53 protein-coding genes are annotated in these 56,857 nt (G+C 71.4%); 26 read left to right on the top strand and 27 right to left on the bottom strand.

Translation table 11 applies throughout. The features are described 5' to 3' along the window. The 7 genes from NMK44_RS42240 to NMK44_RS32855 all read right to left on the bottom strand — a co-directional run. A partial coding sequence (locus tag NMK44_RS42240) for an acyltransferase domain-containing protein (RefSeq protein WP_302888905.1) occupies positions 1-3,454 on the bottom strand: 3,454 nt, incomplete at its 3' end. A gap of 137 nt (positions 3,455-3,591) precedes the next feature. Next, on the bottom strand, positions 3,592-4,695 hold the full coding sequence (locus tag NMK44_RS32830; RefSeq protein WP_254749969.1) for an acyl-CoA synthetase family protein: 1,104 nt from the start codon (positions 4,693-4,695) through the stop codon (positions 3,592-3,594). A gap of 2 nt (positions 4,696-4,697) precedes the next feature. Then, entirely contained in the window at positions 4,698-5,657 is a 960-nt protein-coding gene (locus NMK44_RS32835) for an ACP S-malonyltransferase (protein ID WP_254749971.1), read from the bottom strand. 678 nt (positions 5,658-6,335) lie between these two features. After that, on the bottom strand, positions 6,336-7,148 hold the full coding sequence (locus tag NMK44_RS32840) for a DUF817 domain-containing protein (protein WP_254749973.1): 813 nt from the start codon (positions 7,146-7,148) through the stop codon (positions 6,336-6,338). 113 nt (positions 7,149-7,261) lie between these two features. Then, on the bottom strand, positions 7,262-7,789 hold the full coding sequence (locus NMK44_RS32845) for a GNAT family N-acetyltransferase (protein WP_254749975.1): 528 nt from the start codon (positions 7,787-7,789) through the stop codon (positions 7,262-7,264). 244 nt (positions 7,790-8,033) lie between these two features. Continuing rightward, positions 8,034-9,317, bottom strand: coding sequence for a cation:proton antiporter (locus NMK44_RS32850; protein WP_254749977.1), 1,284 nt, complete (start codon positions 9,315-9,317; stop codon positions 8,034-8,036). 77 nt (positions 9,318-9,394) lie between these two features. Further along, on the bottom strand, positions 9,395-9,673 hold the full coding sequence (locus NMK44_RS32855; protein WP_254749979.1) for a DUF3040 domain-containing protein: 279 nt from the start codon (positions 9,671-9,673) through the stop codon (positions 9,395-9,397). 224 nt (positions 9,674-9,897) lie between these two features. Between NMK44_RS32855 and NMK44_RS32860 the strand changes: the two genes are divergently transcribed. Continuing rightward, on the top strand, positions 9,898-10,845 hold the full coding sequence (locus NMK44_RS32860; RefSeq protein WP_254749981.1) for a HAMP domain-containing sensor histidine kinase: 948 nt from the start codon (positions 9,898-9,900) through the stop codon (positions 10,843-10,845). Continuing rightward, on the top strand, positions 10,842-11,507 hold the full coding sequence (locus NMK44_RS32865) for a response regulator (protein ID WP_254749983.1): 666 nt from the start codon (positions 10,842-10,844) through the stop codon (positions 11,505-11,507). Before NMK44_RS32860 ends, NMK44_RS32865 begins: the two co-directional genes overlap by 4 nt. Positions 11,508-11,520: 13 nt before the next feature. On the opposite strand, the gene NMK44_RS32870 is transcribed toward NMK44_RS32865, so the two are convergent. Beyond that, positions 11,521-12,390: an LLM class F420-dependent oxidoreductase gene (locus tag NMK44_RS32870; RefSeq protein ID WP_254749985.1), complete on the bottom strand. Its 870-nt coding sequence runs from the start codon at positions 12,388-12,390 to the stop codon at positions 11,521-11,523. A 202-nt stretch (positions 12,391-12,592) separates the two neighbouring features. Further along, positions 12,593-13,972 (bottom strand): DUF1996 domain-containing protein, encoded by a 1,380-nt coding sequence (locus NMK44_RS32875; RefSeq protein WP_254749987.1) that lies wholly within the window; start codon positions 13,970-13,972, stop codon positions 12,593-12,595. 297 nt (positions 13,973-14,269) lie between these two features. Here NMK44_RS32875 and NMK44_RS32880 point away from each other — a divergent pair, with 297 nt between their 5' ends. The 7 genes from NMK44_RS32880 (at position 14,270) to NMK44_RS32910 (ending at position 19,617) form a co-directional block, all read left to right on the top strand. Next, entirely contained in the window at positions 14,270-15,082 is an 813-nt protein-coding gene (locus NMK44_RS32880; RefSeq protein ID WP_254749989.1) for a hypothetical protein, read from the top strand. Positions 15,083-15,231: 149 nt separating this feature from the next. After that, positions 15,232-15,783 (top strand): tellurite resistance TerB family protein, encoded by a 552-nt coding sequence (locus NMK44_RS32885; RefSeq protein WP_254749991.1) that lies wholly within the window; start codon positions 15,232-15,234, stop codon positions 15,781-15,783. Between the two features lie 521 nt (positions 15,784-16,304). Further along, entirely contained in the window at positions 16,305-16,910 is a 606-nt protein-coding gene (locus NMK44_RS32890) for an MPN domain-containing protein (RefSeq protein WP_254750152.1), read from the top strand. Beyond that, positions 16,910-17,314: an SgcJ/EcaC family oxidoreductase gene (locus tag NMK44_RS32895; protein ID WP_254749993.1), complete on the top strand. Its 405-nt coding sequence runs from the start codon at positions 16,910-16,912 to the stop codon at positions 17,312-17,314. The genes NMK44_RS32890 and NMK44_RS32895 overlap by 1 nt, the downstream gene beginning before the upstream one ends. Positions 17,315-17,360: 46 nt before the next feature. Further along, the gene (locus tag NMK44_RS32900; RefSeq protein ID WP_254749995.1) at positions 17,361-17,741 is read left to right on the top strand and encodes a VOC family protein; all 381 of its coding nucleotides are present in this window, start codon (positions 17,361-17,363) and stop codon (positions 17,739-17,741) included. 337 nt (positions 17,742-18,078) lie between these two features. Then, complete coding sequence (locus NMK44_RS32905; RefSeq protein WP_254749997.1) at positions 18,079-19,029, top strand: hypothetical protein; 951 nt, start codon at positions 18,079-18,081, stop codon at positions 19,027-19,029. A 57-nt stretch (positions 19,030-19,086) separates the two neighbouring features. Continuing rightward, positions 19,087-19,617, top strand: coding sequence for a hypothetical protein (locus tag NMK44_RS32910; protein ID WP_254749999.1), 531 nt, complete (start codon positions 19,087-19,089; stop codon positions 19,615-19,617). Here the strand turns inward: NMK44_RS32910 and NMK44_RS32915 are convergent. The 4 genes from NMK44_RS32915 to NMK44_RS32930 form a co-directional block, all read right to left on the bottom strand. Continuing rightward, positions 19,614-20,330, bottom strand: coding sequence for an alpha/beta hydrolase (locus NMK44_RS32915; protein ID WP_254750001.1), 717 nt, complete (start codon positions 20,328-20,330; stop codon positions 19,614-19,616). The genes NMK44_RS32910 and NMK44_RS32915 overlap by 4 nt on opposite strands. 118 nt (positions 20,331-20,448) lie before the next feature. Continuing rightward, a complete protein-coding gene (locus NMK44_RS32920; protein WP_254750003.1) occupies positions 20,449-20,922 on the bottom strand; it encodes a DUF3995 domain-containing protein in 474 nt (157 codons plus the stop codon). Positions 20,923-21,040: 118 nt separating this feature from the next. Next, positions 21,041-22,057, bottom strand: coding sequence for a Gfo/Idh/MocA family protein (locus NMK44_RS32925; RefSeq protein WP_254750005.1), 1,017 nt, complete (start codon positions 22,055-22,057; stop codon positions 21,041-21,043). A gap of 186 nt (positions 22,058-22,243) precedes the next feature. Continuing rightward, a complete protein-coding gene (locus tag NMK44_RS32930) occupies positions 22,244-22,660 on the bottom strand; it encodes a VOC family protein (RefSeq protein WP_254750008.1) in 417 nt (138 codons plus the stop codon). Positions 22,661-23,022: 362 nt separating this feature from the next. Between NMK44_RS32930 and NMK44_RS32935 the strand changes: the two genes are divergently transcribed. Next, on the top strand, positions 23,023-23,919 hold the full coding sequence (locus tag NMK44_RS32935; RefSeq protein ID WP_254750010.1) for an SDR family oxidoreductase: 897 nt from the start codon (positions 23,023-23,025) through the stop codon (positions 23,917-23,919). 22 nt (positions 23,920-23,941) lie between these two features. Here the strand turns inward: NMK44_RS32935 and NMK44_RS32940 are convergent, their stop codons facing one another. Further along, positions 23,942-25,120, bottom strand: coding sequence for an AAA family ATPase (locus NMK44_RS32940; protein ID WP_254750012.1), 1,179 nt, complete (start codon positions 25,118-25,120; stop codon positions 23,942-23,944). Positions 25,121-25,166: 46 nt separating this feature from the next. Further along, a complete protein-coding gene (locus NMK44_RS32945; RefSeq protein ID WP_254750014.1) occupies positions 25,167-25,907 on the bottom strand; it encodes an SDR family NAD(P)-dependent oxidoreductase in 741 nt (246 codons plus the stop codon). 203 nt (positions 25,908-26,110) lie between these two features. Here NMK44_RS32945 and NMK44_RS32950 point away from each other — a divergent pair, with 203 nt between their 5' ends. Next, on the top strand, positions 26,111-26,944 hold the full coding sequence (locus NMK44_RS32950; RefSeq protein WP_254750016.1) for an SDR family oxidoreductase: 834 nt from the start codon (positions 26,111-26,113) through the stop codon (positions 26,942-26,944). A 28-nt stretch (positions 26,945-26,972) separates the two neighbouring features. Here NMK44_RS32950 and NMK44_RS32955 read toward each other — a convergent pair whose 3' ends face one another. The 3 genes from NMK44_RS32955 to NMK44_RS32965 all read right to left on the bottom strand — a co-directional run bounded on the left by NMK44_RS32955 (position 26,973) and on the right by NMK44_RS32965 (position 31,439). Next, positions 26,973-28,382, bottom strand: coding sequence for an FAD-binding oxidoreductase (locus NMK44_RS32955; protein WP_254750018.1), 1,410 nt, complete (start codon positions 28,380-28,382; stop codon positions 26,973-26,975). Positions 28,383-28,577: 195 nt separating this feature from the next. Then, positions 28,578-29,840: an acyltransferase family protein gene (locus NMK44_RS32960; RefSeq protein ID WP_254750020.1), complete on the bottom strand. Its 1,263-nt coding sequence runs from the start codon at positions 29,838-29,840 to the stop codon at positions 28,578-28,580. A 378-nt stretch (positions 29,841-30,218) separates the two neighbouring features. Next, positions 30,219-31,439, bottom strand: a complete 1,221-nt coding sequence (locus NMK44_RS32965; RefSeq protein ID WP_254750022.1) for a cysteine desulfurase-like protein — start codon at positions 31,437-31,439, stop codon at positions 30,219-30,221. 309 nt (positions 31,440-31,748) lie between these two features. Here NMK44_RS32965 and NMK44_RS32970 point away from each other — a divergent pair, with 309 nt between their 5' ends. From NMK44_RS32970 to NMK44_RS32985, 4 genes are all read left to right on the top strand, one after another. Further along, positions 31,749-33,077 carry an AI-2E family transporter gene (locus NMK44_RS32970; RefSeq protein ID WP_374215374.1) on the top strand — a complete coding sequence of 443 codons (1,329 nt, stop codon included), beginning with the start codon at positions 31,749-31,751 and terminating at the stop codon, positions 33,075-33,077. A gap of 110 nt (positions 33,078-33,187) precedes the next feature. Next, entirely contained in the window at positions 33,188-33,637 is a 450-nt protein-coding gene (locus NMK44_RS32975; RefSeq protein WP_254750024.1) for an RrF2 family transcriptional regulator, read from the top strand. 74 nt (positions 33,638-33,711) lie between these two features. Beyond that, positions 33,712-34,917: a globin domain-containing protein gene (locus tag NMK44_RS32980; RefSeq protein ID WP_254750026.1), complete on the top strand. Its 1,206-nt coding sequence runs from the start codon at positions 33,712-33,714 to the stop codon at positions 34,915-34,917. A gap of 158 nt (positions 34,918-35,075) precedes the next feature. Continuing rightward, positions 35,076-35,894 carry a class I SAM-dependent methyltransferase gene (locus tag NMK44_RS32985; protein WP_254750028.1) on the top strand — a complete coding sequence of 273 codons (819 nt, stop codon included), beginning with the start codon at positions 35,076-35,078 and terminating at the stop codon, positions 35,892-35,894. A gap of 51 nt (positions 35,895-35,945) precedes the next feature. Here NMK44_RS32985 and NMK44_RS32990 read toward each other — a convergent pair whose 3' ends face one another. Beyond that, a complete protein-coding gene (locus NMK44_RS32990) occupies positions 35,946-36,848 on the bottom strand; it encodes a CPBP family intramembrane glutamic endopeptidase (RefSeq protein ID WP_254750030.1) in 903 nt (300 codons plus the stop codon). Positions 36,849-37,019: 171 nt separating this feature from the next. Between NMK44_RS32990 and NMK44_RS32995 the strand changes: the two genes are divergently transcribed. From NMK44_RS32995 to NMK44_RS33010, 4 genes are read left to right on the top strand one after another with little or no spacing between them, the layout of a single operon-like run. Next, entirely contained in the window at positions 37,020-38,300 is a 1,281-nt protein-coding gene (locus tag NMK44_RS32995; RefSeq protein ID WP_254750032.1) for a sensor histidine kinase, read from the top strand. Next, positions 38,297-38,974 (top strand): response regulator, encoded by a 678-nt coding sequence (locus tag NMK44_RS33000; RefSeq protein ID WP_254750034.1) that lies wholly within the window; start codon positions 38,297-38,299, stop codon positions 38,972-38,974. The genes NMK44_RS32995 and NMK44_RS33000 overlap by 4 nt, the downstream gene beginning before the upstream one ends. Positions 38,975-39,017: 43 nt before the next feature. Beyond that, positions 39,018-39,497, top strand: coding sequence for a macro domain-containing protein (locus NMK44_RS33005; protein ID WP_254750036.1), 480 nt, complete (start codon positions 39,018-39,020; stop codon positions 39,495-39,497). A gap of 46 nt (positions 39,498-39,543) precedes the next feature. Continuing rightward, positions 39,544-40,017, top strand: coding sequence for a nuclear transport factor 2 family protein (locus NMK44_RS33010; protein ID WP_254750038.1), 474 nt, complete (start codon positions 39,544-39,546; stop codon positions 40,015-40,017). Positions 40,018-40,026: 9 nt separating this feature from the next. Here NMK44_RS33010 and NMK44_RS33015 read toward each other — a convergent pair whose 3' ends face one another. From NMK44_RS33015 to NMK44_RS33025, 3 genes are all read right to left on the bottom strand, one after another. After that, complete coding sequence (locus tag NMK44_RS33015) at positions 40,027-40,215, bottom strand: DUF8122 domain-containing protein (protein WP_254750040.1); 189 nt, start codon at positions 40,213-40,215, stop codon at positions 40,027-40,029. A gap of 67 nt (positions 40,216-40,282) precedes the next feature. Next, positions 40,283-41,470 (bottom strand): hypothetical protein, encoded by a 1,188-nt coding sequence (locus NMK44_RS33020; protein WP_254750042.1) that lies wholly within the window; start codon positions 41,468-41,470, stop codon positions 40,283-40,285. Positions 41,471-41,478: 8 nt separating this feature from the next. After that, positions 41,479-42,066, bottom strand: coding sequence for a hypothetical protein (locus NMK44_RS33025; RefSeq protein WP_254750044.1), 588 nt, complete (start codon positions 42,064-42,066; stop codon positions 41,479-41,481). A 202-nt stretch (positions 42,067-42,268) separates the two neighbouring features. Between NMK44_RS33025 and NMK44_RS33030 the strand changes: the two genes are divergently transcribed. Further along, complete coding sequence (locus NMK44_RS33030; protein ID WP_254750046.1) at positions 42,269-42,841, top strand: YceI family protein; 573 nt, start codon at positions 42,269-42,271, stop codon at positions 42,839-42,841. A 29-nt stretch (positions 42,842-42,870) separates the two neighbouring features. On the opposite strand, the gene NMK44_RS33035 is transcribed toward NMK44_RS33030, so the two are convergent. The 3 genes from NMK44_RS33035 to NMK44_RS33045 are packed head-to-tail and all read right to left on the bottom strand — an operon-like array spanning position 42,871 to position 47,080. Further along, on the bottom strand, positions 42,871-43,932 hold the full coding sequence (locus tag NMK44_RS33035) for a PHP domain-containing protein (protein WP_254750048.1): 1,062 nt from the start codon (positions 43,930-43,932) through the stop codon (positions 42,871-42,873). A 59-nt stretch (positions 43,933-43,991) separates the two neighbouring features. After that, the gene (locus NMK44_RS33040; RefSeq protein WP_254750050.1) at positions 43,992-46,337 is read right to left on the bottom strand and encodes a glycoside hydrolase family 65 protein; all 2,346 of its coding nucleotides are present in this window, start codon (positions 46,335-46,337) and stop codon (positions 43,992-43,994) included. Next, positions 46,334-47,080 carry an HAD family hydrolase gene (locus NMK44_RS33045; protein ID WP_254750052.1) on the bottom strand — a complete coding sequence of 249 codons (747 nt, stop codon included), beginning with the start codon at positions 47,078-47,080 and terminating at the stop codon, positions 46,334-46,336. Before NMK44_RS33045 ends, NMK44_RS33040 begins: the two co-directional genes overlap by 4 nt. A 244-nt stretch (positions 47,081-47,324) precedes the next feature. Between NMK44_RS33045 and NMK44_RS33050 the strand changes: the two genes are divergently transcribed. Then, positions 47,325-48,548 carry a YncE family protein gene (locus tag NMK44_RS33050; protein WP_254750054.1) on the top strand — a complete coding sequence of 408 codons (1,224 nt, stop codon included), beginning with the start codon at positions 47,325-47,327 and terminating at the stop codon, positions 48,546-48,548. Between the two features lie 31 nt (positions 48,549-48,579). Here the strand turns inward: NMK44_RS33050 and NMK44_RS33055 are convergent, their stop codons facing one another. Next, a complete protein-coding gene (locus NMK44_RS33055; protein ID WP_201878155.1) occupies positions 48,580-48,957 on the bottom strand; it encodes a toxin Doc in 378 nt (125 codons plus the stop codon). Positions 48,958-48,960: 3 nt separating this feature from the next. Continuing rightward, complete coding sequence (locus NMK44_RS33060) at positions 48,961-49,197, bottom strand: hypothetical protein (protein WP_254750055.1); 237 nt, start codon at positions 49,195-49,197, stop codon at positions 48,961-48,963. Between the two features lie 150 nt (positions 49,198-49,347). Between NMK44_RS33060 and NMK44_RS33065 the strand changes: the two genes are divergently transcribed. The 5 genes from NMK44_RS33065 to NMK44_RS33085 all read left to right on the top strand — a co-directional run bounded on the left by NMK44_RS33065 (position 49,348) and on the right by NMK44_RS33085 (position 56,842). After that, the gene (locus NMK44_RS33065) at positions 49,348-50,334 is read left to right on the top strand and encodes an aldo/keto reductase (RefSeq protein ID WP_254750057.1); all 987 of its coding nucleotides are present in this window, start codon (positions 49,348-49,350) and stop codon (positions 50,332-50,334) included. 313 nt (positions 50,335-50,647) lie between these two features. Beyond that, complete coding sequence (locus NMK44_RS33070) at positions 50,648-52,924, top strand: MMPL family transporter (protein WP_254750059.1); 2,277 nt, start codon at positions 50,648-50,650, stop codon at positions 52,922-52,924. Between the two features lie 31 nt (positions 52,925-52,955). After that, positions 52,956-54,434: a streptophobe family protein gene (locus NMK44_RS33075; RefSeq protein WP_254750061.1), complete on the top strand. Its 1,479-nt coding sequence runs from the start codon at positions 52,956-52,958 to the stop codon at positions 54,432-54,434. Between the two features lie 60 nt (positions 54,435-54,494). Continuing rightward, positions 54,495-55,250 (top strand): response regulator transcription factor, encoded by a 756-nt coding sequence (locus NMK44_RS33080; RefSeq protein WP_254750063.1) that lies wholly within the window; start codon positions 54,495-54,497, stop codon positions 55,248-55,250. Beyond that, positions 55,247-56,842 carry a sensor histidine kinase gene (locus tag NMK44_RS33085; RefSeq protein ID WP_254750065.1) on the top strand — a complete coding sequence of 532 codons (1,596 nt, stop codon included), beginning with the start codon at positions 55,247-55,249 and terminating at the stop codon, positions 56,840-56,842. The genes NMK44_RS33080 and NMK44_RS33085 overlap by 4 nt, the downstream gene beginning before the upstream one ends. Positions 56,843-56,857 lie beyond the last annotated feature (15 nt).

Consider the following 56,857-nt stretch of genomic DNA (forward strand, 5'->3'; position numbering starts at 1 on the left):
GCTGCACCACATCCACCCGGCCCAACCCCGACCCCGAACGAAGCACCTCACCCAACGACCACTCCACATAAGGCGCCAACGCCACCTCACACTCCGCGATCCCCCTCGCGAACTCCGCGCTCTGATCAAGCAGTTCAGCCGCCATCCCCACCCACTGCGAGCCCTGCCCCGGGAAGACGAACACCATTCCGCCGGACACCACCCCGCCGCCGGATAACACCACCGGCGACGGCACACCACCGTCCAACGCGGCCAATCCGCCCAACAGCGCGTCACGGTCCCCGACCACCACCGCACGGTGCTCCAGTGAGGGCCGTCCCGTGCACAGGGACAGTCCGACATCGGCAGCGGTCACTTCGGACCGGTCCCCGAGATGGGCGGTCAGGCGACGCGCCATCTCCCGCAGAGCGGTCTCGCTCCGGGCGGACAGTGTCCACGGGACGGGAGCGCGGTCCTCCGGCGCGGGGCATACGGCGGCCAGTGGCTCGACCGGCTGCTCCAGGATCACATGGGCATTGGTGCCGCTGACGCCGAAGGACGACACCCCCGCCCGACGTGGCCGGTCGTGTCCGGGCCAGGGCTCCGGCCCGGTGAGCAGTCGTACCTGGCCCGCGCTCCAGTCCACATGCGGGGAGGGCTCATCGATGTGCAGGGTCCGCGGGAGCAGGGCGTGGCGCATGGCCAGGACCATCTTGATGACACCGCTGACACCGGCCGCCGCCTGGGTGTGGCCGATGTTGGACTTCAGCGAGCCCAGCCACAACGGCCGGTCCTCCGCCCGCCCCTGACCATAGGCAGCCAGCAGCGCCCCCGCCTCGATCGGATCACCCAGCGTCGTACCCGTACCATGCGCCTCCACCGCATCCACGTCCCGCGCCACCAACCCCGCATCGGCCAGAGCCGCCCGGATCACCTTGCGCTGGGCCGAACCGCTCGGAGCGGTCAGGCCGTTGCTGGCACCGTCCTGGTTGACGGCCGAACCCCGCACCACCGCCAGCACCGGATGATCATGCCGACGCGCATCGGACAGCCGCTCCAGCAGCAGGACTCCCGCGCCTTCGGCGAGGCCGAATCCATCGGCCGCCGCGGAGAACGCCTTGCAGCGTCCGTCGGCCGACAGGGCGTTCTGACTGCTGAACTCCACGAACATGCCCGGTGTCGGCATCACGGTCACCCCACCGGCCAGGGCGAGGGAGCACTCACCGCGGCGCAGTGCCGTGACCGCGAGATGCAGTGCCACCAGCGAGGACGAGCAGGCGGTATCCACCGTGACGGCCGCGCCCTCGAAACCGAAGGTGTACGCGATACGGCCGGACGCCACACTCGCGGCGTTGCCTGTCAGCACATGGCCGCTGGCATCGGTGGCCTCGTGGAGCCGGGGCCCGTAGTCCATGGTCATCACGCCCATGTACACACCGGTCCGGCTGCCGCGCAGCGAGGTCACGTCGATTCCGGCGCGTTCGAAGACCTCCCATGACGTCTCCAGCAGCAGCCGCTGCTGCGGATCCATCGCGAGGGCCTCACGCGGCGAGATACCGAAGAACGCGGCGTCGAACCGGTCGGCGTCGTAGAGGAATCCGGCCTCGCGCTGATGGGTGCGGTCGGCGCCCGCCACGTCCCAGCCGCGGTCGACGGGGAACGCCGACACGGCGTCGGCGCCCTCGCTCAGCAACTCCCAGAGGCGCTCCGGCCCGTCGACACCGCCGGGCAGGCGGCAGCCCATCGCGACGATCGCCACCGGGTCGTCGTCACCGGGGGTGAGGGGGATCTGCGGTACCGCCGTGTCATCGGTCTCGGCGTCGGCCGTGAACCCGGGGCACAGCCGCTCGGCCAGGGCCCTGGGGGTGGGGTGTTCGAACACCGCGGTCACCGGCAGGTTGGTCGCGGTGGCGGCGATGAGCCGGTTACGGAGTTCCACGGCGGTGACCGAGTCGATGCCCAGGCCGATGAAGGTGGTGTCGGGGTCGACGGGACCGCCCCCGAGGACGGTGGCGGCCTCCTGCCGCACCAGCCGGAGGAGCCGATCACGCCGTCCGGCGGCGGTGAGCCCGTCCAGCTCCTCGCGGAGGGTCCCGGACCGGGCCCCGCGCCCGGCACCGGTGTCCTCGTCGTCCTCCTCCCGCGGCACACCGTCGTGGTCCCGGAGGTCATGGGGCAAGGTGGCGGGACGGGCGTCGAGTCCGGCGAAGACCGGGTCCAGATCGGGTGTGACGCCGTGGACGTACACGTCGCCCAGGGAGATGAGGAACTGGGTCCGGCCTCCGCGGTCCCGGCGGAGTGTGGGGGTGACCCGGGCGTCGGTGCCTCGCTCCTCGGCGGTCGCCTGGAGCGCCGAGGTGAGCACCGGATGCGGGCTGACCTCGACAACGATGCGGTGGCCGTCACGCAGCAGCGCGGCGGTGGCCTCGTCGAACCGGACCGGTTGCCGCAGGTTGCGGGCCCAGTAGGCGGCGTCGAGGACGGGCTCGCGGAGCAGGTCTCCGGTGAGTCCCGAGTAGTACGGGAGGGTGGCCGCGAGCGGCCGGACCGGTGCCAGTTCGGTGTGCAGACGCGGGACGATGGCATCGATGTGCGGAGAGTGGGCTGCGAGTCCGACGGCGATCCGCCGGGCGTGGACACCGGCGGCGGTCAGACGCTCGACCGCTTCCGCCACGGCGGCCGCGGCACCGGACACGATGACGGAACGGGGCCCGTTCACCGCGGCGATGACCACGTCGCTGCCGAAGGGTTCGAGCAGCGGCTCCAGCCGGGCGCGGGACGCCATGACGGAGGCCATCTCCCCGCGTCCGCTGAGCGTGGCCTGTGCCTGGCTCCACCGCGCCACCACCAGGGCGCTGTCATCCAGGGTGAGGGCGCCGGAGACCGCCGCGGCGGAGATCTCCCCACAGCTGTGACCGAGGACCGCCGTCGGCTGCACACCGTGGGCGCGCCACACCGCGGCCAGGCCGACGCCCACCGCAAACAGTGCCGGCTGTACGACGTCCGGCCGCTCCAGGGCGGGTGCGCCGCCGGAGCCGCGCAGGACGTCCAGGAGTGACCAGTCGACGTGGGGTTCGAGGGCCTGGGCACAGGCGTCCACCTGCGCCCGGAACACCACTGATTCATCGAGGAGCCGGCTCGCCATACCGGGCCACTGCGCGCCCTGCCCCGGGAAGACGAAGGCGACACCGCCCGCGTCGGCGGGCGTTCCCTCGGCCAGGCCCGGCATCGCGCGGCCGTCGGCGAGCGCGTCGAGCCGTTCCTTGAATCCCTCCAGGTCGTCCGCGGTGAGCGCGGCGCGCGGCCCCGGGGCGAGGGGCATCCGGGCGAGGGCGAGTCCGATGTCGGCGGGGCTGGTGGGCGCCGCCGGCTCGATGTGGTCGCGCAGCCGCCGCGCCTGCGCCCTCAGCGCTCCCCGGCCATCCGCGGACAGGGTCCACAGGACGGGTTGCCCGGCAGGGGATGTGAACGCCATCACGCCATGACTCCTTCGCGTGTTGTGGGGGATTCTTGAGGGAACGGAGAGTCGAGCACTGACCCCTCGACGGCGGCCTGGGGCACGGCAGAGCGTGTCGTGCCATGAGGAGGGGGCCCGGTGCGTCGGACGACGAGTCAGTACAGACCCTCGGGTGCCGAGTTCGTCATCTGGAGCGGGCGGACATCGGCGACGCCGTCACACGGCCAGTCGTCGTCGGTGTAGCGGGCCGCCTGGTCGCGTTCCAGGATGTTCGGCAGGAAGAGGTTCTCGTGGAGCACCGTGAGACGGACCTGCCCCGTTTCGCCGGGGGCGACGACGGAGGACCAGTCGCCCTTGCTGACGACCGCCATGGTCACCTGGGGGTAGTTCGGCAGGTACGGGATCGACCGGCTCTCCGGACCCACCCCGGCACAGGCGGCGTTGCCGAAGGTGTTGCCATAGCTGATACCGCAGATACCGCCGTCCAGCGCGGCCAGGAAGTCACGGTACATGGCGGTGTTGATCTGGGTTCCGCTCACACGCACACCGCCCAGGCCCGCCACGGCCTCGGGACACCGCCGCCTCATGGCCTCGAACAGCGCCGGGGTGGTGTTGAGGTAGTCGACGCCGCCCCGGTCCAGGACATCGGTGATCTGCTCCAGGAGGTGCGTGGTGTAGCGCTCGACGTCCGCGAGGCGCCCTTCGCGGATCAGCCGCTTGACCCACCGCGAGTCCATGTCGATGGCGTACACCTGTCCCGCGTGGAGGTCGGCGACCTCCCACACCCCGTGGCCGATGAGATGCGGTCCGGTGGGAGTGGCCTGCAACCAGGTCCGGCCGGGGGCGAAACCCTCCCGGACGAAGGACCAGCGGCGCCAGACCCCACGGTGCCGCAGCATGTCGGGGGTGTAGAAGACCCGGCACGGACGGCCGGTGGTGCCACCGGTGTCCCAGACCCGCCCGGCGAGGGGCCGGGGCACCGCCCGCGGGACGAGGTCCTCCGGGTTCCGGGTGCGCAGGTCTGCCATGGGGAACGGGCCGAAGGCGGTGAGCTCTTCATAACGGGTGATGTCGAGGGGATCGAAGCCGAGCCCGGCTGCTCGTCCCAGCCAGTAGGGACTTCCGGAATCCGGGTCGAACGTCCTCCGGACGACCTGGCGGGTCCACTGGTCGATATCGACATCCAGCCATTTCGAGACCAAGGCGTCGAGGTCCGGCACCACTATGTCGGGGTCGGTTTCCCGCAGGACTTCTGTCATGTTCACCGACCCTGCGTGCCGGAGAAATCGAGACCCAGTTCGTACACGGTACTGACGGCGAGTTCGATGTGTTCGGGACGCGCCACATGGACCACCGGAAAGGGAAAGTCGAGCAGCCCTTCGGGGATGGACGGCCCCATCACCAGACCCAACCGCACTCCACAGTCCCGCATTCCCTCGTAGAGGTGGACCAGGCTGATCGGCTCGGTCGCATTCCGCAGGAACATGGACCGCACATCGTCCTCGGTCTTCATCGCCCCGCGTTCCAGGCAAGAGAGCAGCGGAACGCTCGGTGCGGTGAAGGGCATGGACGCGATGTACGGCGCCATGAAGTCGCGGTACGGCGCGCGCAGCGGGGAGTGGACGGCGATGGTCCGGCCCGGCAGCGGCACGATCGACCCGGGTGGGACCGCGGCGGCGAGCTCCTCCAGGGCCGCCTGGTGGCCGGCCAGCATATGGATCCGCTGGGAACCGTCGACGGTCGGCCCGAAGTCCCCGGCCGGATGGACACCGGCCACGCCCTCCCACGGCCGCGCGGCGTCGGCACCCCCCGCCGGGACGAAGGCCAGGGCCATACCCTGCGCGACATCGTCGGGCCCGGGGTCGGGCACGCTTCCGGCCCGGGTCAGCATGGCGAACAGTTCCTGCCGGTCGAGCGCCCCGGCCAGTGCGCTGGCGGTCATCGCCCCCAGGCTCAACCCGCCGATGACCGCCGGTCTCAGACCCGCGTCGGCGAGGAGGTCGTGCACGGCCATCGCAAGCGCCGCCTCCCGGATGCTCCCCACGCTCTGCCGCCGCTCCTGGCCCTCGGGCAGCTCGTCACGGAGGATCTGCTCGGGCGTGAGACCGGTCCATCCGGATATCTGCTCGTACAGCCGACGCATCAGGGGAGATGTCTCGTAGAGCTCGATTCCATGTGGCTCATTGCCCACACCGCCGCCGAACAAGTACCCCAGGGACATGACTCACTCCAATCGAAAACAGAGAGCAGCGACTGAACGTCACTTCGAATTCATACGGCCTTCCGGGCAACTATTCCCGGTATTCACCGGACACATCCTCGAGAGGGACCGGACGGACCGCCTGGTCCAGCCAATGAATGGATGATTCGAACTCATGAGCAATTCCAGGCCCACTGACGGAAAGTCAGACCGGGCGATCGGGAAGGGAATCAGTGACGATCAGCGGCGAGCCTAACATCACGAACCGCTTAACCGATCAACACCCTCGGGATTCAGTCAGTGTTCCACCAGCCCCCGAGGTGCCCTTGATATAGCGGCCGAACGCACTCCGGAAGGGCGGAGGGAGGATCTCCCTACTCACCGGAAACCATCAATTCGAGCCTCCAGGGAATTCGAACTCGGCAGCGAGTCCAAGGCGCTGAACACCGTCGATCTCATGGAGTCGGACATATGTGGGATGAGATCCGGAAACGTCGTCGGCCGGCCACGAAGGACCACCGCACCATGACCGGTTCCACCACGGGCCCGGCCCGTGGCACCGCGCCGCTCACCCACTTGCGCTGCACCGGAGCCCCGGCAGCCCACCGGTCACCGCGCCACCGCACCCGGCCGCGCGCCCGAACGCCCCCTCCCACCCGGACGCGGCCGAGAACTGCCCCCGCGCCCTGGTCAGTGGTGTCACACAGTGAGACGGTCCGCCGCGCCCGTTCGGCGCTCGCTCGCCGCCCGGTGTCCGCCGGACTTCACACGTTCGACCAGCACGAAGGTGACACTGATCAGCAGCGCCCAGGCACCGAACTTGCTGGGCGCCACGGGCTGCCAGCCACCGAGCTGATGGGGGTAGCTCCACGCGCCCACGTAGGTGGCCGCGTTCTCCGCCACCCACAGGAAGAAGCCGATGAGGACGAAGGAGAGCGCCAGCGGCATCCGGTAGCGACGGTCCCCGACGGTGAAACCGACCGAGGCCCGGGCGGTGACGGCCAGCATCGCGGCGGCCAGGATCCAGCGGGCGTCCGGGAGCCAGTGGTGGGTGAAGAAATTGAGGTAGACGGCCGCCGCCACCACGGAGGTCGCGGTGGCGAGGTAACCGGTGAAGCGCAACTGGAACAGGTCCCAGGCGCGGCACACATAGCTGGCGACGGCCGCGTACATGAACCCGCCGTACAGTGGCACGCCCGCCACCTTGGTCACGGCGTCCTCGGGGTAGCTCCAGGACCCCATATGCACTTTCACCAGCTCGAACAGCAGGCCGACACCATGGCATGCGACGATCACCATCGTGTCCCGCCGACTCTCCCACCCCAGTCGGCGCGCGACGAAGGTGAGCAGCACACCGTAGACGAGCACCAGGTCATACCGTGCGATCGGCAGATCCGGCAGCACCCGGGAGACGGCGATACCGCCGAGGAGCGCCACCGCGAATACGCAGCAGCGCATCTGGAGCATCGTGAACCTGACCAGCTGGCGTATCCCGCCGACGACCGTGCGCATATTCAGAAGGACATCACAAGCCCCCCGGCGGTTCGCACCGGGCACCCATCGCCGGAGAAGCAGGGCGACGACCCGGTGGGGCCGGCGCGGGACCGCCGACCCCACCAGTGCTGTTATCCGTGCTGGTCAGCGCCGGTGAACCGGAACTTCGCCGTATGCTCCTCGGAGGTCCAGCGCCGGAAACCCGCCTTCTCCAGCACCCGCACGGAGGCCGGGTTCGACAGCTCCACGTTGGCGAACACGGTCCGGACACCCGGAGCGGTGAGGGCGAACTCCGTCAGCGCCCGGGTGGCCTCGGAGGCGTAGCCCCGGCCACGTCGGGACTCGACGATGCCGTAGCCGATTTCCAGGGTGCCGTCGGCGGGAGGCCAGAAGAGGCCGAGCGAGCCCACCACCTGACCGCTGTCACGCTCGAGGACCAGGCGGTGGCCGTGTACTCCGAGCCAGTCGGGGTGGTCACCGAAGAGGCTCGCGATGACGCGGTCACCGTCGGCGGGGAAGTCCTCCGCCCAGTGGGACGACCTGGTGCCGGCGACCACCGCGGTGGCCTCGTTAGTGGTCCAGGGCCGCAGGACGAGACGGTCGGTGGTCAGGTCGAGCTGCGTGGGATCGAGCGGTGTGGATGAGAATGAGGACGTCACGTGTCACTCCTGATGAGTTGGAATGACCGGACCGCGCGGGGTCAGCCCGCGGGCCGGACAAGGGCATGCCGATGAAGGCTCACCGCGGCCATATTCATCGACCTCCTTGTCCCGCTGATCGCGCGCCTCTCGCGCTGGCGCGACAGTAGCAACGCCGCCACTGCCCGGCAAACCCATTATGACCAGGCGTCGTTGGCCCGCCGTCGAGGTGTCCGCGGAGGACGGAGCCGCCCGGTCCGCCCTCTCATCCGCGGCCGTCGGCGCCGTTGCCGTACGGGGCCGCGGTGACGGTTTCCGGCGGCGCGGATGCCGTATCGGTGTGCGGCACCGTCGGCGTACGGGTCCGGGGCCCGGACAGCAGGACCGGGGCGGCCCGCAGGGCGCGGGCGAGGAGGTGGGCGCGCCCGGCGAGGACGGGGCCCAGCACCGCCAGGACGAGGACATAGCCGGCGATGAACGGGGCGAGGCGGCTGTGGAGTCCCGCGCTGGAGGCCATGGCGGCGAGGATCAGCGCGAACTCACCACGTGCCACCAGGGTGGTGGCGATCTCCGCCGCGGGCTGGGCACCGTAGTGGTAGAGGCGGGCGACGAGCAGTCCGGCAGCCACGTTCACCACCAGGGTCAGTGCCGCCGCGGCGGCCACCGGAGCGGCGACGGACGCCATGTCGCCCGGGTCGATGGCCAGTCCGAACGCGAAGAAGAAGATGGCCGCGAAGGCGTCGCGCAGAGGGTGCACCAGCTTGCGGATCCGTGGCCCGGCGGGCGTCCCGGCGAGGATCAGGCCGACCATGAAGGCACCGATGGCGTCGGCGACCCCGAGTATCTCGGACACCCCCGCGATGAGCACGGCGGCGCCGAGGAAGCTGATGACCAGCAGTTCGTTGTCCCGGACCGCGACCAGGCGGCCGATCAGCCGGGTGCCGTAGCGCGCGGCGACGGCCAGCACCAGGAGGAATCCGAACGCCTTGGCCGCCTGGGTGACCGTCTCCCCCATGCCCTCGGCACCGCTGATGACGGGCTGGACCGCGGCCAGGTACAGCGCCAGGAAGATGTCCTCCACCACGATGACGCCCAGGATCAGCCGGGTCTCCGGGTGGGCGATACGGCCCAGATCGATGAGGATCTTGGTGACGATCGCCGAGGAGGAGATGCCCAGCACCCCGGCGAGGACCAGGGCCTCCCGGGCACCCCAGCCCAGCGCGAAACCGAACCCCAGTCCCGCTCCGACGTTGAGCAGCAGATAGATGCCACCGGCGGCCAGCAGACGCCGGCCACCGCTTCTGAGGTCGTCGAGGTGGAACTCCAGGCCCAGGTAGAACAGCAACAGCACCAGACCGAGCGCGGAGAGCATCTCGAAGTCGTGTGCGTCCTGGACCAGGACCAGTCCCGGGGTGTGCGGGCCGAGCAGGATCCCGGCGAGCATGAACAGGGGAATGGTCGGCAGGCCGATGCGGCTGCCGAGCCGGGCGAGTACGGCGGCGGCCAGGAAGGCGCCGCCCATGGCGAGCAGGGTGTCGGCATGTCCCACGGGTCACCACCTTCGGCAGCTCGGGCACGGGGCGTGCGGATGTGTCGGGGCGCGGACGGTGGACGGGCGGCGGGGGGTCATCGGGGCCGGTCGGCCCGCTGCCCGCCCGCTGAGGTGAGCAGATGGACCGCCGCCCCCGTGGTGACCAGGCCCGATGCCAGGAGCAGACCATGGGGCAGCGCCAGGCCCAGGGCCAGCATGGCCAGGGAGACGGCCAGCAGGATCCAGGCCGGTCCGCGCCGGTACTCCCGCGGCCTGCGCGGCTGCCCGGTGCCCAGCCCGCGGGCGAAGCGCGGAGCGCTCCGCTCCGTCCGCTCCGCGAGATCGGTCAGCAGCGTGTCACCGGTGGGTGCCATGGCTCCTCCTCCCATGGGCGGCGGTCTCGGTGTCACTGCCACGGTCACATGGGACCCCCATGCCCCGGTATCGGTGACAGCACCCATATCGGCAGGTGGCCGCCTCCCATCCGGATGTCCGCCCCCTGGGTGCGGCCACCGATGCGCACGGCGCGCACCCGGCCCCACCATGGCCGTGACGGCCATAGTGGAAGAAAGCGGCCACCGGAGGGAGGCAGCCCACGATGCCCCTGTTCTGGCGGATCTTCCTGCTCAACGCCGTGATCCTGATCGTGGCCACCGCGCTGCTGCTCGGACCGGTCACGGTGTCCACCCCGGTGCTGCTGACCGAGGCGGGCATCCTGCTGGCCGGGCTGGCCGTGATGCTCATCGCCAACGGTGTGCTGCTGCGCATCGGGCTCGCACCGCTGCAACGGCTCACCTGGGCGATGACCACCACCGATCTGCTGCGCCCCGGACGGCGCCCGGCCGCGGGCGGGCACAGCGAGGTGGCCGAGCTGATCAGGACGTTCAACGCCATGCTCGACCGGCTGGAGGCCGAGCGCGCCACCAGCGCCGCACGTGCCCTGTCCGCCCAGGAGGCCGAACGCCACCGGATCGCCCAGGAGCTCCACGACGAGGTCGGCCAGACACTGACCGCCGTCCTGCTGGAACTGAAGCGGGTGGCCGTCCAGGCACCGCCCGCGGTGCGCGAGGAACTCCACCAGGTCCAGGAGACCACCCGCACCAGCCTGGACGAGATCCGCCGCATCGCCCGCCGGCTGCGCCCCGGGGTGCTGGAGGAGCTGGGCCTGACCAGTGCGCTGAAAGCCCTCACCGATGAGTTCGGCAGCTCCGCCCTGGACGTGCGCCACCGCATCGACGGCGACCTGCCGCACCTGGACAAGGACACCGAGCTCGTCCTCTACCGCGTCGCGCAGGAGAGCCTGACCAACGCCGCCCGCCACTCCGGCGCCCACCGCGTCGAGCTCGCGCTCACCCGCACCCCCGAGGGCATCGAACTGTGGGTCCGCGATGACGGCCACGGCCTCGGGGACGCCGCGGAAGGCGCCGGTATCCGCGGTATGCGCGAACGCGCTCTGCTCATCGGCGCCGACCTCACGCTGGGGCCCGGCGCCGAGCGCGGCACCGACGTCGGACTGGCCGTCCCCACCCACCACCGGAGCCCATGACCGTGTCCGAGGCGAACGAGACCCGCATCCTGCTGGCGGACGACCACGCCCTGGTCCGCCGGGGAGTCCGCCTCATCCTCGAGAGCGAACCCGATCTCACCGTCGTCGCGGAGGCGGCCGACGGCGCCGAGGCCGTGGAGGCCGCCCGCGCCCACCGCCCCGATCTGGCCATCCTCGATATCGCCATGCCACGGCTGACGGGTCTGCAGGCGGCGCGTGAGCTCTCCCGTGTCCAGCCCGGAACCCGGGTGCTCATCCTGACCATGTACGACAACGAGCAGTACTTCTTCGAGGCGCTGGCGGCCGGAGCCTCGGGCTACGTGCTGAAGTCCGTGGCCGACCGCGATCTCGTCGAAGCCTGCCGCGCCACCATGCGCGGCGAACCCTTCCTCTACCCCGGCGCCGTGAACGCCCTGATCCGCAACTACCTCCACCGCGCCAGGGAGGGCGAGGACATCCCGGAGCGGGCCATCACCGAACGCGAGGAGGAGATCCTCAAACTCGTCGCCGAGGGACACAGTTCCCAGGAGATCGCCGATCTGCTGGTCATCAGCGTCAAGACCGTGGAGCGCCACCGCGCCAACCTCCTGCAGAAGCTGGGTCTGAAGGACCGGCTGGAGCTCGCCCGGTACGCGATCCGCGTCGGCCTGATCGAACCGTAACCGCTCGCGGGCGTCACCCCGGCGGTGTGATCCAGCGGTCGGCGAGTTCGGCCACCCAGGCGGTGGCGGCGTCCGGGGTGTCCGGTGGCGCTCCGACCACCACCAGTTCGGTCACCCCCGCTTCGGCCAGAGCGGGCAGCTGTTCGGGGCCGCCATCGCTCAGGGCGACGGCGACGGTGGGCTCCGTGGCCGGGCTGTGGTGACTCGCGCGGTATTCCCGGAGAGCCCGGACGCGTTCGCCGACGGCCTCCGCGGGGAGGTTGAAGCCGTACCAGCCGTCCCCGAAGGCGGCGACCCGGCGCAGTGCCGCGTCGCTGTTCCCGCCCACCACGACCGGGATCCGCCGGTCACGCACCGGTTTGGGGTTGACCCGGATCCCCTCGAAGCGGGTGAACTCCCCCTCGAACGAGGCCACATCACGGTCCCAGAGGGTGCGCAGGACGGCGACGTACTCCGCGGTGCGGCGGCCACGGTGCGCGAAGGGGACGCCGAGCGCGGCGAACTCCTCGGCGGACCAGCCGACACCGACCCCCAGGGTCAACCGCCCGGCGGAGAGCACATCGAGCGTCGCCGCCTGTTTGGCCACCGCGACCGGATTGTGCTCGGGGAGCAGCAGAATGCCGGTGGCCAGACCGATCCGGGTGGTCACCGCCGCGGCGAAGGTCAGCGCGAGCAGGGGGTCGAGCCAGTCCGCGTCGGCGGGGACGGCGATCCGGCCGTCGGCGGAGTAGGGGTAGCGGGAGGACGGGGTGTCGACCATGACGATGTGTTCACCGGCCCACAGGGTCGCAAAGCCGTGTGCTTCGGCGGCCTCCGCCACCGCGCGGATGATCCGCGGTCGCGCGCCGTTCCCGATGCCGAGCGCATGCAGTCCCACCTGCATCAGCCACCTCCGCCCTCGGGACGACCGTAACGGCGCCGGCGGTGGCCGACCACGCGGCGGTGTGGCCGTGGGGCGGGAGGCGGATAGTGTCACCCGAACGGTCCTCCCCGGCTTGCCGCACGGTCCCTCCGGCGCGGAGGACACCGCTCGCACGGCCATCGCTCCGGGGACGGTCGGTCCCCGGAGCTGTCCGCGGTCTGTCTCAGCCGCAGCGGCGGCCGGAGTTGATGCAGCTGACGGCCTTCTTCATCAGCCGCTTCGACATGGCGTTGATGAAGTCGCCGTGGTCGGTGACCGGCTTGTGCATCGACTCGGGGAAGCTGTCGATGGCGAACGCGGTCGAACCGGCGAGACCCTTGTAGGTGACCCGCTGCACCAGCTGCGGGATCGGCCGGAAGCCAGCGGGACACGCTCCACGCTCATCGGCGAAGGCGACGTGTGAGCGGTGGTTGGCGCTGTCGGTGTTCTTGCCGTCCCAGCAGTTCTGGAACTTCGCCACGCGCATCAGGTTGCTGCCCTTCGGGCAGATCGGGTACTTGTCGCGCAGCTCGACCTTGTTCTCGAACCCGGTGCAGGTGAAACGGGCGTTGGCGTTGGCGCCGCCATTGGCATTGGCCTTGGCGTCACCGGTGATGATGCGCAGGAACCGCGGCATGGCGGTGACCTTGGCGTTCGGATTGCCGATGAACTGCAGTGAGACGCGCGCGGGGGTGAGGATCTTCCCGGTGTTCCCCTCGGCACCGCCACCCTGCTGGTCGGCGTCCGACTCCTGGACGCCGTCGCGGTCCCGCAGCACCGGCCAGTAGTAGGTGGACCGGTCACCGTTGGTGCAGGTGGTCCGGGACGCGGCCAGGGAACGGTCATCGGTGAAGGCGTCCACACCGATGGCCCCGACGTAGTCATGGGTGTGGTGGGCGCCGTTGCTCACGCCCGGAGCCACGATGACGTTGTCCGAGTTGAACCGGCCCGCCTTGTTGACACCGCACCGGGTGCGGAACGCGCCCTTGGACGCCGCACGGCCATTGGCCACCGGCCGCACATTGGGCTGGACCTTGGTGATGTCCACGAAGTCCGCCGGCGCGGGTCCGCCGGTGGGCTGCGGTGTGCCGGTGGCCGGCGGCTGCTGGGGGCTCTGCTCCCCGTTGCCGCTCGGTGCGGGCGTGGTCGCCGTATCACCGACCGTACAGGCCGCGAGGCTCTGGAGGTCCTTCGGGCGCTCGGCGCCGGTCCGTTCGACGGCTATCTCGATCCGCTCCAGGATGGCCGATCGCTTGGCGAGCAGGGGGTCGAGGACGGTGCGGGAGGACACGCCCTGCTCCGAGGAGAGCCTGGTGTCCGCGGCTTCGATATCCCGCCGCATCAGGTCCAGGCTGCGCCGCACCTCCGCGGACGCCGCCCGGGGAATGTCTCCCAGCCGGTCCTTCACCTCGGGACAGCTCACACCACCGGCGCTCGGTTCACCGGAGTTGCTGGCGTTGGCTCCCACGTTGATGGCCACCAGCCCGCCACCTCCGAGCACCAGCCCGGCGAGCCCGAACAGGGCTTTGCGCCGCGTGCCGTTCACTTTGTGCCGTTGCCTCATGAGGTGCTCGCTTCCATCGTGTTCCGGGGCCAGGCGCCGTACGCAGGTCGTAGGGCGCCCCGTTGGCGCCAGAGTCTGGCAACACTCGCACGCCCGAAGGCGGTCTCGCCGGAGTGCGTCACCATCTCGTAAGACATGGCCGCCGGAAGGCGGCACAGATGCCCCTTTCGCGCCGCGCACTAGGGAAAAACCCCAGGTCACCCCTACCCCGGCGGTTCGTGTATCCGTAGACACCACCGACATCGCCATCGCGCCGCACCACATCACACGAGGAACGACGGAGAACAGGAACCGAGCATGCTGAAGACCCTTGCGCGCCACACGGTCGTGAGCGCGTCCGCCGTCTCACTGGCCCTCCTCACGGCCGCCTGCGGGACGGAGACGAACACCGAGCCCAACGGCAAGAGCGGCTCCCGTGACACATCGCCCTCACCGACCCGGTCCGGTATCGAGAAACTGCCCGCCAAGACCGTGCTGGCCAAGTCCAGGAACGCGCTCCGGGACGCGGACACGGTCCGCATACGGACGACGTCGTCCGTGCTGGGGCCGACGGCGGATGCGCGGGTCGACATGTCCGGCAACTGCACCGCCACCTCGAGAGAGGGTGGACAGAAGACCGACGGACAGGTGCGCCTCGGGCCCAGGAACGAGACGATCAAGCGGGGTGACATGGCCTGGGTGAAGACCGACACCAGTCTGTGGGACCTGGAAATGGGCCCGGGGGTGGCCGAGAAGCTGAAGGGCAAGTACGGCTACGCCAGAGCGTTCGACCTGACCGCCCGCCTCGGAGGGTGCCGCGACGCCGAAAAGGTGCTCCGGGAATCCCATGACGCATGGAAGGGCGAGGGCGCCACCAAGGGCTCGGTGGTCGAGATCGGCGGCCGGAAGGCCCTCCCCGTGACGTCCCACGGGTTCCGGAAGGTCACCGTCTATGTCGCCCTGGAGGGAAAGCCGCTTCCCCTGAGGATCCGGGACGCCAAAGAGACCTCCTGGGGGAATACGTGGGACTTCAGCGAGTTCGGCAGGCCACTGCCCGCCCGCACCCCCACCAGGGCCGAGACCGTGGATCTCAGGAAGACGTTCCAGAAGCAGTGGGACAAGCTCGGCTGAGGCGGGGCACGGCGCCGCGGCCGGGCCGGGGCCGGGGAACGCGGGCCCGGCCCGGCAAGGAACTCGATGACGCCCGTGTACGTTGCCGGGGTGGCACGTGACAACGCGTGTCCGATGACGAAGGACGCGGCGAAGCCGAGGTGGCAGCAGTGGCGATTTTTGATCGGCTCAAGGACCAGGCCAAGGCCCTCCAACAGCAGCGGAGCGGCCAGGGGCACGGGAGCTCCGGAGGGCACGGAAGCTCCGGCTCGCGTGGCGGGTCCAAGGCCCAGCTCGTCGGCGTGCTCAAGACACAGCTCTCCTCGCTCAAGACCGAGCTGAAGAGCGGCGCCTACCGCGACGCCAGCATGGCCGTGTGCGCCCTGGTGGCAGCGGCCGACGGCCAGGTCGACCCCGCAGAGCGGCAGCATGTCGAGTCGCTGATCCTGTCCAACGACGTGCTGCAGAACTTCCCGCCCGAGCAGCTGCGCACCCGTTTCAACAAGCACGTGGACCTGATGATGACGGATTTCGCCCGCGGCAAGGCGGAGGCCCTCCAGGAGGTGGCGAAGGCGGCGAAGAAGCCCGCCGAGGCACGAGCCGTGGTCCAGACGGGCATCGTGGTGGCCGGTGCGGACGGCTATGTGGCGCCCGCCGAGGAGCAGATCCTGCGCGAGGTGTGCGGCACGCTCGGGCTGTCCTCCGCGGAGTTCGGCATCTGAGACGCCGGCCGGGCTCCGCCGGTTCCGACCGCGCCCACGGCGCACGGGACGGCGGAGCGCCTCCGCCTACCCGCTTCTCCGGTTTCCCCTTCTTTCTCCCCTTTGCTCCGCTTCCCCGCCGATGGCGCGCCCGCTGGTACGCCTCGCCGTCGTCGCCGCAGCGTGCCCGGACATCGCCCCGCGCCGCGCCGCCCCCTCCCGCCGGCGACCTGGGCCGTGCACCGTCCCCCCGGGATCCTTCAACTTTTTCTGGCCGCCCCGCTGTTGGACCGCGTGGTGCGCCCCCTCCTGGCACCCCGGCACCGGACGGCCGTCCACCGGCCGTGCACTCGCTTCCGCTCCGGGGATCCACAGCCTCGACAGGACACACATCTTGAAGTCTCAAGAACTTTTTGGATAGCGTCCTGCCACCTCGGCCACCGCCGCACCACGGCCGTTCACCCGCCAGGCTCACCCTCGGAGGGCTGTTCGTCATGCGCTTATCCAGCGTGTACACAGCTGCACCACCCCCCACCGTGCTGATGGACGATCAGGCGCTGACCGCGTTCCTGATCGCCGCCAGCACCGAGTACGACCGCATCACCCCTCAGGAACCGCTGCCCTGCTTCGCCCTTCTCGTGGGCACCGAGGAGGAGGGCGTCATCCACGTCGAACGCCTCGCCTTCGCCGGTAACGCACGTGTCCGCGACCCTGCCGCACGCCGCGAGTTCGCCGAGTCGATCGTGCCGACGTACGGGTCCATGTACGAGAACGAGTCCCGCGGCTGGTGGGTCGATTCCCGCGATCTGCTGCGCGCCTCCCGCGAGGCGGAGGCCGAGGGACTGGAGCTCCTGGGCTCGATCCATATGCATCCCGACTGGCACAGGATCGGGCCCCCACAGGAGCGTTCGATGACGCTGAGCGAATGCCCGACGCCCATGGACGACTACGTCTTCGCCTCCACGGCATGGCCGGTCAACATCATCTGCTATCTGGAACGCCGTGGCGGGGCGCTCTACCACGCCCTCGCGGCCTGGGCCCCGCCACCGCCCGGTCACCCCGGCGCCGGATGCCAAGAACTCCCGTTGCGCGTCCGGGCCGTCCCCGGCGATCCCCGGTCCCTCGAGGCCGAGGCGGTGGTGTGCTGATGGCGCCGTCCGACGAACACATCACCGCGCTGTGGCGGAGCATGGCCGAGTGCTGGGCGCACGGAGACGCCACCGGCTTCGCCGCGAACTTCTCCGAGGACTGTGACTTCACCACCGTCAGGGGCGACAAACCGGCGGGCCGCGCCGGGATCGCCGAGGGACACGCGGCGCTGTTCCACGGTGTGTACCGCGGGTCGACACTGACCGCCCGGGTACGGCAGATCCGCTATCCGCACCCGGACATCGCCACGGTCGACGCCGAGTCGACGGTGACAGGACCGGACGGACAGCCGCTGGCCGACACCCACGCCCTCGCCGTGGTGCAGTGCGACACCACCACCGGCCGGTGGTCCGTCATCGCCTTCCACAACATGGTGCCGCTGCGCCCGCCCCGCACGTCGTGAACCCGCACACGCCGTGAACCCCCACACCGAGGAGAACCCCCTTCCCATGAGCAAGCCCACACTCCGCCACCTGGCCATGGTCGCCCGTGACCCCGAGAAGCTCGCCGCGTTCTACACGGAGGTCTTCGACATGGAGGTCTTCCACCGGGACCCGGACGGCAGCTGTTTCCTCAGCGACGGATATCTGACCCTCGCCCTGATCGCCCACCGTCTCGACGGTGATGTGCCCGTGGGCATGAACCACTTCGGGTTCCAGGTCGAGGACACCGATGTCACGGCCGAAAGGCTGCGGGCCGCCGGTGCGGCGGCGCCCGCCGAACGCCACACCAACCGTCCCTTCGCCGAGTACCGGGCGATGGACCCCGAGGGCAACTGGTTCGACCTCTCGGCCCACGGCTACGGCGGGCCGCCGGCCCCCGAGCAGTGAGCCGATACCCCAGCACCGGCCCGCACCCGGCCCGGAAACCGGGTGCGGCGCCACAGGCCCCCGGGCTTGGATGGCGTCATGGCGCCATCAGGCCCTGGGGCGGTACCCGCCCGCAGACTCCGCGTAACGGCGCCGACATGTGCCACGCGGCCGGGTCCGGTTACCGCGTACCGGACCCCGGGGTTCCCCTGCGTCGCCCTACCGGCATCGCCGTAGGTGTCAAGCGCCCCTCGCGAGATCTCACCATCCGGATGGCCGACCACCCCGTAGATATGCGTGGGATAACGATCTCCTCCGATGGCTTGCCCTGCGGCGCTGTGCTCATAGCCTTGCGATCATGCCTCTGTTTTCTCTTCGCCGTAATGGAGCGCGCCTCACTCCTGAACTCGACGACGGGGAGCTGGGCAAGCTCGTGAAAATGCTGCGCGACTCGAGCGCCTGGGGGACCATCGGCGCCGCGGAGCTGGGCGCGGCCCGGGTGAGCGGTGTGCTGAAGCGGAGCCCGGGCGACTGGGACCGCCGGGCCCATCGCGTCTCGGTGCTGGCCCATGCGCTGTCCGACTCGAACCTCGCGTCCGACTGGGCCACCCGCGAACCGGACAACCCGGACGCCCTGGTGCTCCACGCCTGGGTCCAGCTCGTCCGCGGCCGGGGCCAGGGCGCGACGCCCGATGCCGCCGCGGCGCTCGAGGCGTGCCACCGGGCCGCCGAGCTCAATCAGCACGACCCCACACCATGGGTGGTGATGCTGGGTGTCTACCGTCTGGAGCGCTATCCTCGCGCGGACGTGTTCGCGCTGTGGCAGGAGCTGCTGTCCCGCGACCGGTGGCATCGCGAAGCCCATATGAGCATGCTCGAGTTCCTCTCGCCCGACGAGGGCGGCTCCCATATGCACGTCCTGGAGTTCATCGACGGCATGCGGGCCCAGATGCCCGCGAACGCGCCATGTGCCGCGGTGGAGCTGACCGCCCACGTCATGCAGTACCACACGGTGCTGGACCGGGGCGGGATGGAAGCCCTCCTCGCCCGCAACCACTGGGCCCAGCCCGCGGTGTCCCAGGCGCTGGACCGGGCGTACGACACCTGGCGGAAGCCGGGTTTCTTCCACCACGCCGCGGCCCTGGCCGATCTGAACCTCCTGGCGTACGCCCTCATCACCGCCAACCGGAAGCATGAGGCCGGAGACGTCTTCAAGCTGCTGGGCGGCCGGGTGACCCAGTGGCCGTGGTGGCGGGACGGGGACCCGGTGGCCGAGTTCCGGCGGTGGCAGGAGCGGCTGGGGACGTGACACCCACGCGCGTGAAATCGGATGTCGTCGGCGGATCCGCGCTGCCATGCTGTGGCCGTGACGGAGACGACCCCCTATGACGCCGACCGTGCCCGCTTCACCCGCGAGGCGCTGGCCCGCCTGGTGCTGTGCGACGAGGCCGTGGACGTCGCCGACAGCGCCGGCGGTCTGGTGGCCACCGGGAACGATCCTGACTGCGGGCCCGGCGGCCGGGTGAGCCAGGCCCTCCAGCTCGTCGAACTCGCGGAACGGGCCCTCGCCTCGGCCGTGGTCTACGAGCGTGAGCGCGGAAGTTCCTGGGCGGAGATCGCCCAGTATCTGGGGACCGGCGCCGCGGAGGCCGAGGCGCGCTTCGCGGCACACCTCACCGAATGGGACACGGCGTTCACCGTCCCCTACCGGCTGGACGAAACCGGCCGAAAACGTCTGCCCCGGCTCCCTCCAGCGGCTTATGACCCCGAGGATGCCCGCACCTTCCTCGACCGCTGGGCTCTCCTGCGCCGCATCGGGATCGACGACCGGCAGGCGGTGAGCCGCGGACTGCGGATGGCAGCGCCCGAGGAGGACACTCCCCCGGCCATGTCCTAGCCACCCGCGATCGACTCCAGCATCGCCGCCGTCCGCTCGGGTTCGGCCAGTATGACGTCATGTCCGCAGGCGATCTCCCGGATGTCCCAACCCGCCCGCACCGCACGGCCGTAGGACCGGTCGAGACTCTCCAGCGGTGGCCGGGTGTGCCGGATGTAGGTGGCGGGAAGAGCCGCGAGCGGCGCGGGGTCGTAGTGCACGGCATCGGTCTGGCACCGCAGCGGAAAGGCCGTCAGCCGCTCACCCACGTGGGAGCGCCGGTCGTCCGGGATGCCCCACTGTTCCAGGAAGGCGGGTGCCGGTGGGAGGAACCACCCCTCGCCCCGCTCCCGGGCGGTCCGCCGGTAGCCGTCGGCGACCTCGGGCGGCTCCACGTCCAGCAGACACTCCCCCGGCTCCACGAGGAAGGCCGCGAGGAAGGTCAGCGAGGCCAGCCGTTCACCGATGGCTTCGGCGAGCGGGCCCGCGAGCACACCGGCGTAGCTGTGCAGCACCAGATGCACTTCGGCGAGGTCCTCGAACCACAACAGTTCGGTGAGGTCACGTACATGGGTCGACAGACCGATCTCAGGAGTGAGCGCATGACGCCGTTCGCCCTGTCCGGTCAGGCTGGGAGTGAACACCTCGTGCCCGGCCGCGGTGAGTCTCCGGCGTACCGGGGCCCAGCACCAGCCTCCGTGCATCGCCCCGTGCACCAGCACAAATGTCGCCACCGACCGCACCGCCCGCCCGTCCGTCCCGCGCCACCGCGGGTCAGCATACGAACGCTCGGCGCCGAGTACGCCGCGCCACCACCGCCCGGGCCCGTAGGTGCCCCGGACGCACCCGTCGCTAGCCCTCGCTCCTCCGGCCGGCGGTGAACGCGGCCATGCCGAAGGCCACACCACCGAGGACGAACCAGGGGTTCCAGAGCGCCAGTGTCCAGAACCGCTGCCCCTCGCTGACCGACGCGTCGAGACCACCGGCATCGGCCAGCAGCAGCGCCTCGACCCCGATGCCGCGCACCAGCAGCATCGCGGCGACGCCCCAGCCGAGCCACCGTGCCATGAACCCTGCACGTCCCCGCAGCCGCCACCGCGCCAGCGCCCATCCCAGCAGGGCACCCGCCAGACAGAGCGCGCCCACTCCCCACAGCCCGCTGACGACGAACCACAACGGCCGCTCCGCGGCGAGCTCCTCCCCGGCGGAAACGCTCAGCCCGCGGTCGCCGCCCACCGCCCAGTAGACGTGCAGGAGGCCGAAGAGGCCCGCCCACAGACACGCGAGACAGCCCGCTGCGCCGGGCCGTGGCGTCTCTTCCCTCATCGCGGCTTCTCCCCCGGTCGAACGCCGAACACCACTCGATCCGCCGAGACCCTACCCCGCCGGGGTGTGAGGCACGATCCGTACGGACCCTCCGTGGGGCACGGCGCGCGACGCCCGCCTACAGACGGCCCAGCGACCGCAGGATGTCATCGCACAGCGCCATCGTCGCGACGTTGTCCGCGGCCGAACTGATGGGGGTGCGGGAGGTGTTCACACACTCGAGGAAGTGCGCCACCTCACCGGCGAATCCACGCAGATACAGGTCGCGATGACCGCCGCTGGCGGGCGAGTTCGCGGCGCGGCGCACCACGGTCGTCTCCTGCGGGCGCTGCCATGCGTCGGCCGCCGCATCGCCGGGTGCGTGGTGATGGGACACGAGGTCGGTGAGGTTCTCCACGCGGGCGAACCCGGTGCGCCCGGTGACGGTCAGCTCCTCCTGCTCCCGGCTCCAGGAGGGTGCGGCGGCGAATGTGAGGGAGCCGATCGCACCGGAGTCGCAGCGCACCGCGCAGGTCATGCTGATGTCGGCGCCCCGGGAGTTGTTGTAGCCGGTGACCTCCCGCACCTCGCCGAAGAGGAAGCGCACGAGGTCGACGATGTGCACGGCTGCCAGTCTGAGGCCGGTGTCGTCGCGGAGTTCATCGGTCCACGGGCTGAAGGCGAAGAAGGAGGTGAAGGACATCACCGGACCGAACCGCCCGGTGTCCCGGATGAGCTCGGCCAGACCCGTGTAGGCGGGCGCGTGCCGCTTCATGAAGCCCACCATGACCTGGCGCCCGCAGCGCTCAGCGGCCCGCGCGACCTGGCTGGCCTCGTCCTCGTTCATGCCCAGTGGCTTCTCGACGAACACGTGGGCCCCGGCTTCGAGGCAGTCGATGGTGACCGCCACCTGGTCCGCGGGGTCGATACTGATGAACACCGCTTCGAGGTCCTCTTCCGCGAGCATGCGCCGGTGGTCGCCGTACCCGCGGTCGGCTCCGTGCAGTGCCGCCGCGGCCTCGGCCCGTGCCGTGTCGCGGGTGGCGACGGCGGTGAGGGTGTGCCCGGCCAGCGCGATGGCCGGATAGAGGTTGGCGCGGGCGTGGCGCCCGTGTCCGATGAAGCCGAGGCGGAGGTTACTGGTTCGCGCGGTCATCACGATCCCTTGTCGGCGCTGACACCTGCCGCGCCAGGTTATACGTAAAACGTGACCCGGCGGAACAGGGTCCGACCGCCACGCGCCCCGACCACGTCGGCGCCACGAGGTGGACACCGGCATGGGCTCGGGGACAGCATGGCCGGGGCGGCGGCCCCACTCGGGGGACCGCCGCCGGGTCATGTCTCAGGGCCGGATATAGGGCGTGGTCATGATCTCCATGTTGTGGCCGTCCGGGTCATCGAAGTAGGCGCCGCGACCGCCGAAGAGGGTGTTGACCCGTCCGGGTTCGGTGTGGCTCGGATCGGCGTAATAGGTGGTCCCGGCCGCCTCGAGTCGGTCGATCATGGTGTCGAACCGCTCCTCGGGCACGAGGAACGCGTAGTGCTGCGACTGTATGGGCTCGTCGGTCATCTCGTAGTAGTCGAGAGTGACACCGTTGCCGAGGTCGACCGGCAGGAACGGCCCGAACGGCGGGGCGACTTCGAGGCCCAGGATCGTGGCGATGAACTCGGCCGAGCGCCGTCGGTCGGTGGCGAAGACCGCGGTGTGGTTCAGCTGGACGGTGGCGGAGGACTGGGGGTGCTGCTGATCGTGCGTCATCGGTTCAGCTCTCTTGGTGACGTGGGTTCCATGAAAAGGAGGGCTCGGTACGCGGCAGGGAAGGGCGGAGCTCTGGCCCGCCCCACGCTCACGCCGGGGCCGGGCGCCTCACTCGTTCATGGCCCATGGCCGACCCGGCAGTCACCCGGCCGACTCTAGCGTCCGCCCCGGACCGGCGGCAACGCGATCGCGGTGTGACGGTGCCGCCGTCCGGGGGAGGTTCGGGAGTGGCATGGGCGGACAGCCGGGAGTGCCGGGTGGCGGCGCGCATCATGCCAGGAGCGGCCGCACGCCGGGGAGCTCCGGCGGGGGCGGGGCCACGCGCTCCGCCGAGGACCACTCACTCTGCTTCGGAGGGCCATGTGCGCGACGCCGGCGCGTTGACGGGACGTCTGGCGGTGGTGACCGGGGCGGCACGTGGTCTGGGCGCCGGGATGGTGCGGGAGCTGACGCGGCGAAGGATGCGGGTGGTCCTCCTGGGCCGGGAGGAGAAGACCCTCGCGCAGGTGGCGGACTCCCTTCCCGGTGAGACGCACTGCTTCGAGGTGGATGTCACCGATGACACCGCGATGGCGCGTGTGGCGGCGCGGATCCACGAGGACATCGGGCCGCCCTCGGTGGTGATCGCCAACGCGGGGGTGGCGGAGGGCGGTCCGTTCGGCGGGTCGGACCCGGCGGTGTGGCGGCGGGTCGTCGAGGTGAACCTCATCGGCAGTGCCATCACGGCGAGGGTGTTCCTGCCGGGACTGCTCGCCACGCGCGGGTACTTCCTCCAGATCGCGTCGACGGCGGCTTTCGGCTCGGCACCCATGATGAGCGCGTACTGCGCCTCGAAGGCCGGTGTGGAGTCGTTCGCGCAGTCGCTGCGGGCCGAACTGGCCCACCAGGGAGTGGGGGTCGGGATCGCCTATCTGAGCTGGACCGGCACGGACATGATCCGGGACGCGGACCAGCACCCGGTGCTGCGCGAGCTGCGGGCCCATATGCCGCCACCGGCCAGACGCGTCCACTCGGTGGAGACGGTGGCCGCCCGGATGGTGGCGGCCGTCGAACGGCGTGCCGCCACGGTCTACGCGCCACCGTGGCTGCGGCTGGCGCAGCCGGTCCGTCCGCTGCTGCCGGTGCTGGTCACGTGGTTCTCCCGGCGCGAACTGCCCCGGCTGGCCGAACGGACCCGGTTCGAGGCGACGGGGCTGCTCGGTGCGGGGGGCCGCGCGGACCAGGCGGCCACCGCGCGGCAGGCGCGCGGGGACGGGTGAGGTCCGCCGCCGTCGGTTCAGCTCACCGCTTGGGCCAGTACCACAGGGGCTCGTCGAGGGTGCCCTGTCCGTCCACCAGGGTCCGGCCCGCCTCCTTGACCAGTTCGATGGTGTTCACCTCGGTGCGGGAGGTCCCCGCCCCGTCCGCAAGGGCGGCGGCCAGCGAACGGGAGTGGGTGACCACCACGATCTGGGTCTTGTCGCACGCGGTCAGAATGAGACCGGCCAGTGCCCCGAGCAGTTCGGGGTGCAGGCTGGTCTCGGGCTCGTTGAGCACGAGCAGGTCCGGTGGACGCGGGGTGAGCAGCGCGGCCGCCCACAACAGATAGCGCAGCGTGCCGTCGGACAGTTCGGGTGCGCCCAGTGGACGCAGCAACCCGTGCTGCCGCAGGGCGAGTTCGAAATGTCCGCCGCGGTCGGCGACCTCCACGCGGCTGCCGGGGAAGGCCGCGTCGACGGCGGCATCGAGCGCGTCGCCGTCACCGATCTCCCGGATGGTCTGGAGTGCCGAGGCCACGTTGGCGCCGTCGGAGGCGAGGACCGGTGAGCGGGTGCCGACCTGAGCGGCCCGGGCGGGGGCGTGGGCGTCGGTGCGTACGTGGTCGTAGAAGCGCCAGGACCGGACGTGTTCACGGACCTCGAGCACATCGGGGGCGCGCTGCGGATCGGCGAGTTCGCTGAGCATGCTGTCGTAGGGGCGTACGGCGCCCTGGGTGCGGTTCCACTCCCCCGATGCGTCCCGGGTGCGGACGGCCGGGCCCGCGCGTTCGGAGAGCAGGGTGGCGGGGCGCAGTACGGGGCCGCTCCACACGCTCTCCCGCTTGATCTCCGGGTCGAGGTCGAACATGGAGCGGGACGGGGTGGGATGGCCGAAGTCGACGGCGTAGCCGAACGCGTCACCGGCGAAGCCGAGGCGCAGGCTGACCGGTTCGGACCGGACGGTGCCCTGGATCGGATGGCGGCCTTCCCGGACGGCCCGCGCCGAGGTCTCGGGTCCGGCCCACAGCGCGGACGGCAGTCCGCCCTCTCTGGCGAGCGCGGCGACCGCTCCCCCGCGCGCGGCGTCGGCGAGCAGGCGGAGGGACCGGTAGAGGCTGGACTTGCCGGTGCCGTTGGCCCCGGTGACCACGGTCAGCCGGCCAAGGGGGACGACCAGTCGGCGCAGCGACCGGTAGTTCTCGACGGCGAGTGTGGTGATCACATCGCCCAGGCTATGTCACCGCCGCACCGGTGGTCGGAGCGGGCCGTCAGCTGAGGGCGAGTTCCCCGCCCCGGGCTTCGAGGACCGTACCGGTGATGTAGCTGGAGCGCGGGGAGATGAGGAAGACGACCGCTTCGGCGATCTCCTCGGGCTCCGCGGCCCTGCCCAGGATGGTGGTCCGTCCCAGGGCCTGGAGGATGTCCTCGCCCATCTCCACCGTGCCGGGGGTGCGGGCCGGACCGGAGCGCACGGCGTTCACCCGTACTCCCTGGGGGCCGAACTCATCGGCCCAGACGCCGGTGAGCAGTTCCAGCGCGGCCTTGGAGGCGCCGTACACCCCGGCGCCGCGCGCGGGGGTGGTGGCGGCCACGGTGCTCATGTTGACGATGGCCCCGCGGCCCCGGGACGCCATTCCGGGGGCGAGCGCCCCGACCAGCAGCAGCGGGGCAAGGGTGTTGACCGCCAGGTGGGTGTCGAACATCTCGGTGGTGGTCTCCGGGGTGTCGGCGAACCGGTAGATACCCGCGTTGTTCACCAGGATGTCGATCTCACCCGCCTCGGCGGCCAGCCGGAGGACGGCGTCGGGATCGGCGAGGTCGGCCGCGATGAACCGGGCCCGTCCACCCGCGGCACGGATGTCCTCGACGACACCGGCACCCCGTTGCGCATCACGGCCGTGGACCACCGCCTCGGCCCCCAGCGCGGCGAGACGCAGGGCGACCGTACGGCCGATTCCCGCGGTGCCGCCGGTGACCAGGGCGGTGGATCCGCTCAGTTCCGTACTCACGCGCACACTCCTCGACAGGGTCGTCACTCGGTGGTGGAGGCGGGGGAAGCCGACAGTCGAGGTCTACCCCACACCGGCACGGCGTGGCGGACGGCCCGCCGCCCTGGGGCCGAACGGGCCAGGCGCGCCGGTCACTCGCCGCCTTCGTGCGAGGAGGCGATAACGAGTTGTCCGCCCGGCGACCGCTCGCGATGATCCTCCCCATGACCACCAGCCACGAAGGCCCGTATCACCTCCAGGGCCCGGAGCCGCCGGACAGCGGCGGCGGTCACACGGTCCCCGGACCCGTCCGCCCGCTCGCGCTGGTCACCGGAGTGGGCCGTACCGTGGGCATCGGGGCGGGTGTCGCCCGGGAGCTGGCGAGATCGGGCTGGGACATCGCCTTCACCTACTGGCGCTCCTACGACGAGCGGATGCCCTGGGGCGTCGAGCCCGGGGCCGCCGACTCCATCGGTGACGCGCTCGGGGAACTCGGGGCGGCCACCGCGGCGATCGAGGCGGACCTCGCCGATCCGGACGCCCCCGCGCGGATCTTCGACGAGGCCGAGGCCCGGCTGGGCGGTGTCACCGCCTTGGTGATGTGCCACTGCGAATCGGTCGACTCGGGACTGCTCGACACCACCGTGGAGAGCTTCGACCGGCACTTCGCCGTCAACGCGCGCGCCACCTGGCTGCTGATCCGTGAGTACGGGCGGCGGTTCGGCGGGGTACCGGGAAGCGGCCGGATCGTCACGCTCACCAGTGACCACACCGCCGGAAACCTTCCCTACGGTGCGAGCAAGGGCGCTCAGGACCGCATCACCCTGGCCGGCGCCCACGAGCTCGCGCATCTCGGGGTCACGGCCAACGTCGTCAATCCCGGTCCGGTGGACACCGGCTGGATGTCCGAGCAGGTACGGGAGGTCTGCCGGGAACGGACACCGCTGGGCAGGCTCGGCACTCCGCGCGACACCGCCCACCTGGTGGACTTCCTCTGTTCGCCGCGCGGTCAGTGGATCAACGGCCAGCTGCTGATGAGCAACGGCGGACTCGCGTGACGGCGTGAACCGGTGGGCCGCGGGCCGGCTACCGTCCGGTCATCCCCGCGGTGGCCCGACGCGGTTTGATGTTGTGGTTGAACCGGAAGACATTGTCGGGGTCGTACCGGGCCTTCACCTCGGCCAGTCGCCGGTGGTTCTCGGGTCCGAAGCCCGCGATGACACGGTCCTCACCCTCGGCGCCGATGAAGTTGAGATACACCGCGCCACTGGACCACGGCTGGACGTCCTCACGCGTGGCACGCGCCCAGCGGCGGGCACGGTCGTCGTCGTCCGGGTCCTCCCACAGGCCGAAGGGGTGGACGATCCACGGCGCGCCGCGCCAGGGCACCGGGTAGTCCGCGGGTCCCCTGGCCACCGCCCCGCCCTGGGGGAACAGGACGTGCTGGGAGGGGGAAGGGACGACCATGTCCGCGGCGCGGGCACAGAACAGGTTCACCGCCGGATCGGGGAACGCGTCCAGGTACTCGGCCGACCAGTAGTTCCGGTAGCCGGGCGGATCGTCGAGCATGCACTGCAGATCGGCGTACGGCAGTTCCGTGATCATCTCGGCCTGGTGGCCGAGGCGCAGCAGTGGCGCGGCGACGGAACGGGCCTGCTGTTCCCGGCCGGCGTAGGTGATGACGGCGGCGCAGACGAGCTTGTTGACCATGTCCCCGGGGACGAAGTCCTCGGGCGGAGCGGTCAGGTAGAGGAAGCCACCGCCGATCTCGTCCGGCGCCGACTCCAGGAAGTCACGGTAGGCGCAGGCCACGTCCCGCCCCGCGCCGGGGCGCCACATCAGCAGCATGGCGGTGACGACGGGGAGCGGGTGCAGACGGAGCGCGAAGGAGGTGGCCACACCGAAGTTGCCGCCGCCTCCGTGCAGGGCCCAGAAGAGTTCGGGGTTCTCGTCCTCGCTGGTGTGCAGCGCCTCGCCCTGCGCGGTGACGAGGTCCACGGAGAGCAGGTTGTCACAGGCCAGGCCGAAGGCCCGGTCCAGCCAGCCGGTGCCGCCGCCCAGGACGAAGCCGCCGACGCCGGTGGTCGACACCCGGCCACCGGTGGTGGCCAGCTCATGCGGTTCGGTCGCCCGGTCCAGATCGCGCATCACGGCTCCGCCGCCCACCCGTGCCACCCGGGCGCCCGGGTCGACGGTCACCGCCCGCATCCGGCGGAGATCGATGACCAGGCCGTCGTCGCACACGGACATGCCCGCGACGCTGTGGCCACCGCCACGGACCGCGATCCGCAGTCCGTGGTCGCGGCCGAAGGAGATCGCGCGGCTGACGTCGTCCTGGCTCTCACACTGGACGATCACCGCCGGCCGGCGGTCGATCATGGCGTTGAAGACGGTGCGGGCGTCGTCGTAGACCGGATCGCCCGGCACGATCGCCTCACCCGCCAGTCCTTCGCGAAGACCGGCGAGGGCCGTGCCGTCGATACCACCGGGTGTCATGGAGCCCCGCTCTCTCCCCCCGGGGTGCCGCCCGGGCTCCCGTGGGGCGCGCCGGGCCCTCCTTTTCGATCGTAACGTCGGGGCGGGCCCGGGGCACGGCCGCGGGGGGGGGGGGGGGGGGCGCCCCCGCCCCGCCCCGGGGCCGGGCCCCCCCCCCCGGCCCCCCCCGGGGGCGGTGGCGGGCGATCGCGCAGGTCAGGGCATCGGGTCCTGCTGTGGTGCCCGCGCCACACGGTCACGGTCGGTGATGTCGCCTGCCGATGCGGGGTCTGCGCCGAGATCGTCCGTCGTGGTGGTGCGCGGGGGCATACCACCGGTCGTGGTGACCGGACGGCCGGGGAGCGGCCGGGGGCGGGAGTAGCGGCGCATCATGGGCAACTCCACGGTGCGCCACAGCACCAGGGAGACCAGGACGCACAGCGCGGCCACGCCGAGGGCGATGGCCGTGGCCGCGAGGGTGCCGAAGGTGCGCTCGCCGAGCAGCAGGCGCATCGCGTACAGGGTCGGGAAGTGGATCATGTACAGGGCGAAGGACGCCTCGCCGAGTACCACCAGTCCGCGCGTTCCGAGCCAGGTGGGGCGGCGGTCGATGTCGCGGCAGGCGAGGGCGGGGATCAGCGCGGCGAGCGGCAGACAAGTGGCGGCACCCCAGGTGTACTCGTCCGGCAGCCGGGGCTGTACCGCGAACAGGGCGATGAGGACGAGCAGCGGCCAGCGCATCCGGAGGGCGGGCCAGCGGCCCGCACGGACGGCGAGGGCGAGCAGGATGCCGAGGACGAACTCCAGCAGCCGCACCGGCGGGAAGAAGTAGATCAGCCACCAGCGCTCCATGGACAGCGGTGTCCAACTCCCGGTCGCGGCGTCCTCGGTGACAAGCGTGACCAGCGCGGGCGTGGCGAGGACCAGTGCGGCGATCAGGGCGATCAGGGGCCGGATCCGGCGGGCGGGCAGCGCGCTCAGCGGCCGGATCAGGAACGGGAAGAGCAGATAGAAGAACGCCTCGCAGGAGATGGACCAGGTCACCGGGTTCACACTGCTGAAGTCGGCCATGTCGGGGGCCCAGGTGTGGACCAGCAGCAGGTTCTTCACGGCCTCGTCGACGGCCGGGTCCGGTACGGGGAGCAGGGTGGCCGTCCCCGTCGCCAGCAGCAGGACCAGCATGAGGGTCCAGGTCACCGCGTGGTTGGGGAAGATCTTGACGAACCGGCGTCGCCAGAAGCGTCCGGCGGTGTCGTCCGGGCGGAGGGTCCAGGCCAGGACGAAGCCGCTGAGGAGGAAGAAGGAGGAGACCGCCCCGGCACTGAGCATCTGGGACCTGCCGGCGGCCTCATAGACCGACTCGTCCGCGAACAGTCTGCCCAGCGTCAGGACATGGCCGAAAAGGACCGCGCACGCCAGGAGAAACCGATATCCGGTGAGCGAGGGAAGCCTGTCCGGCTGCGGTAAGGCGCTGGCCATGGGATGCCCTTCCGTCATGTGGGGAGCGAACCGGAATGAGCATGCCCGGGGATGGATACCGGAGTACAGCGCGCGCGGGGGAAAGTATTTACGAGCGACGCCGGGAAAGGGCGGCCGAGGGCACACCACGGTCACCGCCCGCCCCGTGCCCTCGCCGTGCCCGGTTCGCCCGGTGGCGGCGCTCGATGACGGGTCGCCAGGTCATGACGCGGAGCGCGAGGACGCCTCCCCGGCGCATGCGCCGCGGCGCGTGAAGCCGCCGACGGCACGGCCACGGAATCGGGGCTTCCGTGTGCGCCGGGGCGCGGTGGGACACACCGCCGCGCCCCGGCGCACCCTCCGGTGGCCGGGTGCGCCGGGCCGACGGGACGGGGCGTTTCAGAGGTGCGTGACCGGCTTGCGCAGGAAGTCGGACAGGCCGTTGAGCAGCCGGTCCACCTCATCGGCGCTGGTGTAGGGGGCCAGTCCGACCCGGAGCCCTCCGGCGTCGCCGAGCCCCAGCCTGCGGGACGCTTCCAGGGCGTAGAACGAGCCTGACGGGGCGTCGACACCACGGGCGGCGAGGAAGCGGTGGGCGTCGGCGGTGTCACGTCCGTCGATGGTCAGCAGCAGGGTCGGAGTGCGGTGTGCGGCCCGGGAGTGGACGGTGATCGCGGCGAAGGAGGCGAGGCCGCCCTCGAGACGCAGCCGCAGGGAGTCCTCGTACCGCTCGAGTGCCACGAACGACGCGGCGAGCCGCTTCCGGCGGTCGCCCCCGGCCGAAGGGTCGAGACCTGCCAGGAAATCCACCGCGGCCCGCGCCCCGGCGAGGAATTCATAGGGAAGAGTGCCGAATTCAAAACGCTCGGGATCGGCGTCGGGCGACGGCAGGAGTTTGTCCGGACGCAGAGTTTCGAGGATTTCCGGACGGCTCGCCAGAACGCCGAGATGAGGGCCGAGGAATTTATACGGGGAGCAGGTGAGGAAATCGGCTCCGAGCCGGTCGATATCGACATGGGCGTGCGCGGTGCAGTGCACGCCGTCGACGTACAGCAGCGCTCCGGCCGCATGGACCCTCCGGGAGATCTCCGCGATCGCCGGACGGGTGCCGATGAGGTTCGAGGCCGCCGTGACGGCGACCAGCCGGGTGCGCCCGGTGAGCACGGCACTGATGTGATCGGGCGTCAGCTCCCCGGTCGCCGGGTCGAAGTCGGCCCAGCGCACGGTGGCACCCACCACCGCCGCCGCCTGCACCCACGGCCGGATGTTGGCATCGTGGTCCAGACGTGAGACCACGACCTCGTCACCCGGGGTCCAGGTCTTGGCGAGGGTGCGGGAGAAGTCGTACGCCAGCTGGGTGGCGCTACGACCGAAGACGACGGCGGCCGGATCCGCGCCGAGCAGATCGGCCAGCGCGCGCCGCGCCTCCGCGACGATCGTCTCGGCGTTCCGCTCACCCGTGGTGACCCGACCCCGGTTGGAGAGGGGGTTGGCCAGCGCCTCGGCGACGGCGTCGATGACGGGCCGGGGCGTCTGGGTGCCGGCCGGCCCGTCGAAGTGCGCCGATCCGGCCTCGAGAGCGGGGAACTGTGCACGGACGGCGGCGATGTCGTACGTCACGGGCGTCTCCTTCGACGGGTGATCGATTATGGAACCGCCGCGGGCCGGAGGAAACACCGTGACCCGCCACTCTCACCACGGGCTCCGGACACCGCGGCCGTGCGCACCCCGGCACAACCCACCGCGACCGGAGACCACCGGACCCGGCTGGGCTCGGCCCGGCGCGATCCGCCGCGCCCGGTGAGAGGTGGCGCACTCCCGGACTCCCGCCCTGCTTGAATCGATGTGTTCAGGATCAATCGGATAAACCAACTGAGTCCGGACACCTTCCCCGCGAAGGGCCGGGACGCAGAAGGCGGTGGCGCCGACGTGAGCAGCGGGTCTCTCCCTCCGTCCGACGGGCCGGAGCGCGGCGGGACGGCGGACGGCGGGGAGGGCCCGGCGGCTGACGGGGGCGCTCCGCGGCGCCCACGCCCCGCGCGCCGGGCAGCCACCGCCGGGGGCCGTGGGCGCCGCACCAGGCGGACGGCGTCGGCCCGCGCACGCTCCACCGGGTCCCCGGCGGTCGCCACGACCACGCGCGGCGCGGCCGGGGACGACGGGCTGGTCCATCCAGGGCTGCGGCTGGCCGCGGCGTACGCGTGGCGGATCCTGATCGTCGGGGCGGCCGTCTACCTGGCCTTCACGGTGCTGGGGCGCTTCGAACTGGTGGCGATCGCGGTGTTCCTGGCGCTGGTGGCCACGGCCCTGCTGCGCCCGCTGGCCGATCTGCTGGCGCGCGTGGCGCCCCGGCCCCTGGCGGTCGCGCTCGCGGTGTTCGGCAGCCTGTTCCTGGTACTGGGGCTGCTGGCGCTGGTGGGCAGCGCGGCGGCGGGTGAGGCGAGTTCCCTGGTGGGTGAGTTCCGCGGGGGCATCGGCCGGATCGAACGCTGGCTGGAGGGGCCACCGTTCCATGTCCGGCCCGGCACGCTGGCCGGACTGCACGACCGGCTCAATTCCTTTGTCTCCCGCAACCGCGGGGCGCTCATCAGCAGGGCGCTCAGCAGCGCGGGCCATGTGGTGGAGGCGCTGACGGCGGCGGTTCTCGCGCTGTTCTGCTCGATCTTCTTCGTCCACTCCGGCGACCGGATGTGGCGGTGGTTCCGCGGGCAGCTCCCGGAGGCCGCGCGGTCCCCGTGGGACCGCGCGGGGCGCGCGGCCTGGAGCACGTTCGCCGGATACACCCGGGGCATCATCCTGGTGGCGGCCACCAACGCGGCCATCGTCGGGGTCGTGCTGTTCCTGCTGCGGGTGCCACTGGCCCTGCCACTGACCCTGCTGGTGTTCTTCGCCACCTTCATCCCCCTGATCGGCTCACCGATCGCGCTCGCCGTGGCCACGGTGGTGGCACTGGCGGGGCGGGGCCCGGTGATCGCCGCGGTGGTGCTGGCACTCATCGTCCTCGTCGGACAGTTTGAGGGGCACGTACTGCATCCACTGGTGATGAGCTGGGCGGTCAGGCTGCATCCGGTGGTGGTCGCCATCTCGGTCATCGCCGGCAGCATCGTCGCGGGGGTGGTCGGGGCCGTGGTGGCCGTCCCCATGGTGTCCGTGGCGTGGTCGGTGACGCGCGCGCTGCGCGACCCCCCGCCCGACGGGCGCCGGACGGGGTCCGCGGACGGACCGGCCGCCGAGGAGGCCGGTCCCGGCGGGATCTGACGGGACCTCGGGCGGGGCCGCAGGGCCGGACCGAGTGCCCATCCCTTCCACGCCCTCCGACCCACACCCCTTAAGTTGCATCTCAGATTCGCATTATCTAATCTGCTGCCATGCGGCTGACGAAGTCAACGGATCTGGCCCTCCGGGCGATCATGCGCCTCGCGGTGACCGGCGACGAGCCGTGCACCGCGCGGCGGATCGCCGAGGAGATGCAGGTTCCGTACAGCCATCTGGCCAAAGTGGCCGCCCGGCTCCAGCACCTCGGCCTGATCGAGACCCGGCGGGGGCGCGGCGGCGGACTGGCGCTCACCGGGACCGGACGCACCGCTTCGATCGGGCAACTGGTCCGGGAGCTCGAGGGTGTCGGCGATGTCGTCGACTGCGAGGGGGACACCCCCTGCCCACTGCGCCAGGGCTGCCGGCTGCGGATGGCGCTGCGCCGGGCACAGGAGGCGTTCTACGCCACCCTCGACCCGCTGACGGTCGACGATCTGGTCGCCTCCCCCACCGGTCCGGTCCTGCTCGGACTGGTGGGCCGCGGACCCGGCCTGTCCCCTTGATCACGGGAGCTCCGTCATGCCGGACTTCTTCACGCCATTAAATGCGAATCTCACATACCAATTAGGAGCCTCCTATGCTCTCCCCGAAGTCGGCTGAGACCGTCCGCGCCACGCTGCCCGCCGTCGGCGAGGCCATCGGCACCATCACCGACCTCTTCTACCGGAGGCTGTTCGAGGCCCACCCCGAGCTGCTGCGACACCTGTTCAACCGCGGCAACCAGGCAGCGGGAACCCAGCGGCAGGCCCTCGCCGGGGCACTCGCCGCGTTCGCCACCGCCCTGGTGGAACAGCCCGGCGTCCGCCCCGACGCCATGCTCGGCCGGATCGCGCACAAGCACGCCTCGCTGGCCGTGACCCCCGCGCAGTATCCGATCGTGCACCGCCACCTGTCCGCCGCCATCGCGGAGGTGCTCGGCGACGCGGTCACCGAGGAGGTGGCCGCCGCCTGGGATGAGGTCTACTGGCTGATGGCCAACGCCCTGATCGAGATCGAACGGCGGCTGTACGCCGAGCAGGGGGCGCTGGCAGGGGGCACCTGGCGCCCGTGGACCGTGGTCGCACGGGTCCAGGAGACACCGGATGTGGTCACCTTCCGGATCCGGCCCGCGGACGACCGCCCGGCCCCGGCCTTCCGGGCCGGACAGTATGTCTCGGTCCAGGTCGAACTGGCCGACGGGGCACGGCAGATACGCCAGTACAGCCTGACCAACGCACCCGGTTCGACGGTGCGCTCCTTCACCGTCAAGCGGGTGCAGGAGGGGCGGGGGCCGGCGGGCGAGGTCTCGGGCCACCTGCACGACCGCGTCCGGGTGGGCGATGTGCTCAGCGTCTCGGCACCGTACGGCGATGTCGTACTCGACACCACCGGCAGCGACACCCCGCTGCTGCTGGTCTCGGCGGGCATCGGATGCACCCCGATGGTCGCCATGCTGGAGGACCTCGTCGACCGGGGACACCAGGGCCCGGTGACCGTCATCCACGCCGACCGCTCGGCCACCGCCCACGCACTGCGCCCCGACCAGGAACGGCTGGTCACCAAACTGGCCGACGGCACGGCCCACTTCTGGTACGAGCGGGCGGAGGCGGACCGGCCGGAGGCGCGCACCGGGCGGGTCGACCTCTCCACGATCGCCGTCCCCGAGGACGCACAGGTCTATCTGTGCGGCCCGCTGCCCTTCATGCGGACCGTCCGCGCCCAGCTGCTGGACCGGGGTGTACACCCCGCCGCCGTCCACTACGAGGTCTTCGGCCCCGATCTGTGGCTGGCCGCCCAGGACTGACACCGCGGCGGACCGCCGAGTTGGCGGGAAGTACTCGAACAGCCCAGGGCACGGTCGCCTTCGCCAGGGAAGACATGGGACCGTACGCACACGGACGCTGACACTCCGTGCCCGATTCCACTTCAGGGCCGCCGGTACCCCCCATCGACCGAGGAACCATGGATCAGGAAAAGATCACTCTCAGCGGCACGCAGGAGACCATGCTGGCCACGCTCTACGCCAGGGCGGTGGACAGCCGCTCACCGGATACCGTCCTGGGCGACACCGCCGCCCAGGCGGCGGTGGAGCGCGTCGCCTACGACTTCGGCAAAACGGGGATGACGGCCACGACGGCGGTGGGCGTGGCGCTGCGGGCCAAACAGCTCGACGACTGGACGACCGAGTTCCTCGCGGAGCACCAGAAGGCCACCGTGCTGCACCTGGCCTGTGGTCTGGACACCCGTGTCCAGCGGCTCGATCCGCCGTCGTCGGTGCGCTGGATCGACGTCGACTTCCCGGACGTCGTCGAACTGCGCCGACGGCTCCTCCCGGTGCCGTCGGGCGACTACCAGATGGTCGCCTCCTCGGTGACCGACGAGGCATGGCTGGATGAGGTGCCCGACGACCGGCCGACCGTGGCGGTCTTCGAGGGCCTGACGATGTATCTGACCGAGGAGGAGGGCAAACGGCTGATCCAGCGGATCACCGGCCGCTTCCCCAGCGGACAGCTGCTGTTCGACTGTTACGGCTCCCTGGGCATCAGACTCCAGAAGTGTGTTCCGGCGGTGCGCAACGCCGGGGCGACACTCCACTGGGGGCTGGACGACCCCTATGAGCTGGAGGGCTGGCACGACGGACTGACCTGTCTGGACACGGTACGCAGCGTGGACATGCCGGGGCTGGAGAAGATGCCCGCCTCGGGTCGGATGAGCATGAAGGTGATGGCCCATCTGCCCGGCTTCCGGGATGTGGGCCGCATCCTGCGCTACCGCTTCTGACCGGACACCGTCCGGCGCCGGATGGTCCCGGCGCCGGACCGTGGCGATGCCTCACCGTGTCGGCACCTTCTGAGGCGGTCGTACCCGCAGCCGGTATCCGGCCCACAGGGCGAGCGCGGCCACGGGAATGGTGGGGAGCATCGAGGTGACGAGGGCGCCGTGGGCGGGGCCGTGGCCGTCGTCGGCGGTGAGCAACTGCCCGGTGAGCAGGAAGAGCACCATGTTGTTCCCCGCATGGGCCAGGCTCGCCACCCACACCGTGCCACTGCGCAGATACAGCCAGGCGAGGACCACTTCCTGGCACAGGAACATGACGGTCCACATCGCCAGGCCGAGAACCACGTCCGAGAAGCGGACATAGCCGATGAAGGCCAGCGGAAAGTGCCAGCACGCCCAGATCAGACCTGTGGCGACGATGGACGGCAGCGGACGGCCGCCGAACAGCCGCGGCCGCAGATAGCTCGTCCAGCCGAACTCCTCACCCCAGTACAGCGGGGTGAGGAGGGGAAGGACCAGCATCAGGCCGATCACCGCAGCCCACCCCGGCACCCCCGGCGACAGCTCGTCCAGGGGCGACAGGTCGGGACGCCACAGGCCGAGCACGGCCGCGCACCCCATGGTCACCGCCGCGACGGCCAACGGGCCGAGCCACGCGATGAGGTAGTACGCCCAGGCGGACCGCAGACGCAGCGCGAGGCCCGCGTCGGCGAACCCCTCCCGGGTGGCCCAGCGCCGGACCACCACGGCCGCGATGCCCGGCACGCAGAAGGCCGGGAGTTGCAGCAGCGGGTTGAGCGCCGAGAGACCGAGGAGGGTGTGGCCGATCAGAAGCCAGAGCCAGGTGCCCGCGAAGGACAGGACGAGGAACACCACCGGTCCTCGGGCCGGTGACGGTGTGGTGGCCGGTGGTGCCGGCGGGGTGGTCCGCGGGGTCCCGGTGGTGGTCGACGGCATCGGCGTTCGCCCTTCGTATCGCTGCGACGGGTTGGCAGCGCAGAAGGTGTCATGCGGTGAGAGCCGGACACATCGCCGTCCGGAGTGAACTCCACATCGCTCAAAACGGCGATATGAACTGGCTCTTGGGAGGGAGGCGGCCCGAACCGGCCCGCGGCTACTGTGCGGACCATGCACACGTTGATCCGTCCGATGTTCACCACGGCCACCCTCCGGGGCTGGGCCCATGCGCTGCTCGGGGCGGCCTTGAGCGTGCCACCGCTGACGGCCGCCGTCCTGTCGGCTCCGGCCCGGTGGCAGCTTCCGGCCCGTATCGCGGGCTTCACTCTCGCGCTGGTCGTCGTGGTCACCGCCCTGGGCGCGCCGCGCGGCGCACGCCGTGGCTGTGTAGGGCTGGCCAATCGCCTGCTGGGCACCGGACTTCCGCTCCCGGCCGCCGAGTCACCGCGATCGCGGTGGACCAACCGGCTGCGTACCACGGCATGGCTGGTACCGCATATGGCGGTGGGGGTGGCGGTGACCGCCGTGACGGGTCTGCTCGTCTTCGGCGCCGTGGCGTTTCCGGCGGTGTGGTGGGGCGGTGGCGGCGAGATCACCGTCCTCGAAGGCCGGGTCACCGTACCCGCGGGCGGCGCGGGGCTGTGGACGCCCCTGGTCTCCGTGGTGTGCCTGCTGTGCGCGGGATACACGACGGTGGTCGGTACGGCGGCGCTGCGGCTGCTGGCCCCGGTCTTCCTCGACCACCGGCCCGCCGAGCGGCTGGCCGCGGCCGAGGAACGGATGGATGTGCTGAGGGAACGGAACCGGCTGGCCCAGGAGTTGCACGACTCCATCGGGCATACGCTCACCGCGTCGACCATCCAGGCCGCGGTGGCCGGGGAGCTGCTGGAGCGTGATCCGCACGCGGCCCGGCGGGCGCTCACCAGCATCGAGGAGACGTCGCGCGCGGCGATGGACGACCTGGACCATGTGCTGGGCGCGCTCCGCGACGAGCAGGCCCCGAAGGCGCCGCAGCGCACTCTGGCCGATCTCGACGCCCTCGTGGAGTCGGTGCGGCAGGCGGGCGCCGAGCTGCGGATGGAGCGCGGTGGCGATCTGGAGCAGGTGCCGGCGGCCGTGTCCCGGGAGGCGTACCGCATCGCACAGGAGGGGCTGACCAACGCGTTGCGGTACGGCGAGAGGACGGGGATGCGGCTACGGGTCGAGGTGCGCCGCGGACGGCTGGAGGTGGAACTCGTCAATCTGGTCCGCCCTGGGGGCGATGGCCCGGCGGCCCGCGGGAACGGACGGTCCGGCCAGGGGCGTCAGGGGCTGAAGGGGATCGCCGAACGGGTGCGGCTGCTGCGCGGTGAGGTCTCGGCGGGGCCCGTGGACGCACCGTCCGACGGAGGGTCGGCGGACGTGGCGCGGTGGCGGCTGATGGCACGGCTGCCGCTGGGAGCGGGGCGATGAGCGCGACGGACGCGGCGGATCCGGTGAACAGCACCGTGCGGGTGCTCGTGGTCGACGACGAGGAGCTGACCCGGACCGGACTGCGCACCCTGCTGTCCGCCAAGCCCGGCCTCACCGTCGTCGGCGAGGCGGCGGACGGCTCCGAGGTGCTGCCGCTGGTGAGGGCGTTGCGCCCCGATATCGTCCTGATGGATGTGCGGATGCCCACCCTCAACGGCATCGAGGCGACCCGGCAGTTGCGGACCACGCTGTCCGAGCCGCCGAAGGTCATCGTGATCACCACCTTCGAGAACGACGCGTACGTCTATGACGCACTGGAGGCGGGCGCCGACGGTTTCATCCGCAAGCGGGCTCCGTCACAGCAGATCGCCCAGGCCATCCATCTGGTGGCGACCGGCGACTCGATGCTCTTCCCCGACGCCGTACGCCGTCTGGCCACCGGTCGGCCGGTGCGGCCGGAGGCGGCGGCGCGGGCCGCCGCACTCACCCGCCGGGAGACGGAGATCCTCCGGCAGATGGCGCGGGGGCTGTCCAATCAGGAGATCGCGGACGAGCTGACCGTGAGCCTGGAGACGGTCAAGACGCATGTGGGCAATGTGCTGGCGAAACTGGGCACCGGGAACCGGACGCAGGCGGTGATCCTGGCTTTCCAGGCCGGGCTGGCCCCGCACTGAAATGCGCGGGCGCGCTGTCAGGGGTCGGCCGTACGGTGAGGCCATGGGGGACATCGTGTACGTCCGCGGGGACGCCACCTCACCGCGCGGCAAGGGACAGAAGATCATCGCTCATGTCTGCAACGACCTGGGCGGCTGGGGCAAGGGCTTTGTGCTGGCGGTCTCGCGCCGCTGGCCGGAGCCGGAGGCGGCGTACCGGCGCTGGCACCAGGAGCGCGCGGGCAATGACTTCGGCCTGGGCGCCGTGCAGTTCATCCGGGTGAGCCCGTATCTGACCGTGGCGAACATGATCGGTCAGCGGGGAACGCGTCGCGGCAGCAAGGGTGTTCCGGTGCGGTACGAGGCGATCGACACCGCCCTGGGCACGGTGGCGGCCAGAGCCGTCGAGGACGGCGCCTCGGTCCATATGCCGCGCATCGGCTGCGGATTGGCGGGTGGCCGCTGGTCGCGCGTCGAACCGCTGATCGCGGCGCGGTTGGCGGGCCGGGGTGTTCCGGTGACGGTCTACGATCATGACGGCTGAGCCGGTGCGCGGGCGCGGCCCGCGATGATCCGCAAGGGGAAAGACCATGGATGACCGAGATCTCGGCCCGCTGGACCGGCTGCTCGCCGAACGGGCCTGTGAACGCCTGATCATCGACTTTCTGCACCGGCTCGATCTCGGTGATCCGAGTTCGGTGGCGGAGCTGTTCACGGAGGACGGCGTGTGGGAGTGGCCCGCCGGGGACCGGCGCGTGGAGGGACGCGAGGCGCTCGGGGCGTACTTCGGCTCCCGCCCGGCGGACCGGCTCTCGCGCCGTCTGACCTCCAACATCGCGGTCACGGTGCATTCCGCGACCACGGCCCGCGCCACGTCCTACTTCGCCACCTACCGGGTCGACGGCTACCGGGAGGGCATCGTCCCACCGCGGGTGCCCTCGAACGTGGGGCACTACGAGGACAGGTTCCGCGCGGTGGCGGGGCGCTGGCTGCTCGCCTCCCGGACCACACACCTGGCGTTCGGCGGACCGACCGAACGGCTGGGGACCGCGGAGGACTCGTAGCCGACGGGTTCAGCCGGTGCCGGCGGCCGCTCCACAGCGTGCGCAGCGGTCATGGGGAACGGTGTCCTGGAACGCGCCGCAGGTGGGGCAGACACGGTCCAGCCAGCAGGCCGGGTCGCCGCCCTCGGGCTCCGTGGGCACCCGTCGGTCCTCCGGCTCCTCCCGTCGGCCGCCACCGGACTCAGCCGTCCCGCTCATGACCCGCACCTCCGTCACCCGCCACCTCGCCGGCACCCCTGCGTCGGACGGTACCCCCTGGCCGCTCTCAGGAGGGCACTCCGTCCAGGACTCCGGTCCACAGTCCGAGCGCGGGAACACCGGTGGCCACCGCGAAGACCCAGGCGGCGGCGACCGCCCGGGAGTAGGGAGCCGGAGGCCCTCCGGCTCGTCCGGGGGTGAGGGCGCGCAGCCGGGCGGCCTTCTGCGGGGTGGGGTTCCGGTCCTGCTGACGGGCCAGGAAGGTGGCGACGAGACCGGCCGACTCCGGGTCGTGGGCCAGTGCCTCGGCGTCCGCGCGCATCTCCATCAGCGTCACCATCAGCCGGCGGGCCCGGCTGTTGGCGTAGAGACCACCGGTGAGGGCGGATGTGAAGACCGTCAGGGAGACGAGGGTCTGACCGGAGGTCTCCATCGGGGTGACGGCGAGGGCCGCCACGGAGTCGAACCACACGGCGAGCTTTCCCGCCGCCGGTACGTGGCGCAGATAGCGGCGCCGCATCGGATCCCCGTGGCGCAGGTGGGAGATCTCATGACGGAGCAGCACCGCCCCGACCGGCGTCCGCAGCAGCGCCCGCCAGCTCCGGGGAATGATGACGTGGACCGTGGGCCTGCGGACGTTGAGGGAGAAGGCGTGGTAGACGAAGACACCCGCCGCGGCGACGATGGCCACGGCCGTCACCAGAAGGGGGACGAGGAGGGCGTCGTCATCGACCGACGGGTCCAGCCGGTCTCCCAGCAGGGCGACGGCGAAACCGGCGGCGGCACCCACCACCCACACGGACTTGCGGCGCTGGAGCCGGGCCCCCCAGTCCTCCATCCGGCCGAGGAGGCCCGGTGAGGGCTGCGGGATGTGCACCACCTTGAGCCCCGAGTCCGGGGACCAGCTGGACACGGCATGGAGCCGTGCGGTGTCCAGCCCGGCCGCGTGAAAGGTGTCCCGGACGCGCTTCCAGCCCTTCGACGTCCAGTCGATCCCGGTCAGCCTCTCGTCCGCCTCACGGCCGCTCAGGGAGTCCGAACGCCACTCGTTGATCAGCGGGGCGAGGAAGAACGCGAGGACCAGGACGGTGAGCAGCGCCGTCCCGCCGATCGCCGCGGGCACGCTCAGCGCGTCGTCGCCGGTGACCGTCACACTGGCGCCGGTGGCGGGCGCGGCGCACACCGGGCCCAGGAGGATCAGCCAGCACACCCGCTCGGCCCGGCGCAGTCGGACGACCGGGGATCCGGTGGCCACGGTGGGCGCTACCGAGGCCCGTTCCCACCGTCCGACGGCTCGGTTTCCGGTTCGGGTCCGGAGGCGCCCGACGGCTCGGGACAGCGCGACGGCCCGGCACCGGGTGGCGCTGACGCGGCGCGGACGACTGCTTCCGCCTGGATCCGCACGACGGCCCGTACCGTCTCCGGGTCCACCTCCGGGGGCAGCCTCAGCTCGACCGTCACCCGGTGGGCGAGCGCCGCCGTGCCCTCCTCCCCGCTGTCGTCACCCTCACCGTCATCGCCACCGCGCAGACACCGGGTGAGATAGCCGATGGCGTCCCGCAGGCCGCGCTCGATGGCCATGTCGGTCGCCGTCGACAGCACCTTGAAGGCGATCTGGCCGAGCACGGACAGCCCGATGGCCAGATACACATGGGTGTCGACCGCCGGTGCCCCGCTGGTGTCGTCGAAGAACTCCCCCGCGCCCGGCACCCGGCGTCCGGCGCGCAGCTCCTCCGCGAACTCGTCGAAGAGCTCCTCGTGCTCCTCCTCCGCGACGGCGAGCGCGGACGCGTCGACCATCGTGAGGATCCGCTCGATGGTGGTGTCGCTGAGCCCCGTCATGTCCGTCATACGTCCCCCCGGTGCGCCCCGCCACGGACGGGCGTGCGCCACGGATTCACGGTAGCCCGATCGGAGTGGGTGATGTGATGACTTACGGCAAATAGGTGAACTCACCGTGCATTTCGCGTATGGCCCGCCGGGACGGTCCACCGCGTCTGACGCATGATCGGTCCGGGGCGGACCGGAGCCGATCACACGTCAGGAAGTGGATATGGCAGTCACCAGGTGGTTCTTCGAGCCCGGTCATACGGGCGCCGAATTCACCGCACGCCACATGATGGTCACGTATGTGCGCGGGCAGCTCAAGAACATCGAGGGGTTCCTGGAGGTGGACCCGGAGAAGCCGGAGAACGCCCGGGTGGGGGCGACGATCGACGCCACCGAGGTGTACACCGGCCAGCCGCAGCGCGACGCGCATCTGCGCAGCGCGGACTTCTTCGACGTCGAGAACCATCCGACGTGGACCTACTCGGGTACCGGTGTCACCCAGCTCAGCGAGACCGAGTTCGATGTGGACGGGGAGCTCACCGTGCGCGGGGTCACCCGTCCCGTACCGCTGCGGGTGACCTATCTGGGGCAGTGGGACACGCCCTGGTGGGAAGGGGACCAGGACCTCGGACCGCGGCGCCGCGCGGGCTTCGTCGCCACCGCCCGGATCAACCGGCAGGACTTCGGCGTGTCCTGGAACGACACCGTGGACCGCGGCGGTGTGGTGGTCAGCGACATGGTCGACCTCACGATCGACATCGAGGCGGTGCTCGATCCCGCGGGCCCCCGGGGCTGAGGGCGGCGACGAGGCGGGATCCCCGGCGGTCAGTCTCCACCGGCCGTACGGCGGGCGGCGGTGCGACGCGGCGCCTTGCGGGTCCGCGTCCATTCCAGGAGCTGCCGTTCGGTCCAGGTGGTGATGACACGTTCCGCGGGCACCTCGCACTCCACCGCGCGGATGCATCCGTTGATCTGCCAGTCGAGCTGGCCGGGCGCGTGGGCGTCGGTGTCGATGGAGAAGAAGGTGCCCGCCGCGACGGCTTCACGGAGCAGCCGTCGCGGCGGATCCAGCCGTTCGGGGCGGCAGTTGATCTCCACGGCGGTGCCCGACTCCGCGCAGGCGCCGAAGACCTCGGCCGGATCGAACACGGACTCCGGACGTTTGCCGTCGAGCAGCCGTCCGGTGCAGTGGCCCAGCACGTCGACATGCGGATTGCGGACCGCGGCCACCATCCGGCGGGTCATGGGCAGGGCGTCCATCCGCAGCTTGGAGTGGACCGAGGCGACGACCACGTCCAGCCGCCCGAGCAGGTCCGGCTCCTGGTCGAGGGAGCCGTCCGGGAGGATGTCGACCTCGATACCGGTGAGCAGCCGGAACGGGGCCAGGCTCGTGCGCAGCCCGTCCACCACGTCGAGCTGTGCGCGCAGCCGCTCCGCCGACAGGCCGCCCGCCACCGTCAGCCGGGGTGAGTGGTCGGTCAGCACCGCCCACTCATGGCCGAGGCGCGCCGCCGTACGCGCCATCAGCTCGATCGGGGAGCCGCCGTCGGACCAGTCGGAGTGGAGGTGGCAGTCACCGCGCAGCGCGGCGCGCAACGCGGCCGCCGCCGGGTCGGGCTCCCGGGCGTTCTCCTCGTCCTCGGCCTCCAGGCCGGCCAGGTACGCCGGGACCTCGCCACGCACCGCTTCCCGCACCACCTGCGAGGTCTTGGGGCCGATCCCCTTGAGCGAGGTGAGGGTGTTCGCCCCGGCCCTGCGCCGAACCTCCTCCGGGGACAGCTCGGACAGCAGGGCCTCGGCGGTGCGGAACGCGCGTACGCGGTAGGTGGGCGCCTGGGCGCGTTCCAGCAGGAACGCGATGCGGTCCAGGGCGGTCAGCGGATCCATCGCACTCCCCTTCCGGCCGTCGCGTGTTCGCTGCCCTTCTCCACCGTCACCGGTTCCGCTCAGGACCGGCGGTCGGGCCGGCGGCCGGGGGGCTGGCGGGGTTCGGGGCGGGCGGTGTGCTCGGGGATCTCACAGGTCTTGGGCGACTTGTCGGAGACGGTGATGGCCTCGCCGTAGTGCCGGATCTCCAGCGGGGCGCCCTCGACGAGGGAGTAGGTGACGGAGGTGGTGGTGATCTCCACCCTCAGCCGCCGTCGCAGCACTTGCACGGTGAAGGCGAGACGGGCCAGCTTCTCCGGCAGTTTGGGCGCGAACTCAAGGCTGCCCGCGATGTGGCGCATCCCGCCGAACCCGGCGACCAGGGCGATCCAGGTGCCCGCGAGCGAGGCGATGTGCAGTCCGTCGCGGGTGTTGTGCTCCAGGTCCTTCAGATCCATCAGCGCCGCCTCGCCCAAGTAGTCGTAGGCCAGGCGCAGATGGCCCACCTCGGCCGCGATGACGGCCTGGCAGCAGGCGGACAGCGAGGAGTCGCGGACGGTCAGCGGCTCGTAGTAGGCGAAGTTGCGGGCCTTCTGCTCCTCGGTGAAGCACTCGCCGCGCAGATACATCGCCAGCACCAGGTCGGCCTGTTTGACCACCTGTCTGCGGTAGAGCTCGAAGTAGGGGAAGTGGAGCATCAACGGGTAGTCGTCGGGGCGGGTGTTGTGGAAGTCCCACTCCTGGTGGCCGGTGAATCCGGTGTGCTGTTCATGCACACCGAGGGTCTTGTTGTAGGGGATGGTGATGGACTCGGCGGCGTCCCGCCAGGCGGCGGCCTCCTCGTCGTCGACGCCCAGCTCCGCACCCTTGGCGGGGTGGCGCTCCACCACGTCCGCCGCGGCCCGCAGGTTCGACTGGGCCATGAGGTTGGTGTAGACGTTGTCGTCGCCGAGGGCGCTGTACTCGTCGGGGCCGGTCACCCCGTCGATATGGAAGCGGCCGTGGTGGTCGTGGTGGCCCAGCGAGCGCCACAGCCGGGCGGTCTCCACCAGCAGCTCCACACCGGTCTCCCGTTCGAACTCCTCGTCGCCGGTGGCGGCCACGTAGCGCACCACGGCGTCGGCGACATCGGCGTTGACGTGGAAGGCCGCCGTACCGGCGGGCCAGTAGGCGGAGCATTCGGAGCCGTCGATGGTGCGCCAGGGGAAGGCGGCACCGGTGTGGCCGAGCTGACGGGCCCGGTCACGGGCCGCGGTCAGGGTGGACTGGCGCCAGCGCAGCGCCTCCGCCACGGACTCGGGGAAGGTGTAGGTGAGCAGGGGCAGTACGAAGGTGTCGGTGTCCCAGAAGGAGTGTCCGTCGTAGCCGGAACCGGTCAGGCCCTTGGCGGGGATGGCGCGTTCCTCGGCGCGGGCGCCCGCCTGGAGGACGTGGAAGAGGGCGAAGCGGACCGCCTGCTGGATCTCGGCGTCGCCCTCGACCTCCACGTCGGCGCGGTCCCAGAAGTCCTCCAGCCAGGCGCGCTGCTGTCGGACCAGTCCGTCCCAGCCGGTGCTGATGGCCCCGGCCAGGGCCGCTTCGACCTGGTCGCGTACGGCGGGCAGGGAGCGCACGCTCGACCAGCCGTAGGCGACCAGTTTCTCCAGCCGCAGGACCTCGCCGGGTTCGAGGACCGAGGTCACCGTCAGCCGGGCCACGTCGTCGCTGCTCTCGCTGGAGTGGCGGGTCGGCGCCGGACCGGTGATCAGGTGGTCGGCGGCGGCCGCGACCCGCAGCCGGCTGGCGTCGGTGCAGTGGATCAGCCGGAGCTTCCGGTCGTTGGCGGCGTGTTCCTCGGGCAGCAGCGGGGACTCCAGCGCCTGGGCCACCCGGGGGTCGCCCGCATGACTGGGCAGCTGTTCATTGGCGACCAGCTCGGACTGGACGACCACACGGACCCGGGCGTCCAGCGCCTCCACCTCGTAGGCGACGGCGGCGATGGCCCGCTGGGTGAGGGAGACCAGCCGGGTGGAGCGCACCCGGACACCGGTGCCGGAGGGCGAGCTCCACTCGCACTCGCGGTGCAGCACCCCGCCGCGCAGATCGAGGACGCGTTCGTGGGAGCGCAGCCGTCCGTAGCGCAGGTCGAAGGGCTCGTCGTCCACCAGCAACCGGATGATCTTGCCGTTGGTGATGTTGATCATGGTCTGGCCGGCCTCGGGGTAGCCGTATCCGGCCTCGGCGTAGGGCAGCGGACGCCGCTCGTACACCCCGTTGAGGTAGGAGCCGGGCAGTCCGTGGGGTTCGCCCTCGTCGAGGTTGGCGCGCCAGCCGACGTGCCCGTTGGACAGCGCGAAGAGCGATTCGCTCTGCGGCAGCACATCCAGGTGCAGCTCGGTCTCGCGCATCAGCCAGGGATCGACGGCGTACGAGGAGTCGGTGATCACGAGGCGTCCCCCTCCAGCAGTTCTGCGAGGTCCTGGACCACGATGTCAGCGCCGTGGCGGCGCAGCGCGTCGGCCTGACCCACCCGGTCCACGCCGATCACCTGGCCGAACCGGCCTGCGCGCCCGGCTTCCATGCCCGCGAGCGCGTCCTCGAAGACGGCGGCCGCGCCGGGGACGGTGTCCAGTTCACGGGCGGCCTCGAGGAAGGTGTCGGGATGGGGTTTGCCCGGCAGCGCGCGCTCGGCGGCGACCACTCCGTCGATCCGCACCTCGAAGAGGTGCTCGATCCCGGCGGCGATCAGTACGTCGCGGCAGTTGGCGCTGGAGGAGACCACCGCGGTGCGCAGCCCGGCGTCACGCACCGCCTCGGCGAACCGCACCGAACCGGGATACGCCTCGACGCCTTCTTCCCGGATCCTGGCCAGGACCAGGATGTTCTTGCGGTTGCCGAGACCGTTCACGGTGTCCCGGTCCGGCGGGTCGTCCGGGGCGCCCTCGGGGAGATCGATGCCCCGGGAGGCCAGGAAGGTGCGGACACCGTCGGCGCGCGGACGGCCGTCCACGTACTCGTCGTAGTCGGCCGCCCGGTCGAAGGGGCGGAAGGAGGGGCCGTCGCGGCGCTCCAGGAAGGCGTCGAACATCTGCTTCCACGCCGCCGCGTGCACCACGGCGGTCCGGGTCAGCACCCCGTCGAGATCGAACAGGCAGGCCCGGATGCCCGTCGGGAGGCAGGGCTTTGTCATGACCCCCGAATCCCCCGCGGGCGCCGGAATATGCGGAGGTGCACACGAATGTACGCACCGTGTGTCCGGTGCCTCCCGGGCTGCCGGGAAACCCCTTCGGCCACCGGTGGTACGCCCCTCACCTGCTTGGACGTCGGCGGGTGCCGGTGGCTGGAGGCGGTGACAGCCTGGGCGCACGGCCCACCGTGCTCCGGACAGCGGCCGCAGTCCGCTCGTTCCGCCGGAGTTCCCGCTGGAGGACACCGTGGCCAGTGGCCCGACCCACCGCTCCCCCGCGCGCCGCAGCGCCGTGGTCCGGGCCGCCGTGGCCCTGCTGCTGTGCTCCGCCGCGGTCCCGGCCTGCGCCTCCACCAGTGAGCACGGACGGGACCGGGAGACGCCCCGGGCCGGCCGCGCCTCACACCCCTCGGCCGCGGCGGAGAAGGCCGCCCGCGCCAAGCTGTTGCCGGGCATGCCCGCACCGCTGGATCCCCACGACCTCTACGCCGCCGACCGGCCGGGCAGGCTGGCCGAGGCGGTCAAGCGCTTCCCGTCGCGGGTGTACGTGCCCAACACCCTGTCGGACACCGTGAGTGTCATCGACCCCAAGACCTTCAAGGTGATCCGTACGATCCCGGTGGGCCACCAGCCGCAGCATGTGGTCCCCTCCTGGGACCTGAAGACGCTGTGGGTCAACAACGACCTGGGCAACACCCTCACCCCGATCGACCCCGCGACCGGCCGGGCCGGGCGTACGGTGGACGTCCACGACCCGTACAACCTCTACTTCACCCCGGACGGCAAGCACGCGGTGGTGATGGCCTCCAAGGACCGGCAGTTGGTGTTCCGGGACGCGCACACCATGCGGGTGGTCAAGGCGCTGCCGGTGAGCTGCTACGGCGTCAACCACGCCGACTTCTCCCCCGACGGACGCTACTTCATCGTCTCCTGCGAGTTCTCCGGCGAACTGCTGAAGGTGGACACCGCGCGGATGAAGGTGGTCGGACAGCAGCGGCTGCCGGTGGCGGGCGCGATGCCGCAGGACGTCAAGATCTCACCGGACGGCCGGAAGTGGTACGTGGCCGACATGGTGGCGAACGGGGTGTGGGTGCTCAACGGCGACACCTTCAGCCGTCCGCGGCTGCTGTCCACCGGCAAGGGCACCCACGGGCTGTACGTCAGCCGGGACTCGCGCAGGATGTACATCTCCAACCGGGGCGAGGGCACCATCTCGGTGCTCTCCTTCGACTCCGGGAAGCTGGTCGACCGGTGGCGGCTGCCCGGTGGCGGCAGCCCCGACATGGGCGGGCTCTCCGCCGACGGCAAGGTGCTGTGGCTCTCGGGCCGGTACAACGCCGAGGTGTACGCGATCGACACCCGCACCGGAAAGCTGCGCGCCCGGATCCCGGTCGGGGGCGGCCCGCACGGACTGGCGGTCTATCCGCAGCCCGGCCGCTACTCCCTCGGCCACACCGGGATCTTCCGCTGAGCCCCGGCCGCCGGACGGCGGCGCGCCGGGGTCAGATGCGCCAGGAGCGGATGCGGCCCGCCGCGTCGAACACATCGGCCTTGCTGGAGAGGATGTCCCGCACCAGGTCGATCAGCGCACCGTACGGCGGGTCGATGCCCTCCCCCGAGGCGTGCATATAGGCGACCGCGGTGGCGCTGGCGAACCGTGCGTTGCTCGCCGGCAGCGGCCTGAGCGTGGCCAGCGTGTGCAGCAGGGCGGCGGCCCGCCACGCCGGGTCGGGATCGACGCCCAGCCGGGGCGGATCGACGCGGTGGCGGGCCACGGCGGCGACCAGCCCGGAGAAGTCCGAGATGGCGGGCTGTTCGGGCAGGACTTCCTCATGCCGCTGGAGCAGCCATGGCACATCGATGTGCAGAAGGGGGGCCATCGGTCAGGCGGCCCGTCCCCGGCCGTGTTCATCCTCGGGGAACGCGTCGGCGAAGGCGTCGGCGTTGTCCGCGAAGAACCGGCGGAAGACCTCGGCGCCTTCCTGGAGGGCTCGGTGCCGGGCGATGTCGGCCACGGTCGCCTCCCGGACGAGGGCCTTCATCGTGGTGCCGCGCTCCTTGGCGATCTCGCGGAGGTCCTCAAGTTCCCGATCGCTGAATTCCACGTTGAGAGCTGACATGGCGCACACCCTACTTGCCAGGTACCCCGACAGCAATCGCCCCAGCTCACATGATGTTTTTGTAGGTACTTGACAAACTCTTGGGGGGCTTTGACCGGGTCCCGGCGGAGGTAGCGTTGACGGTCCGCACCGTTCAGAGGAAGAGGGTTCATGGAGCAGCGAGTGTGCGGCCGCACCGGCCGGAAGGTCTCCGTCGTCGGACTGGGCACCTGGCAGCTGGGCGCCGGCTGGGGCGATGTCACCGAGGCGGACGCGCGATCCGTGCTGGACGCGGCCGTCGAGGCGGGTGTGACGTTCTTCGACACCGCCGATGTGTACGGGGACGGACGCAGCGAGCAGCTCATCGGGCGGTTCCTGCGCGACCGTCCGGACGCCGGGATCTTCGTGGCGACGAAGATGGGGCGGCGGGCCGACCCACACGTGGAGGAGGCGTACACGCTGGACAACTTCCGCGCGTGGACCGACCGTTCCCGGGCGAACCTCGGGGTGGAGGTCCTCGATCTGGTGCAGCTCCACTGTCCGCCCACCCCGGTGCACTCCTCCGACGCGGTGTTCGACGCGCTGGACACCCTGGTGGCGGAGGAACGCATCGCGGCGTACGGGGTGAGCGTGGAGACCTGCGACGAGGCGCTGGCGGCCATCGCCCGGCCGGGTACGGCAAGTGTGCAGATCATCCTCAACCCGTTCCGGCTGAAGCCGCTGGAGCAGGTGATTCCGGCGGCGCGTGAGGCCGGGGTGGGGATCATCGCCCGGGTGCCGCTGGCGTCCGGTCTGCTGTCCGGGAAGTACACCAGGGACACCGTGTTCGCCGCCGATGACCACCGTTCGTTCAACCGCCACGGTGAGCAGTTCGACCAGGGCGAGACATTCTCGGGCGTGGACTACGAGGAGGGCGTCGAGGCGGCCGTCGAGTTCGGGGAGCTGGCTCCCGAGGGGGCCACGGCCGCCCAGACGGCACTGCGCTGGATCGTCCAGCAGCCGGGCGTCACCTCGGTCATCCCGGGCGCACGCTCTCCGGAGCAGGCGCGGGCCAACGCGCGGGCCGCGGCGCTGCCCCCGCTCCCGCAGACCACGCTGGACGCCGTCGGCGCGCTCTACGACCGGCGGATCCGCGCCCAGGTGCACCACCGCTGGTGAGGGACACCCCGCGCGCGGACACACCGGATGGCGTCCGCGCGCGGGCGATTCCTGGGAATTCCCTGTGAGGACAGAGGGCCACGGAGGTGACCGGGCGCACGGTGACCGGTGAACCGGCGCCCTCCGGCGACGGACCTCTCAGAAAGCTCCCAGGAACTCTCCGGAAGTGGCCGACGGCGACTGTCAGGCTCCGGGGACAGAGCGGACGACGGGTCCGGCGACGGCACGGCGCCGCGACAGACCCGGACCACGGTCCGGACCGGGCTCCCGCTCTGCGCCCCGTTGAGCCACGATCCGACCGGGAGCCATCACTGTGGCCACTTTCCTGTCCGCGCTGGGCCGCTTCTCCTTCCGAAGGCGGTGGTACGTCACCGTCCTGTGGACCGGTCTGCTGGTCCTCGCCGGTGTGCTGGCCGCCCAGGCCCCCGCGGCGCCGCACACCGACTACTCCATGCCCGGCACCGAGGCGCAGCGCGCCTATGACCTGCTCGACGAGCGGTTTCCCGGGCAGAACGCCAACGCGGCCACGGCACGAGTGGTGTTCAGGAGTGATGACGGCCCGGTGACCGAGCCGCACACCAAGCGGGCCATCGGTGAAACGGTCCGGGCGCTGGGGAAGGACCCTCAGGTCGGCCAGGTGACCGACCCCTTCGCCACCAAGGCGGTGAGCAAGGACGGCTCCACCGCCTACGCCCAGGTCACCTATGAGGTGTCCAGTTCGGAGGTGGAGGAGGACGCGCGCAGCGCGCTGCTGGCCACCGTGGAGGAGGCCCGGTCGTCCTCGCTCACGGTCGAGGTGGGCGGCAACGCGCTGTCCACCACCGCGGAAGGCCATGCCTCGGAAGCCATCGGCCTCGGCGTGGCCGCGGTGGTCCTGGTCATCACCTTCGGCGCGCTGATCGCGGCCGGACTGCCGCTGTTCACCGCCCTGTTGGGGGTGGGCATCGGCACGAGTGTCATCAAGGCGCTGTCCAGCGCGCTCGACCTGGGCTCCACCACCTCCGTGCTCGCCACCATGCTGGGCCTGGCCGTCGGTATCGACTACGCCCTGTTCGTCGTCTCCCGGTACCGCGCGGAGCTCGCGGAGGGCAGGGGCCGGGAGGAGGCGGCCGGACGGGCCCTGGGCACGGCCGGGTCCGCGGTGGTGTTCGCCGGACTCACCGTGGTGATCGCGCTGGTCGGTCTGAGCGTGGTGCACATCCCCGTGCTGACACAGATGGGACTGGCCGCGGCCGGTACCGTCGCGCTCGCCGTCCTCGTCGCCCTCACTCTTGTCCCGGCGCTGCTGGGCATCGCGGGGCGCCGGATCCGGCCCGCCGGGCCGCGCCGTGGCCGCCGCGCCAAGGCCACCGATGAGTCCGGTGCCGCCGATGCGTCCGGTGCGGCTGACGCGGATGCGGCGGATGGCACGGGTGCGGTGTCACGGCCCGGGATGGGCGTGCGCTGGGCCCGCTTCGTCACGCGGCGTCCGCTGGCGGTCCTCGTCGTGGGCGTGGCCGCCCTGCTCACCGTGGCGGTGCCCGCCGCCTCCCTGGAGCTGGACCTGCCCGACGACGGCAGCCAGCCGACGTCCACCACCCAGCGCCGGGCGTATGACCTGCTGTCGCAGGAGTTCGGGCCGGGCTTCAACGGTCCGCTGCTGCTGGTCGTACAGCCCGACGGCGACGGGAGTGCCACGGCCGCCGCGGAGCGCGCCACCGCCCGGATCCAGCGGATGGACGGCGTCGCCCGGGTCAATCCGCCCCGCTTCGACGACTCCGGCGACACCGCCGTGCTCAGCGTGGTCCCCGCCTCCGCGCCGAGCAGTGAGCAGACGACCGACCTGGTCCACGCGCTGCGCGAACCCGGCCTGGAGGCCGACAGCGACGCGCGGATCATGGTGTCCGGCACCACCGCCATGAACATCGACGTCTCCCGGAAACTGGCCGACGCCCTGGTCCCCTATCTCTCGCTCGTGGCGGGCCTGGCGCTGTTGCTGCTGATCGCCGTCTTCCGTTCGCTGCTCGTCCCGCTCAAGGCCGCGCTGGGCTTCGTCCTGTCCATCATCGCTGCGCTGGGCGCGGTCGTCGCGGTCTTCCAGTGGGGCTGGTGCGCCGAGCTGTTCGGGGTGTCCGAGCCGGGGCCCGTGGTGTCGCTCACGCCGATCTTCGTGGTCGGTGTGGTGTTCGGACTGGCCATGGACTACGAGGTGTTCCTGGTGACCCGGATGCGGGAGGCGTACGTCGGCGGACAGTCACCGCTCGCGGCCATCACCACCGGATTCGATCTCGGGGCGCGTGTCGTCACGGCGGCGGCCATCATCATGATCTCGGTCTTCGCCGCGTTCATGGGATCGGACGAACTGATGGTGAAGACCATCGGCTTCGGCCTGGCCGTGGCGGTCTTCCTGGACGCCTTCATCGTCCGGATGACCCTCGTACCGGCGGTACTCGCACTGCTCGGCCACCGGGCGTGGTGGCTCCCCCGCTGGCTGGACCGCTGGGTTCCGGACATCGATGTGGAGGGCACCTCGCTGGGCGGCCACGAGAAGGCCGCACCGGATGACACCTCCCCGGGCGCATCGGCCGATCCGGTCCGGCTCGGTTCCTGATCCACCGGCAGTGCGAAAGGAAGGATCAGTGATGTCGACAGCGTCCCAGTCCGCGGCCGCACGGCCCGGTGGCACCGCGCGCCATGCGCTCGAAGGCGCGCTCGCCGTCCTCGTGGCCGGTGCGGTGATGGCGGCCACCGCGTATCTGGCGCTGCTCGCGCTGGGCGCCGGTGACCTCGCCCCGGTGTCCCGGCTCACCTGGGCGGTCACCAGCATGGCCGTGGGCAGCGGGATCACCCTCGGCTCCGGCTCCCCGGTACCGCTCGGGGACGGCGGCGGTCGCCTGGGCGGGCTCACCGATGGACTGAGCGTGGAGATGGCGGGCGAGGCGGCGGCGATACCGCTCGGGCTGACGGTCCTGGGGGCGGTGGTGCTGGGGTACGGCTTCTTCCGGCCACTGCGTTCACGCCCCCGTCCGGCCCCGGCGCTGCTGGTGGCCCGCCTCTGCGGTGCGCTCGGCACCGCCGCGGTGCTGTTCCCGTCGCTGGCCATGCTGGCCCGGGGCACGCTCCGGCTGCCGGACGGTGTGACGGACGAGCTCGGTGACGGTTCCGGGCGGCGTGCGCTGCTGCGGTTCGGGGACGGCGGTACGTCCGCGCTGCGCTCGATGCGCTTCGAGGCCGATCCCGCGATGGCGGGGCTCCTCGGGGTGCTCGGCGTGGCGGTGCTCCTCGGGGTCGGCTGTGTGGCGGCGCGCAGGACGACGCTGCCGACGCCCCTGGCCATGAGCCGGCTGCGGCTGAAGTGGCACCCGGTTGCCTCGGCGCTGTCCGGTGTGGTGACCACCCTGTGCGTGCTGCCCCTGGCGGTCGGGGCGCTGGCGGGCGGCGCGGCACTGGCCGGATGGGACCGCGCGGCCAGGGCCGCCGGGTCACTGCTGCTGGCCGGGCCCAATCTGTCGGCCGTCGCGCTCACCTCCGGTCTGGGCTCGTCGTGGGAGGCGGCCGTCCACCGCCAGCAGGGGGAACTCGGCGGGCTGCTGGGCACGATCGGGCAGGGAGCACCGAGCGACGGCGGGCGCACCGACCGGACCGCGGCCGTGGCCGACCGGGCGGTGGCCGGGGTTCCGCTGTGGCTCATCGGGTTGCTCGTGCTCGTCGCGGCCCTGGTGCTCACCGGCCGGCTGGCCGCGGCGCGCACTCCGGCACGTACCGCGCGCGAGGAGGCCAACGCGCCGCTGAGCCGCCATCTGGAGATCGCGCTGCGGACGGGGTTCGCCGTCTGTGCTGCGGCGATGCTCCTCGCCCTGGCCTCCGGGGCGTCCTTCCGGATCGGTGTGAGTGTCATGGGCAGGGAGCTGCGCGGTGTCACCGGCGGTCTCGACGGCGCGGTGGGGCTTGCCGGGCTCAGCGGCCTCGTCCTCGCCGGGCTCGCGGCATACTGGGGGAGCCGGCTCCACGGAACCCGCACCGCGCGCCCGGGCCCGGCGCGGCCCGACGCTCCCGCGAGGCCCGTGGCCGCCCGCGCTTCCGGTCACCGCCCGCGGGGCAGTGCCGACTCGGCGTCCTGACCACCCCGCGCCGTGCTGAACAGATCCGGCCCCCAGTCTCCCGAGGCGGCACCCCAGACCATGGCAGAAGCGACAGACCCGCGGCACACCGCGGTTCCCCGGGCTCATCTCCTCGTCGTCGACGACGAACCGACCGTCCGCGAACTGCTGCCCGCCGCGCTGCGGTACGCGGGGTTCGACGTCGACGCCGCGGCGAACGGACGGGAGGCGCTGGACATGGCGGCCCACCGGCCCCCCGATCTGGTCCTGCTGGACATCATGCTGCCGGACATGGACGGTTTCGAGGTGATCCGCAGGCTGCGCGCCCAGCCACGGCCTTCCGGCCCGGGGCACGGCGGCGCCGTCCCGGTGCTGTTCCTCACCGCGCGCGACACCGCGGCGGACAAGGTCAACGGGCTGCGGCTGGGTGGCGACGACTACGTCACCAAGCCGTTCGACCTGGAGGAGCTGATCGCGCGGATCCAGGCGGTCCTGCGCCGGACCAAGGGCGAACCGCCCGCCCGTCTCGTCGTGGCCGATCTGGAGCTGGAGCCGGAGGGGCATCTGGTGACCCGGGCCGGGGAGCCGGTCCGGCTGTCGCCGACCGAGTTCCGGCTGCTGCACTTCCTGATGACCAACGCCGGGCGGACGATGTCGAAGGGACAGATCCTGGAGAACGTATGGGCCTACGACTTCGGCGGTGACCCGAGCATCGTCGACACCTACATCAGCTATCTGCGGCGGAAGATCGACCAGGTGGAGCCCAAACTCCTGCACACGGTGCACGGCGTGGGATACGTCATCCGCGGACCGAGGAAGCAGGGCGGCCGCACGTGACGCGGGTGGGACGGGCGCTGTCCCGGCTGTCGTTGCGCACGCGTCTGCTGTGTCTGTCCACGGCCCTGGTGGCGGTGGGTCTGCTGGCGGCGGGTGTGGTCGTCAGCACCACACTGCACGGCTACCTCCAGGACCGGATGGACTCCCGGCTCACGCTGACGGCCGGGATCGCCGCACGGCTGGCCCCTCCCGCGGACACCCCGCACAGTGTGCGGCTCCTCAGCTTCTTCGAGGAGACGACGGTGACGTATGTGAACGACCGGGGCGTCCCGGACCAGGCGTTCGGCGCGAGCGCGGCACCGCCCGGCGGCGGCCCGGTGCTCCCCCGGCTGGACCGCGCGGCCGTCCTGGCCACCGACGGGCGTCCGTTCACGGTGCGCGCGCACCACGGCGACCACACGTGGCGGGTCATCACCGTGCCCCGGGCCGAACCGCGTGTCGGGCTGTTGGCGACCGTCGGACCCGTGGGCGCCGCGAAGAGCTCCGGGAGCGTGATCGTGGCGTCGTCCCTGGACGCGGTCGACGCCACCGTCACCCGGACCCGGAACGTCTCGCTCACCGCCGGAGCCGGGCTGGTCGCGGCGCTCGCGGTGGCCGGGTGGTTCGCGGTCCGCTCCGGACTGCGCCCGCTGACCCGGATCCAGGAGACCACGGCGGCGATCGCCGCGGGCGACTACTCCCGGCGGATCCCCGAACTGGCGGGTCCGCACACCGAGGTGGGCCGGCTCACCGAGTATCTGAACCAGATGCTCGCCCGGATCGACACCGCCTTCCGCGCCCGGGCGGAGGCCGAGGCACGGATGCGGCGTTTCTTCGCCGACGGCAGCCATGAACTGCGCACCCCGCTCGTCGGCATCAAGGGCTATACGGATCTGTACCGGATGGGGGCCCTGCCGGCCCGTCAGGACATCGACCACACCATGCGGCGGATCGCCGAGGAGTCCGAACGCCTCACCCAGCTCGTGGAGGACATGCTGCTGCTGGCCCGGCTGGACGAGGACGCCCACCGCTCCGCGGCCGACGCCCACCAGCCGCTCGCCTTCCCGCTGGAGCTGGCCCCGATGGATCTGCGCACCCTCGCGGCCGACGCCCTGCACGACGTACGCGCTCTGGACGCGACCCGCGACGTGACCCTCACCGGGCCCGGCGGTGGCCGCCCGGCGAGCGCCCCCGCACTGGCCGACGAGGCGCGGCTGCGGCAGGTGGTCACCAATCTGGTCGGCAACGCGGTGGCGCACTCCCCCTCCGGTACCCCCGTCCGCATCGGGGTGGGCACCGACGGCGCCTACGCCGTGCTGGAGGTGGCCGACCACGGCCCCGGGCTGTCCCCGGAGGACCGGCAGCGGGTCTTCGAACGGTTCTACCGCGCCGACGACTCCCGAAGCCGCACGACGGGCGGTGGTTCCGGGCTGGGTCTGGCGATCGTCCACTCGCTGGTCTCCGCGCACGGCGGACGGGTGGATCTCGACACCGCTCCCGGCGCGGGCTGCACTTTCCGGGTGCTGCTCCCGCTGCCCTCCCCGGGCGAGGAACCGGATCCCGCCGGCCCGCGCGAGCGGGCCGACGGGCCGGAGGGTGCCGGGGAGGGCTGAGCGCGAGGCGCGTGG

The organism is Streptomyces cucumeris (assembly GCF_024295805.1).
In the GTDB taxonomy this organism is placed as follows: Bacteria; Actinomycetota; Actinomycetes; order Streptomycetales; family Streptomycetaceae; genus Streptomyces; species Streptomyces cucumeris.

Bases quoted from the DNA above. Each gene is read 5' to 3' on its own strand.
- NMK44_RS33075 (WP_254750061.1), top strand. From the start codon at position 52,956: ATGTCGACAGCGTCCCAGTCCGCGGCCGCACGGCCCGGTGGCACCGCG.
- NMK44_RS33060 (WP_254750055.1), bottom strand. From the start codon at position 49,197: ATGTCAGCTCTCAACGTGGAATTCAGCGATCGGGAACTTGAGGACCTC.
- NMK44_RS32955 (WP_254750018.1), bottom strand. From the start codon at position 28,382: ATGACACCCGGTGGTATCGACGGCACGGCCCTCGCCGGTCTTCGCGAA.
- NMK44_RS33055 (WP_201878155.1), bottom strand. From the start codon at position 48,957: ATGGCCCCCCTTCTGCACATCGATGTGCCATGGCTGCTCCAGCGGCAT.
- NMK44_RS32880 (WP_254749989.1), top strand. From the start codon at position 14,270: ATGCTGAAGACCCTTGCGCGCCACACGGTCGTGAGCGCGTCCGCCGTC.
- NMK44_RS32895 (WP_254749993.1), top strand. From the start codon at position 16,910: ATGGCGCCGTCCGACGAACACATCACCGCGCTGTGGCGGAGCATGGCC.
- NMK44_RS33005 (WP_254750036.1), top strand. From the start codon at position 39,018: ATGGGGGACATCGTGTACGTCCGCGGGGACGCCACCTCACCGCGCGGC.
- NMK44_RS32830 (WP_254749969.1), bottom strand. From the start codon at position 4,695: ATGACAGAAGTCCTGCGGGAAACCGACCCCGACATAGTGGTGCCGGAC.
- NMK44_RS32920 (WP_254750003.1), bottom strand. From the start codon at position 20,922: ATGAGGGAAGAGACGCCACGGCCCGGCGCAGCGGGCTGTCTCGCGTGT.
- NMK44_RS33045 (WP_254750052.1), bottom strand. From the start codon at position 47,080: ATGACAAAGCCCTGCCTCCCGACGGGCATCCGGGCCTGCCTGTTCGAT.
- NMK44_RS32990 (WP_254750030.1), bottom strand. From the start codon at position 36,848: ATGCCGTCGACCACCACCGGGACCCCGCGGACCACCCCGCCGGCACCA.
- NMK44_RS33010 (WP_254750038.1), top strand. From the start codon at position 39,544: ATGGATGACCGAGATCTCGGCCCGCTGGACCGGCTGCTCGCCGAACGG.
- NMK44_RS33000 (WP_254750034.1), top strand. From the start codon at position 38,297: ATGAGCGCGACGGACGCGGCGGATCCGGTGAACAGCACCGTGCGGGTG.
- NMK44_RS32950 (WP_254750016.1), top strand. From the start codon at position 26,111: ATGACCACCAGCCACGAAGGCCCGTATCACCTCCAGGGCCCGGAGCCG.
- NMK44_RS32995 (WP_254750032.1), top strand. From the start codon at position 37,020: ATGCACACGTTGATCCGTCCGATGTTCACCACGGCCACCCTCCGGGGC.
- NMK44_RS33025 (WP_254750044.1), bottom strand. From the start codon at position 42,066: ATGACGGACATGACGGGGCTCAGCGACACCACCATCGAGCGGATCCTC.
- NMK44_RS33080 (WP_254750063.1), top strand. From the start codon at position 54,495: ATGGCAGAAGCGACAGACCCGCGGCACACCGCGGTTCCCCGGGCTCAT.
- NMK44_RS32890 (WP_254750152.1), top strand. From the start codon at position 16,305: ATGGACGATCAGGCGCTGACCGCGTTCCTGATCGCCGCCAGCACCGAG.
- NMK44_RS32985 (WP_254750028.1), top strand. From the start codon at position 35,076: ATGGATCAGGAAAAGATCACTCTCAGCGGCACGCAGGAGACCATGCTG.
- NMK44_RS32960 (WP_254750020.1), bottom strand. From the start codon at position 29,840: ATGGCCAGCGCCTTACCGCAGCCGGACAGGCTTCCCTCGCTCACCGGA.
- NMK44_RS32865 (WP_254749983.1), top strand. From the start codon at position 10,842: ATGACCGTGTCCGAGGCGAACGAGACCCGCATCCTGCTGGCGGACGAC.
- NMK44_RS33030 (WP_254750046.1), top strand. From the start codon at position 42,269: ATGGCAGTCACCAGGTGGTTCTTCGAGCCCGGTCATACGGGCGCCGAA.
- NMK44_RS32840 (WP_254749973.1), bottom strand. From the start codon at position 7,148: ATGCGCACGGTCGTCGGCGGGATACGCCAGCTGGTCAGGTTCACGATG.
- NMK44_RS32855 (WP_254749979.1), bottom strand. From the start codon at position 9,673: ATGGCACCCACCGGTGACACGCTGCTGACCGATCTCGCGGAGCGGACG.
- NMK44_RS32980 (WP_254750026.1), top strand. From the start codon at position 33,712: ATGCTCTCCCCGAAGTCGGCTGAGACCGTCCGCGCCACGCTGCCCGCC.
- NMK44_RS32925 (WP_254750005.1), bottom strand. From the start codon at position 22,057: ATGACCGCGCGAACCAGTAACCTCCGCCTCGGCTTCATCGGACACGGG.
- NMK44_RS32875 (WP_254749987.1), bottom strand. From the start codon at position 13,972: ATGAGGCAACGGCACAAAGTGAACGGCACGCGGCGCAAAGCCCTGTTC.
- NMK44_RS32870 (WP_254749985.1), bottom strand. From the start codon at position 12,390: ATGCAGGTGGGACTGCATGCGCTCGGCATCGGGAACGGCGCGCGACCG.
- NMK44_RS32860 (WP_254749981.1), top strand. From the start codon at position 9,898: ATGCCCCTGTTCTGGCGGATCTTCCTGCTCAACGCCGTGATCCTGATC.
- NMK44_RS32930 (WP_254750008.1), bottom strand. From the start codon at position 22,660: ATGACGCACGATCAGCAGCACCCCCAGTCCTCCGCCACCGTCCAGCTG.
- NMK44_RS33065 (WP_254750057.1), top strand. From the start codon at position 49,348: ATGGAGCAGCGAGTGTGCGGCCGCACCGGCCGGAAGGTCTCCGTCGTC.
- NMK44_RS32975 (WP_254750024.1), top strand. From the start codon at position 33,188: ATGCGGCTGACGAAGTCAACGGATCTGGCCCTCCGGGCGATCATGCGC.
- NMK44_RS32835 (WP_254749971.1), bottom strand. From the start codon at position 5,657: ATGTCCCTGGGGTACTTGTTCGGCGGCGGTGTGGGCAATGAGCCACAT.
- NMK44_RS32900 (WP_254749995.1), top strand. From the start codon at position 17,361: ATGAGCAAGCCCACACTCCGCCACCTGGCCATGGTCGCCCGTGACCCC.
- NMK44_RS33015 (WP_254750040.1), bottom strand. From the start codon at position 40,215: ATGAGCGGGACGGCTGAGTCCGGTGGCGGCCGACGGGAGGAGCCGGAG.
- NMK44_RS33035 (WP_254750048.1), bottom strand. From the start codon at position 43,932: ATGGATCCGCTGACCGCCCTGGACCGCATCGCGTTCCTGCTGGAACGC.
- NMK44_RS32905 (WP_254749997.1), top strand. From the start codon at position 18,079: ATGCCTCTGTTTTCTCTTCGCCGTAATGGAGCGCGCCTCACTCCTGAA.